Annotated in this window: 53 protein-coding genes (2 of these 53 cut by a window edge); 20 read left to right on the forward strand and 33 right to left on the reverse strand. The window is 68.7% G+C overall.

Translation table 11 applies throughout. The annotated features are described in order from the left end of the window. The 3 genes from ACILRJ_RS09530 to ACILRJ_RS09540 all read left to right on the forward strand — a co-directional run. Window positions 1-181, forward strand: partial view of a prolyl oligopeptidase family serine peptidase gene (locus ACILRJ_RS09530; protein WP_395682749.1) — the 3' portion only. Its footprint begins 1,895 nt before the window's first position; only the last 181 of its 2,076 coding nucleotides appear in the window; its start codon lies off the left edge, out of view; the stop codon is at window positions 179-181. A gap of 222 nt (window positions 182-403) precedes the next feature. Next, on the forward strand, window positions 404-1,588 hold the full coding sequence (locus ACILRJ_RS09535; protein WP_395682751.1) for a peptidoglycan DD-metalloendopeptidase family protein: 1,185 nt from the start codon (window positions 404-406) through the stop codon (window positions 1,586-1,588). Window positions 1,589-1,655: 67 nt separating this feature from the next. Then, window positions 1,656-2,291, forward strand: a complete 636-nt coding sequence (locus ACILRJ_RS09540; protein ID WP_395682753.1) for a hypothetical protein — start codon at window positions 1,656-1,658, stop codon at window positions 2,289-2,291. A 106-nt stretch (window positions 2,292-2,397) separates the two neighbouring features. On the opposite strand, the gene ACILRJ_RS09545 is transcribed toward ACILRJ_RS09540, so the two are convergent. Further along, window positions 2,398-3,291 carry a lysostaphin resistance A-like protein gene (locus tag ACILRJ_RS09545; RefSeq protein ID WP_395682755.1) on the reverse strand — a complete coding sequence of 298 codons (894 nt, stop codon included), beginning with the start codon at window positions 3,289-3,291 and terminating at the stop codon, window positions 2,398-2,400. A gap of 267 nt (window positions 3,292-3,558) precedes the next feature. On the opposite strand from ACILRJ_RS09545, the gene ACILRJ_RS09550 reads away from it, so the two are divergent. Then, window positions 3,559-4,176, forward strand: a complete 618-nt coding sequence (locus ACILRJ_RS09550; protein ID WP_395682757.1) for a hypothetical protein — start codon at window positions 3,559-3,561, stop codon at window positions 4,174-4,176. 91 nt (window positions 4,177-4,267) lie between these two features. On the opposite strand, the gene hisIE is transcribed toward ACILRJ_RS09550, so the two are convergent. From hisIE to ACILRJ_RS09605, 11 genes are all read right to left on the reverse strand, one after another. Then, entirely contained in the window at window positions 4,268-4,906 is a 639-nt protein-coding gene (gene hisIE, locus ACILRJ_RS09555) for a bifunctional phosphoribosyl-AMP cyclohydrolase/phosphoribosyl-ATP diphosphatase HisIE (protein WP_395682759.1), read from the reverse strand. Next, window positions 4,903-5,679: an imidazole glycerol phosphate synthase subunit HisF gene (gene hisF / locus ACILRJ_RS09560; protein WP_395682761.1), complete on the reverse strand. Its 777-nt coding sequence runs from the start codon at window positions 5,677-5,679 to the stop codon at window positions 4,903-4,905. The genes hisIE and hisF overlap by 4 nt, the downstream gene beginning before the upstream one ends. Continuing rightward, window positions 5,661-6,395, reverse strand: coding sequence for a HisA/HisF-related TIM barrel protein (locus ACILRJ_RS09565; protein ID WP_395682763.1), 735 nt, complete (start codon window positions 6,393-6,395; stop codon window positions 5,661-5,663). The genes hisF and ACILRJ_RS09565 overlap by 19 nt, the downstream gene beginning before the upstream one ends. Then, on the reverse strand, window positions 6,389-6,988 hold the full coding sequence (gene hisH / locus ACILRJ_RS09570) for an imidazole glycerol phosphate synthase subunit HisH (RefSeq protein WP_395682765.1): 600 nt from the start codon (window positions 6,986-6,988) through the stop codon (window positions 6,389-6,391). Before hisH ends, ACILRJ_RS09565 begins: the two co-directional genes overlap by 7 nt. Continuing rightward, complete coding sequence (gene hisB, locus ACILRJ_RS09575; RefSeq protein ID WP_395682767.1) at window positions 6,985-8,064, reverse strand: bifunctional histidinol-phosphatase/imidazoleglycerol-phosphate dehydratase HisB; 1,080 nt, start codon at window positions 8,062-8,064, stop codon at window positions 6,985-6,987. The genes hisH and hisB overlap by 4 nt, the downstream gene beginning before the upstream one ends. Beyond that, entirely contained in the window at window positions 8,061-9,134 is a 1,074-nt protein-coding gene (gene hisC, locus ACILRJ_RS09580; protein ID WP_395682769.1) for a histidinol-phosphate transaminase, read from the reverse strand. The genes hisB and hisC overlap by 4 nt, the downstream gene beginning before the upstream one ends. Continuing rightward, the gene (gene hisD, locus ACILRJ_RS09585; protein WP_395682771.1) at window positions 9,131-10,486 is read right to left on the reverse strand and encodes a histidinol dehydrogenase; all 1,356 of its coding nucleotides are present in this window, start codon (window positions 10,484-10,486) and stop codon (window positions 9,131-9,133) included. Before hisD ends, hisC begins: the two co-directional genes overlap by 4 nt. Next, window positions 10,483-11,376: an ATP phosphoribosyltransferase gene (gene hisG, locus ACILRJ_RS09590; RefSeq protein WP_395682773.1), complete on the reverse strand. Its 894-nt coding sequence runs from the start codon at window positions 11,374-11,376 to the stop codon at window positions 10,483-10,485. Before hisG ends, hisD begins: the two co-directional genes overlap by 4 nt. Then, window positions 11,373-11,702: a YerC/YecD family TrpR-related protein gene (locus ACILRJ_RS09595; protein ID WP_395682775.1), complete on the reverse strand. Its 330-nt coding sequence runs from the start codon at window positions 11,700-11,702 to the stop codon at window positions 11,373-11,375. The genes hisG and ACILRJ_RS09595 overlap by 4 nt, the downstream gene beginning before the upstream one ends. A 276-nt stretch (window positions 11,703-11,978) precedes the next feature. Beyond that, entirely contained in the window at window positions 11,979-13,409 is a 1,431-nt protein-coding gene (locus tag ACILRJ_RS09600; protein ID WP_395682777.1) for a hypothetical protein, read from the reverse strand. A gap of 127 nt (window positions 13,410-13,536) precedes the next feature. Next, on the reverse strand, window positions 13,537-16,035 hold the full coding sequence (locus tag ACILRJ_RS09605; protein ID WP_395682779.1) for a winged helix-turn-helix domain-containing protein: 2,499 nt from the start codon (window positions 16,033-16,035) through the stop codon (window positions 13,537-13,539). Window positions 16,036-16,159: 124 nt separating this feature from the next. On the opposite strand from ACILRJ_RS09605, the gene ACILRJ_RS09610 reads away from it, so the two are divergent. Beyond that, entirely contained in the window at window positions 16,160-18,136 is a 1,977-nt protein-coding gene (locus ACILRJ_RS09610; RefSeq protein WP_395682781.1) for a peptidoglycan DD-metalloendopeptidase family protein, read from the forward strand. A 66-nt stretch (window positions 18,137-18,202) separates the two neighbouring features. On the opposite strand, the gene ACILRJ_RS09615 is transcribed toward ACILRJ_RS09610, so the two are convergent. From ACILRJ_RS09615 to ACILRJ_RS09630, 4 genes are all read right to left on the reverse strand, one after another. Then, a complete protein-coding gene (locus tag ACILRJ_RS09615; RefSeq protein WP_395682783.1) occupies window positions 18,203-19,015 on the reverse strand; it encodes a sulfatase-like hydrolase/transferase in 813 nt (270 codons plus the stop codon). 82 nt (window positions 19,016-19,097) lie between these two features. Continuing rightward, window positions 19,098-19,604, reverse strand: coding sequence for a sulfatase-like hydrolase/transferase (locus ACILRJ_RS09620; protein WP_395682785.1), 507 nt, complete (start codon window positions 19,602-19,604; stop codon window positions 19,098-19,100). A 26-nt stretch (window positions 19,605-19,630) separates the two neighbouring features. Beyond that, window positions 19,631-21,523, reverse strand: coding sequence for a 1-deoxy-D-xylulose-5-phosphate synthase (dxs, locus tag ACILRJ_RS09625; protein WP_395682787.1), 1,893 nt, complete (start codon window positions 21,521-21,523; stop codon window positions 19,631-19,633). 66 nt (window positions 21,524-21,589) lie between these two features. Then, window positions 21,590-23,482 (reverse strand): chloride channel protein, encoded by a 1,893-nt coding sequence (locus tag ACILRJ_RS09630; RefSeq protein ID WP_395682789.1) that lies wholly within the window; start codon window positions 23,480-23,482, stop codon window positions 21,590-21,592. 112 nt (window positions 23,483-23,594) lie between these two features. Between ACILRJ_RS09630 and ACILRJ_RS09635 the strand changes: the two genes are divergently transcribed. Together ACILRJ_RS09635 and ACILRJ_RS09640 are read left to right on the forward strand one after the other, a co-directional pair. Continuing rightward, entirely contained in the window at window positions 23,595-24,377 is a 783-nt protein-coding gene (locus ACILRJ_RS09635; RefSeq protein ID WP_395682791.1) for a DUF3667 domain-containing protein, read from the forward strand. A 34-nt stretch (window positions 24,378-24,411) separates the two neighbouring features. Then, the gene (locus ACILRJ_RS09640; protein WP_395682793.1) at window positions 24,412-26,211 is read left to right on the forward strand and encodes a TPM domain-containing protein; all 1,800 of its coding nucleotides are present in this window, start codon (window positions 24,412-24,414) and stop codon (window positions 26,209-26,211) included. Window positions 26,212-26,531: 320 nt separating this feature from the next. Here the strand turns inward: ACILRJ_RS09640 and ACILRJ_RS09645 are convergent, their stop codons facing one another. From ACILRJ_RS09645 to modA, 11 genes are all read right to left on the reverse strand, one after another. Continuing rightward, a complete protein-coding gene (locus tag ACILRJ_RS09645; protein WP_395682795.1) occupies window positions 26,532-27,260 on the reverse strand; it encodes a potassium channel family protein in 729 nt (242 codons plus the stop codon). Continuing rightward, window positions 27,241-27,834, reverse strand: a complete 594-nt coding sequence (locus tag ACILRJ_RS09650; protein WP_395682797.1) for an HNH endonuclease — start codon at window positions 27,832-27,834, stop codon at window positions 27,241-27,243. Before ACILRJ_RS09650 ends, ACILRJ_RS09645 begins: the two co-directional genes overlap by 20 nt. 159 nt (window positions 27,835-27,993) lie before the next feature. Further along, window positions 27,994-28,479: a GNAT family N-acetyltransferase gene (locus ACILRJ_RS09655; RefSeq protein ID WP_395682798.1), complete on the reverse strand. Its 486-nt coding sequence runs from the start codon at window positions 28,477-28,479 to the stop codon at window positions 27,994-27,996. Between the two features lie 59 nt (window positions 28,480-28,538). Continuing rightward, entirely contained in the window at window positions 28,539-28,838 is a 300-nt protein-coding gene (locus tag ACILRJ_RS09660) for a hypothetical protein (RefSeq protein WP_395682799.1), read from the reverse strand. 161 nt (window positions 28,839-28,999) lie between these two features. Beyond that, window positions 29,000-29,470, reverse strand: a complete 471-nt coding sequence (locus tag ACILRJ_RS09665) for a DUF6691 family protein (protein ID WP_395682801.1) — start codon at window positions 29,468-29,470, stop codon at window positions 29,000-29,002. After that, on the reverse strand, window positions 29,467-29,886 hold the full coding sequence (locus tag ACILRJ_RS09670; RefSeq protein ID WP_395682803.1) for a YeeE/YedE family protein: 420 nt from the start codon (window positions 29,884-29,886) through the stop codon (window positions 29,467-29,469). Before ACILRJ_RS09670 ends, ACILRJ_RS09665 begins: the two co-directional genes overlap by 4 nt. 10 nt (window positions 29,887-29,896) lie before the next feature. Further along, window positions 29,897-31,687, reverse strand: coding sequence for an acyl-CoA dehydrogenase C-terminal domain-containing protein (locus tag ACILRJ_RS09675; protein WP_395682805.1), 1,791 nt, complete (start codon window positions 31,685-31,687; stop codon window positions 29,897-29,899). Between the two features lie 92 nt (window positions 31,688-31,779). Then, window positions 31,780-32,223: a hypothetical protein gene (locus ACILRJ_RS09680; RefSeq protein ID WP_395682807.1), complete on the reverse strand. Its 444-nt coding sequence runs from the start codon at window positions 32,221-32,223 to the stop codon at window positions 31,780-31,782. Between the two features lie 184 nt (window positions 32,224-32,407). Further along, window positions 32,408-33,121: an ATP-binding cassette domain-containing protein gene (locus ACILRJ_RS09685; protein WP_395682809.1), complete on the reverse strand. Its 714-nt coding sequence runs from the start codon at window positions 33,119-33,121 to the stop codon at window positions 32,408-32,410. Then, window positions 33,114-33,806 (reverse strand): molybdate ABC transporter permease subunit, encoded by a 693-nt coding sequence (gene modB / locus ACILRJ_RS09690; protein ID WP_395682811.1) that lies wholly within the window; start codon window positions 33,804-33,806, stop codon window positions 33,114-33,116. Before modB ends, ACILRJ_RS09685 begins: the two co-directional genes overlap by 8 nt. 54 nt (window positions 33,807-33,860) lie before the next feature. Beyond that, window positions 33,861-34,661 (reverse strand): molybdate ABC transporter substrate-binding protein, encoded by an 801-nt coding sequence (modA, locus tag ACILRJ_RS09695; RefSeq protein ID WP_395682813.1) that lies wholly within the window; start codon window positions 34,659-34,661, stop codon window positions 33,861-33,863. Between the two features lie 20 nt (window positions 34,662-34,681). Here modA and ACILRJ_RS09700 point away from each other — a divergent pair, with 20 nt between their 5' ends. After that, a complete protein-coding gene (locus ACILRJ_RS09700; RefSeq protein ID WP_395682815.1) occupies window positions 34,682-35,095 on the forward strand; it encodes a winged helix-turn-helix domain-containing protein in 414 nt (137 codons plus the stop codon). A 171-nt stretch (window positions 35,096-35,266) separates the two neighbouring features. Continuing rightward, complete coding sequence (locus ACILRJ_RS09705; protein ID WP_395682817.1) at window positions 35,267-36,460, forward strand: OprO/OprP family phosphate-selective porin; 1,194 nt, start codon at window positions 35,267-35,269, stop codon at window positions 36,458-36,460. On the opposite strand, the gene ACILRJ_RS09710 is transcribed toward ACILRJ_RS09705, so the two are convergent. Next, a complete protein-coding gene (locus ACILRJ_RS09710; RefSeq protein WP_395682819.1) occupies window positions 36,451-37,668 on the reverse strand; it encodes an esterase/lipase family protein in 1,218 nt (405 codons plus the stop codon). The genes ACILRJ_RS09705 and ACILRJ_RS09710 overlap by 10 nt on opposite strands. Window positions 37,669-37,835: 167 nt before the next feature. Between ACILRJ_RS09710 and ACILRJ_RS09715 the strand changes: the two genes are divergently transcribed. From ACILRJ_RS09715 to ACILRJ_RS09765, 11 genes are all read left to right on the forward strand, one after another. Continuing rightward, window positions 37,836-38,597, forward strand: coding sequence for a DUF2884 family protein (locus ACILRJ_RS09715; RefSeq protein WP_395682821.1), 762 nt, complete (start codon window positions 37,836-37,838; stop codon window positions 38,595-38,597). A 96-nt stretch (window positions 38,598-38,693) separates the two neighbouring features. Further along, on the forward strand, window positions 38,694-40,514 hold the full coding sequence (gene recQ / locus ACILRJ_RS09720) for a DNA helicase RecQ (RefSeq protein WP_395682823.1): 1,821 nt from the start codon (window positions 38,694-38,696) through the stop codon (window positions 40,512-40,514). 78 nt (window positions 40,515-40,592) lie between these two features. Further along, window positions 40,593-42,059 carry a choice-of-anchor Q domain-containing protein gene (locus ACILRJ_RS09725; RefSeq protein ID WP_395682825.1) on the forward strand — a complete coding sequence of 489 codons (1,467 nt, stop codon included), beginning with the start codon at window positions 40,593-40,595 and terminating at the stop codon, window positions 42,057-42,059. A gap of 144 nt (window positions 42,060-42,203) precedes the next feature. Next, entirely contained in the window at window positions 42,204-42,476 is a 273-nt protein-coding gene (locus ACILRJ_RS09730; protein WP_395682827.1) for a hypothetical protein, read from the forward strand. Between the two features lie 266 nt (window positions 42,477-42,742). Next, entirely contained in the window at window positions 42,743-44,182 is a 1,440-nt protein-coding gene (locus ACILRJ_RS09735; protein WP_395682829.1) for an efflux transporter outer membrane subunit, read from the forward strand. Continuing rightward, on the forward strand, window positions 44,179-45,309 hold the full coding sequence (locus ACILRJ_RS09740) for an ABC transporter permease (protein WP_395682831.1): 1,131 nt from the start codon (window positions 44,179-44,181) through the stop codon (window positions 45,307-45,309). The genes ACILRJ_RS09735 and ACILRJ_RS09740 overlap by 4 nt, the downstream gene beginning before the upstream one ends. A 4-nt stretch (window positions 45,310-45,313) precedes the next feature. After that, window positions 45,314-46,027, forward strand: coding sequence for an ABC transporter ATP-binding protein (locus ACILRJ_RS09745; RefSeq protein WP_395682833.1), 714 nt, complete (start codon window positions 45,314-45,316; stop codon window positions 46,025-46,027). Then, a complete protein-coding gene (locus ACILRJ_RS09750; RefSeq protein WP_395682835.1) occupies window positions 46,024-46,938 on the forward strand; it encodes an efflux RND transporter periplasmic adaptor subunit in 915 nt (304 codons plus the stop codon). The genes ACILRJ_RS09745 and ACILRJ_RS09750 overlap by 4 nt, the downstream gene beginning before the upstream one ends. A 147-nt stretch (window positions 46,939-47,085) precedes the next feature. After that, a complete protein-coding gene (locus ACILRJ_RS09755) occupies window positions 47,086-47,787 on the forward strand; it encodes an MtnX-like HAD-IB family phosphatase (RefSeq protein WP_395682837.1) in 702 nt (233 codons plus the stop codon). Between the two features lie 99 nt (window positions 47,788-47,886). Next, window positions 47,887-49,248, forward strand: a complete 1,362-nt coding sequence (locus ACILRJ_RS09760; RefSeq protein WP_395682839.1) for an aspartate aminotransferase family protein — start codon at window positions 47,887-47,889, stop codon at window positions 49,246-49,248. A 158-nt stretch (window positions 49,249-49,406) separates the two neighbouring features. Continuing rightward, the gene (locus tag ACILRJ_RS09765) at window positions 49,407-50,435 is read left to right on the forward strand and encodes a TraB/GumN family protein (protein WP_395682841.1); all 1,029 of its coding nucleotides are present in this window, start codon (window positions 49,407-49,409) and stop codon (window positions 50,433-50,435) included. A gap of 183 nt (window positions 50,436-50,618) precedes the next feature. On the opposite strand, the gene ACILRJ_RS09770 is transcribed toward ACILRJ_RS09765, so the two are convergent. The 5 genes from ACILRJ_RS09770 to ACILRJ_RS09790 all read right to left on the reverse strand — a co-directional run. Beyond that, window positions 50,619-50,939 carry a YXWGXW repeat-containing protein gene (locus tag ACILRJ_RS09770; protein WP_395682843.1) on the reverse strand — a complete coding sequence of 107 codons (321 nt, stop codon included), beginning with the start codon at window positions 50,937-50,939 and terminating at the stop codon, window positions 50,619-50,621. A 91-nt stretch (window positions 50,940-51,030) separates the two neighbouring features. Continuing rightward, window positions 51,031-52,320 carry a kynureninase gene (kynU, locus tag ACILRJ_RS09775; protein WP_395683076.1) on the reverse strand — a complete coding sequence of 430 codons (1,290 nt, stop codon included), beginning with the start codon at window positions 52,318-52,320 and terminating at the stop codon, window positions 51,031-51,033. Between the two features lie 2 nt (window positions 52,321-52,322). After that, entirely contained in the window at window positions 52,323-52,850 is a 528-nt protein-coding gene (locus ACILRJ_RS09780; RefSeq protein ID WP_395682845.1) for a hypothetical protein, read from the reverse strand. Between the two features lie 13 nt (window positions 52,851-52,863). Continuing rightward, window positions 52,864-53,883: an amidohydrolase family protein gene (locus tag ACILRJ_RS09785; RefSeq protein WP_395682847.1), complete on the reverse strand. Its 1,020-nt coding sequence runs from the start codon at window positions 53,881-53,883 to the stop codon at window positions 52,864-52,866. A 133-nt stretch (window positions 53,884-54,016) separates the two neighbouring features. Further along, window positions 54,017-56,254, reverse strand: partial view of a fibronectin type III domain-containing protein gene (locus ACILRJ_RS09790; protein WP_395682849.1) — the final stretch only. 2,247 nt of this gene lie beyond the right edge of the window; only the last 2,238 of its 4,485 coding nucleotides appear in the window; its start codon lies off the right edge, out of view; the stop codon is at window positions 54,017-54,019.

Below are 56,254 nucleotides of genomic sequence, written 5' to 3' on the forward strand. Positions count from 1 at the left end.
CCGCATCCCGCTCGAACAGGGCCTCGCCGCGTTCACCGCGTTGCAGCGCCGCGGCATCCCGAGCCAGTTCCTGCGCTTCCCGGACGAGAACCACTGGATCCTCAAGCCGCACAACAGCGTGCTGTGGCACGACACGGTGAATGCGTGGCTCAAGCAGTGGACTGCGCCCGCCGCGAAGTGAATCCGCCGATGGCGTAGGGAAGGTTGTCGCCTCTCCCGCTTGCGGGAGAGGCCGCGCCACGGGCGCGGGTGAGGGGAGGTTTGCGAAGCAGGTGCGCAGGGCTGCGCGAGGTCGCGTCGACCTGCGCAGCCGACCCACGCTGGTGAACGTCGCAGCGGGCCGATGCGACGCCGGGGAACGGACGGCGTAACCTTCCCGGGTCGAATCGAAGGGGAGACGCTCATGCGCACGATCCATCGCTGTTCGCTCGTTCTTGCAGGCCTTTCAGTCGCTGCCGTCGCGGCCGCGACGCCACCCGCTGGAGGCGGCCGCTTCGACCCACCGCGCGACGACATCACGCCGGAGCAGCGAGCACGCATCGACGCCGGGTTGCAACGCAACGTCGAATCGCTGCAGCAGAAAGGCATGCTTGCCCCGGTCGCGCCGTTCCCGCCGCCGTTGCAGGGCGGCCTGCAATGGCCGTTGAAGAAGGCCGCCGGATTCACCGATCCGGACTACCACGGCATTTCCAATTTCGTCGACCTCGATCCGGCGTATCCGAACCACCTGCTCGACTGGAACTGCGGCACGCGCACGTACGACCTCGCCGACGGCAGCAATCACGCCGGCATCGACATCTTCCTGTGGCCATTCCCGTGGACGCTGATGGATGAGCAGGCGATCGACATCATCGCGGCCGCGCCGGGTACGATCATCGGCAAGACCGACGGCAACGACGACCGCAGTTGCCCCAACCACTATTCGGCGGACTGGAACGCGGTCTACGTGCAGCATGCCGACGGCAGCGTCGCGTGGTACGGACACATGAAGAAGTTCTCGCAGACGTCCAAGCCGATCGGCGCGACGGTCGCGACCGGCGAGTTCCTCGGCACGGTCGGCAGTGCGGGCTTCTCGACAGGGCCGCACCTGCATTTCGAGAACCATTCCGCCGTCAGCAACTACACCATCCTCGAGCCGTTCCACGGCGCGTGCAATGCGCCGGCGTCGCTGTGGGCGCAGCAGCGCCCGTACTACGACTCGGCGATCAACAAACTCGCCACCCACGACGCGGACCCGCCAAACCCCAATGATCCCAATTGTCCGAACCCGGTCGATGAGATAACCCACCTGCAGGATCATTTCATTGGCGGGCAAACCGCATATTTCGCGGCCTACTACCGCGACCAGCGCTCCGGGCAGGTCACCAGCTATTCGATACTGCGCCCCGACGGCAGTACCTTCACCAGTTGGACCGGTTCCAGCAGCCAGCCTTACTACGCCGCATCGTACTGGTACTGGTCGTACACACTGCCGGGCAATGCGCCGCCCGGTCGCTGGCGCTTCCTCGCGACCTACCAGAGCGTGGCCTATGCGCACGACTTCTACGTCGGCGACGTGATCTTCGCGAACGGCTACGACCCGGGTTGACCTCCTGCGCAAGCTTTCGCGCCGGCGGCGAAGGTGACAGACTTCGCCGCTCACGGGAGGGGACGACATGGCCGCATCGACGAAATGGAACATCGCGCTCGCGATGGCGCTGCAGATCGCCGCGCTGCCCGCGGTGCATGCTAGCAACTTTGCCGTCACCGGCACGATTTCGGTGAACGGCAATCCGGGCGTGCTGCCGGCCGGCGGCACGTTCGGCGATTCCGGTTACAACGGTGCGACCGGCGCGTTGTCGAGCGGCCAGTTCACCTTTCCGGTAGCGACAACGACGTTTCATTCCGATTCGCTCGGCGCCGACGTGACCGTGACGTACCAGCTCAGCCAGACGAACACGTCCACGGGGCAGGTTGCGAGCGACGGCGTCGCCGCATTGACCCAGGCGAGCCTCAAGTTGCAGGTGTTGTCGGCGCTCGTCGGCGGCGTGATCCCGATCGGTGTCGGTACCTGCATTTTCCAGCCGATTCCGGTCGATCTCGCGGGCACCGGTTCCGCCGCGGGCCTCGATCTTTCCGCTGCGGGCTTCACGATCCCCACGGTCGCCCCGACCGACTGCGGCGGCCACGGCAACGAGATCAACGGCGGCGTCGCCGGCAGCAACAACAGCATGCAGGTGCAACTCGCCGGCGACTTCACCCCGCCGCCCGCAAACGACACGATCTTCGTGAACGGCTTCGACGGAACCTGACATCCGGATTCTCGGACCACGCAAACCCGTGCGGTCGGCGAACGCGTGTTCGCCGACGGTTTCGAAGTTGTCCGCAGGCTCGCCACGGACCTGGTCCGCGGATGCGCTACTGCGAGGCGTTCGCGACGCCTTGTCGTGCCGGGTTAGCCGCCACGCCTTTCGGCGGCACACCTTTCCAGCGCCACAACAACACGATCGAAGCGACATCGACGAGCACCGCGAACACGCTCGCCTCGGGACCGAACGTTCCACCGCTCAACCACTGCGGCTTGTCCAGCAGTTCCGGCGACAGCCAGCTGGCCTGGCCGATGCCGCTGACGTCGAAACCGAGCACGCTGCCCTGCATCCAGTTCCAGCCGAAGTGGATGCCGATGGGCAGGGCGAGGCTGCCGCTGCGCAGGAACGCGAGGCCGAGCAGGATCGCGCCAAGCGCCGTGTCGAGCGTCGCCCATACCTGCGTCGCCCCCTCCATGCCGGGATTGTCCCAGTGCGCAAGCGCGAACAGCACCGCCATCACGCCTTGCGCAACCAGCGGGCCGGCGCCGTCGACGAGGCGCTGGAACACGAAGCCACGGAACAGCAGTTCCTCGAACAGTGCGACGCCGGCGAAGGTCCATGCGCCGATCGCCAGCGCTGCTAGTGCATGCGTGGGGTCGAGGTGAAAACGCACGCCGCCAGCCGCAGCGATCGATGCCGAAACCGCGAGCATCGTCGCGCAGCCGAACGCGATCCCGAACAGCGCATGCCGCAGCCAGCGCACGTCGAGCTTGAGCCCGACATCCGCCAGCGACTGCCTGCGCAGGCGCAGGCATGCCCATGTCACCAGCAGCACGAACAGCGCCGGCAGTGGCGCCAGCCACGCGCCGTCGAAACCGTGCGACTGCAACGCCTTCGACAGCGGGTGATAGATCACGCGGCTGGCGAGGAAGACGACGATGAACAGCGCGATCCACCAGCCGTTGCGCAGGTGGCCACGGGAATCGCGAAGCAGCGGGGGCATGGGGTCGTTCCTTGGCATGAGTGCGACGCGGTCGTCATAGACGTTGCGATGAATGTGCGGACAGGATGCCCCGCGATGGCCCCCGCGTTGCAATGCCGTTCGACCGGATGCCATTCGGCCTATTGCGCGCCCAGGGCCTGGTCCTGGCGCGATCGCGTGTTGTGCGCCAGTTCCTTGCGTTCACCCGTGCGGCGGACTAAAAAACGCGACCGCGGACCGGGGCGCGGCCAGGCCGGATACGGCCTTCTGCAAGGGGAGCGAGGGGACATGGGCAAGATCGGAACCCGACGCGCAGGCGCGTCGGCCGGCTGGCTGTTGGTCGTTGGCATGGCCGGTCCGGCGGTTGCGGCGACCGACTACGCCGTTTCAGGCAGCGCAACGTTCAACGGCAATGCATCCGCACTCGGCGATGGCCAGTTCCTCGGTTCGTCGTACACCAGCGCGACCGGTGTCATCGGTGCCGGCACGTTCAAGTTCCAGGGCGCGAGCGTCGGCAACGCGGGAACCTCGTTGACCTACCACCTCGACCAGAGCATTGCCTCGGCAGGCCAGGTGGGTGCGGATGGTCTCGCTGCGTTGGCCGATGCGTCAATGCGCCTGACCGTGGTCGGCCTGACCCTGTCCGGTACGCCGCGTGCGGTCGGTACCGACTGCGTGTTCGAGCCGATCCACATCGTGCTCGACGGCAACGGCTCGGCCAGCGGACTCGAGCTTTCCGCTACGGGTTTCTCGATCGCACCGATCGACCCCAATGCCTGCAACGGATTTGCCACCGCGATCAACAACCTGATCGCAGGCAACGCCAACTCGATCGCGCTTCGGGTCGAGGGCAACTTCTCGCCGCCGGGCACGATCTTCACCGCGGGATTCGAATCGGTGCGTTGAGCGCGCGCACCAAAGGGCCCTTCGCCCGGAGCGCAGGCGCGCAGCGCCGGAGTCGCAGGGTTCGCAGGCGTTTCGACTTCGCTCGCTGCGATCAACGCGAACGGGTGTGGTCCGCGCCCTCAGCCTTCGGATTCCGCCGCGCGAGTTCGCCGATGACATCGGCGAGCGTCAGTCCGGCGCCACGCAGCAGGACGAGCAGGTGGAACAGCAGGTCGGCGGCTTCGTTGCGAAGGCCGTCGATGTCGCCGGTGGCGGCGGCGAGGGCGACCTCGACGCCTTCTTCGCCGACCTTCTGCGCGCGTCGCGCCGGCGCCGCGGCGAGCAGCTTCGCGACGTAGCTCGACGCCGGATCGCCCCCAGAGCGCGCGGCAATCAGCGCTTCGAGCTCGTTCAGCCACGGATGCGCGTGCGGGTCACCGTCGAAGCAGCTCTGCGTGCCGAGATGGCAGGTGGGTCCCCGTGGCAGTGCTTGCGCCAGCAGCGTGTCCCGATCGCAGTCGGCGCTGATCGACACCAGCGAAAGGACGTTTCCCGAGCGCTCGCCCTTGCGCCAGATGCGTTGCTTCGAGCGCGACCAGAAGTGCAGCTCGCGCGTATCCAGCGTGAGCGCGAGCGCGGCGCGGTCGGTGTAGCCGAGCATCAGCACGCGACCGTCGTGGGCATGCTGAATGATGAGCGGCAGCAGGCCGTCACCCTTGCTCCAGTCCAGCGTGTCCACGAGTGCGCTCACGCCCGCACCACGACGCCGCGGCTGCGCAGGTAGCGCTTCAGCTCACCGATGCGGATTTCGCCACTGTGGAACACGCTCGCGGCGAGCGCGGCATCGACGCCGCAGCGTTCGAACACGTCGGCAAAATGTTGCGGCGTGCCGGCGCCGCCGGATGCGACCAGCGGCAGGTTCGTCGCCGCGCGCACCGCGTCGAGCAGCGCGTGCGCGTAGCCCGCCCGCACGCCGTCGTTGCGGATCGCGTTGAGCACGATCTCGCCGGCGCCGCGTGCGTCGACTTCACGCACCCAGGCGAGCAGGCTGCGGCCGCTGTCACTCGCCTGTTCGGGCTTGCCGCTGTCGGCAACGACGCGCCAGTCGCCGTGATCGTCGGCCTGCGCGTCGACATCGATGCCGACGACGACGCACTGGCTGCCGAAACGCGCGGCGAGTTCGTCGACGAGCGCGGGTCGCGCGAGCGCCGGCGAGTTGACCGACACCTTGTCGGCTCCTGCAGCTAGCACCGCCTCGGCATCGGCGACCGAGCGGATGCCGCCGGCGACGCAGAACGGGATGTCGAGTTCGCGCGCGACCCGCGCGACCCACGCGACATCGACGCGGCGTCGTTCCGGGCTCGCGGCGATGTCGTAGAACACGAGTTCATCGGCGCCCTCGTCGGTGTAGCGACGCGCGAGTTCGACGATGTCGCCGACCACGCGATGGTCGCGAAAGCGCACGCCCTTGACGACCGCGCCATCGGCGACGTCGAGGCACGGGATCAGGCGGCGTGCGAGCATGCGAGTTCCTCCAGTGCAAGCGTGCCTTCGAGCAGGGCCGTGCCGGCGACGCAGGCCGCGACGCCGGTCGTGCGCAATGCGTCAACGTCCGCGCGGTCGCGTACGCCGCCGGACGCGATCCATGCCAACGACGGCCAGCGTGCCACGAGCTCGCGGTACAGCGCGAGGTTCGGGCCTTCAGCCATGCCGTCGTGAGCGACGTCGGTGGTCAGCACGTGGCGCAGGCCGGCATCGACGAAGTATTGCAGCAGGGTGGCACAATCGCTCTCGCTGGTCGTCTGCCAGGCATCGACCGCGGGATGCCAGCGACCGTCACGGCCGCAACGAAGGTCCATCGCAAGGCACAGGCGTTCGGCGCCGAACTCGCGCAGCCAGTCGGCGAACGCGCCGGGTGCGTGCACCGCGACGCTGCCCACGACGACGCGTGCGACTCCGGCGTCAAGCAGGTGCTGCACGTGCTCGCGTGTGCGCACGCCACCGCCTGCCTGCACGCGCAGATCATTCGCCGCGATGCGCGCGATCAACGCGCGCTGCATCGGTTGCGCCGCGCGTGCACCATCGAGATCGACCAGATGCAACCATTGCGCACCGGATTCGCGGTAGCTGTGCGCGAGTGCGAGCGGATCGTGCTCGAACGCACGCATCTGCGCGAAGTCGCCCTGGCGCAGGCGCACGACGCGGCCACCCTGAAGGTCGATGGCGGGAATGATCAGCATGCGAGCGCGAAGAAGTTCTGCAGCAGCCGACGCCCGGCCGCGGCGGATTTTTCCGGGTGGAACTGCGCGCCGTGCACGTTTTCGCGCGCGACCAGCGCCGCGAACGTCCCGCCATGGTCGGCCGCGGCGAGCGTCGCATCGTCGTCGTCCGCGGCAAAGCCATGCACGAAGTAGAACCAGTCGTCCCGGTCGATGCCCTGCAGCAGCGCATGGCCGCCAGCGCGCAGGGCGAGCGTGTTCCAGCCCATGTGCGGCCAGCGCGGCGCAGCGGGAAGGCGGCGCACGCGCCCGGGCAGCAGGCCGAGCGCTTCGACGTCGCCTTCGGCCGAATGCTCGTACAGCAACTGCATGCCAAGGCAGATGCCGAGCAAGGGCTGGCTCAGGGTGGCGAACACGCGGTCGAGGCCGCGGGCGCGCAGCGCCTGCATCGCCTGCGCGGCAGCGCCGACGCCGGGCAGGAGTACATGCGTCGCCGCGCGGATGCGCGCCGGATCGTCGCTCACCGTGGCATCAACGCCGATGCGTCGACACGCTTCACGAAGCGAACCGTAGTTCGCGCCACCTGCGGCGACGATGACGGCGCGCACGCTCATGCCGCCGCGCTCGCCGCGAGCACGCCCTTGCTGCTCGGAACGCCGTCGCCATCGCGGCGGATCGCCTGGCGCAACGCGCGCCCGACCACCTTGAAGCACGCCTCGACCATGTGGTGCGTGTTGTCGCCGCGCACCGACAGGTGAAGGTTCGCGCCAAGCGCGTCGGCGAGGCTGCGGAAAAAGTGCGGCACGAGTTCGCTCGGCAGCGCACCGACGCGTTCGCGCGGGAATGTGCCGTCGAAAACGAAGAACGGGCGGCCCGAGAGATCGAGCGCAGCGCTGGCGAGCGCCTCGTCCATCGGCAGCGTGAAGCCGTAGCGACCGATGCCTCGACGTTCGCCGAGCGCTTCGCGCAAGGCCTGGCCGAACGCCAGCGCGCAGTCCTCGACCGTGTGGTGCTCGTCGACATGCAGATCGCCCTGGCAGGCAAGCCGCAGCGCGAAGCCGCCGTGCACGCCGAGTTGTTCGAGCATGTGGTCGAGAAAGCCGATGCCGCTGTGCACCTGCGGCCGCGCGTGATCGTCCAGATCGATCTCGACGTTGATGCAGGTCTCGCGCGTCTCGCGCCGGACGCGCGCGCGACGCGGCGCATCGAGCAGTGCCGCCGCGATCCCCGGCCAGCCGAGGTCCGTGCCGATGCGCAGGCCGCGCACGCCGATATTGCGCGCGAACTCGATGTCGCTGTCGCGGTCGCCAATCACCGCGCTGCGTGCGCGATCGAGCACGCCGGCAGCGAGCCAGTGTTGCACGAGGCCCAGCCCCGGCTTGCGTGTTGGCGCGTGTTCGTGCGCAAAGCTGCGGTCGATCAGTACTTCTCGGAACACGATGCCTTCGCCGGCGAGGATCGCCAGCAGCAGCCCATGCGGACCGTCGAAGTCGGATTGCGGGAACGATGCGCTGCCGAGGCCGTCCTGGTTCGTCACCATCACCAGTTCGTAGCCCGCGTCGACGAGGCGCCGCAATGCGCCGATCGCGCCGGGCAGGAGTCTGAATTTCTCGTAGCGGTCGATCTGCTGGTCGAGCGGTTCCTCGATCAGGGTGCCGTCGCGGTCGACGAAAAGGACCTTCGCGTTCATGCCGTGGCTCCGAGCGCCGCCAGCAGCGCGTCGTTCTCGTGCGGCCGTCCGATGCTGATGCGCAGGCAGCCGGCGAGGGCGGGCTGCGCGGAGAAATCGCGCACCAGGATGCCGGCGTCGAGCAGTTCGAGGAAGCGCGCCGTGGCGTCGTCGAAACGTACCAGCAGGTAATTGCCCGCGGAGGGCCACACGCGCACCACGCCGCGACCCCGAACAAGTGCGGCGGCGACGCGCTCGCGCTCGGCAATCGTCAGCGCGATGCGCGCCCGCGTACGTTCGAGCGCCGCGGGTTCGAGCGCCGCGAAGGCAGCGTGCGCGCTGTCGCTCGGCAGCGGATACGGCGCCGCGATGCGCCCGACGAGGTCGGCGATCTCCGGCGCTGCGAGCAGCGCACCGATGCGTGCGCCGGCGAGCGCATGCGCTTTGGACAGCGTACGCAGCACGGCCAGGTTCGGCAGATGCTCGACCAGTGCCGCGGCGCTGGCGACACCGGCGAATTCTACGTACGCCTCGTCAACGACCAGCAACGCACGTCCGGCGAGCGCTCGCGCGAGCCGCTCGATGCGCTCGCCGTGGAAAAGCGTGCCGCTCGGGTTGTTCGGCGAGCAGAGCACGACGATCTTGGTGTTGTCGTCGACCAGCGCGAGCAGGCGCGCATCATCAAGTGCGAAATCGTCGTCGGGTGCGAGGTCCAGCGTGCGCCAGGCTGCACCCTGAAGGCGCGCCGCGATGCGGTACATGCCGAACGTCGGCGCGACGGAGACGATGTTGTCCACGCCGGCGCGACAGAATGCGCGCAGCAGCAGGTCGATCGCCTCGTCGCTGCCACGGCCGACCCAGAGGTTGCTGGCGTCGACGCGGTACAGCGTGGCGAGACGACGGCGCAGTGCCTCCGGCTGCGGAGACGGATAGCGGTTCAGGCCGCGCGCGACCGCGAGACCGTCATCGGCGGCGTCCCATGGCGATTCGTTCGCGTCGAGGCGCACGCTCGCATCGAACCCGCTGCGGCGCGCGGACGCGTACGGCGTGAATGTCGCGATCTCGGGACGCACGCGCGCGAGCAGGCTCATGCGTCCACTCCCGCGTCGCGCCCGGTCGATGCGAGAGACGCCAGTCTCACCACCACTGCGCGCGCGTGCGCTTCGAGCGATTCCGCGCGTGCCAGCACCGCGGCCTCGGGGCCGATCGTGCGCAGGCCGTCGGCGCTCGCTTCCTGCACGTAGACACGACGCAGGAAACTGTCCACGCCGACACCGCCGAACGCGCGCGCGAAGCCAAGCGTCGGCAATACGTGGTTCGGGCCCGCGCAGTAGTCGCCGAGCGTTTCCGGCGACCACGCGCCGAGGAAGATGCTGCCCGCGTTCGACAGCAATGGCAGCAGCGCGCGCGGCTCGCGAGTGTTCACGATCAGATGCTCGGGGGCGTAGCGTTCGGATACCTCGACCGCCTCGGCGAGATCGGTGACGCGGATCAGGCGCGCGTGCGCGAGTGCGGCGCGCGCGATGTCCGCGCGTGGCAGGCCGGCCACCTGCTCCTGCAGCGCCGCATCGACCGCATCGAGCAGCGCTTCGCTGGGGCTGACGAGGATCACCTGCGAGTCCGTGCCGTGCTCGGCCTGCGCGAGCAGGTCGGCGGCGACAAAGACGGGATTGGCCACGTCGTCGGCAATGACGAGCACTTCCGATGGTCCGGCCGGCAGGTCGATCGCGGCACCGGCGTGATCGGCCGCGACCTCCATCTTGGCCGTCGTCACCCAGCCGTTGCCGGGTCCGAACAGCTTTGCGCAACGTGGCACGGACTGCGTGCCATAGGCGAGCGCGGCGATCGCCTGCGCGCCGCCGAGCTTGAACACGCGCGTGATCCCGCACAGGCGCGCGGCGACGAGGATCAACGGATCGGCCGAACCGTCGGCGCGTGGCGGAGTCGCCAGCACGATCTCCCGGCAGCCGGCGACGCGCGCCGGTACACCGAGCATCCACACCGTCGACGGCAGCGGCGCGCTGCCGGCTGGTGCATACAGGCCGACGCGCTCGATCGCGCGCGGCAACTGCGCGCAGACCACGCCGGGCGCGGTTTCGAGTTCAAGCGGAGCCGGCAGCTGCGCGCGGTGGAAAGCCTCGACGCGTGCGATGGCCGCGCCCATCGCCGTGCGCACGAGCGGGTCGGTCGCGCGCTCGGCCGCATCGAACTCGGCCGGCGCGACCTCGAAAGCGGCCAGCGCACAGCGGTCGAAACGCAGCGTGAGTTCGCGCAGCGCCGCGTCGCCACGCCGCCGCACGTCGGCGACGATCGCGCGCACGGCATCGATGTGCGCGTGGTCGCGCAGCTGCGCGGGGCGCTCCATGCAATTAATGCGTTGGCATTCCGTGAGCGATGGCCAATCGATGCGCAGCGGCTGGCCGGCGAGCGGTGCGGGGTTCATGCGAGCATCCGTTCCACGTTCAGCACCATCACGCTGCGCGCGCCGAGGCGCTTGAGCTCCTCCAGCTGCTGCCAGTCCGGCGTCGTGCGGCACAGCGCCTGCACGGCGATGTCGTCCGGGTAGCCGTCGAGGCCGACGACGCTCGGCCGTTCTCGCCCGGGCAACAGTTGCGTGATCGCGGCGAGCGCGGAGCGCGGTGCCTGCAGCATCAGCAGGCGCGCGCCGGCGCCGGACAACGCACCGGCGATGCGCGCGCACAGGCGCTCGATCAATTGCGTCGGGACGGCGCCCAGTGCATGCGGCGAACGCGCCAGCACCGCTTCGCTGTGCAGGATCGTGGCGAGCTCGTGCAGCTGGTTTGCAGCCAGCGTGGCGCCGCTCGAGACCAGGTCGCAGATCGCGTCGGCCTTGCCGAGCCGCGGTGCGATCTCGACCGAACCAGTCAGCACGACGATGTCCGCGCGCAGGCCCTGCGCCCGCAGCCAGCCGGCGAGCAGCGCAGGGTACGAGGTCGCGATGCGCGACCCGTCGAGGTCGGCGATCGTTGCGATCGCGCCGCCATCGGGTACCGCGAGCGCGAGCCGGCAGGCGCCGAATCCGAGCGGCTGGATCGTCGCCGCCGTCGGCGCATCGGCGCCGGCGAGACGCTGTTCGTCGAGCACGTTGCGGCCGACGATGCCGAGCTCGCAACTGCCCTCGACGAGCAGGCCGGGAATGTCGTCGTCGCGTACCAGCAGCACGTCGACCGGCATGTTCTCGCCGTACAGGAACAGGCGGTCGCGACTGGTGCGGAACGCGAGGCCGGCGTCGCGCAGCAGTGCGAGCGAGGCCTCGGAAAGGCGTCCGGACTTCTGCACCGCGATGCGCAGGCGGTCGCGTGTGTCATTCATCGCGCCACCCTTGCCGGGCGCGGACGCATCGTGCGCCGCGCCGCGAGGGCATAGCCGCCTGCACCCTGGTCAAGGCAGCGCGCGACGCGGCCGATCGTGGTGATGCTGACCGCGGTCGAATCGTGGATCTGCCAGTACGGCTCGCCGGCCAGCAGGTGCGGCACGACGCTCCAGCGGTCGCGCATCGACTCGCGCTCGGCCGGCGTGCACAGGTCGTCGAGGAATGCGCGCATCTCCTCGACGCTGCGCAGCGACAGCAGCGCCTCGCACAGCGAGCGCTCGGCGCGGTCGGAGTCGACTTCGGGTTCGATCTGGCGTCTTTTCATCGGATCAATGTACTAGCGCGTTAGTATATTGGTCGACATGCTAGCCGATGAGCGATCGGCATTGCAAGCGGGTTGCTGGATGGTGGCATTCGACCGGTCTGAAACGCGCGTCGCACGCCGCGGTGCATTCTCGCTCCCGGCGCCAACGAACTAACGACCGCGTCCGGCGACTTCCTTCGCGACGATGCGCGGCGGAACGGTGCGGGAAAGGCGGACCGGCCGCGCCCGAGGGAGAGAGGGGAGCGCGGCCGGTCCTGTCGACGGAGTGCTGGGGAGCTATCGCGTTCCGTCGAAACTGTCGGCGAAGATCTTGTCGGGCGCCGGCCCGGTCAGGCGCAGCAGCGCCAGTTCGTACAACGGCGGGTTGCGTTCGGCCATGCCTGCGACAATCACGCGGCCTTGTGCATCGAGCGCCAGCGCGGACGGGTCGCTGAACACGCCGCCGGGTGCCATGTCGACGCTGGCGATGCCGGCGTCGCCGAAGCTGGCGTCGAGCGTGCCGTTGGGCGTGAAGCGAAATGCGAGGAAGCTCGACTCGGGTCCGACATAGCTGATCGATGCGACAAGGTTGCCGTCGGGCTGGCGCACGAAGCCGGTCGCGTAGCGCGTGAACGCTCCCGGCGCGATCGCGATCGGCTGGAAGCCGTCGCCGCCCGTGCCGAACGCCGTGTCCATCGCGCCGTCGCTGCCGATGCCGCCGAGCACGGTCTCGATGCTCGTGTTGCCCTGGCCGTCGTCGATCTGGTAGTGGCCGACGAAAACTGCGCCGCCGCCCGTGGTCGGCAGCAGGCGATCGATGCCGTCGATGATCTGGCCGGTATCGCCCGGGCGATGGAACACGCGCCAGCCGCTGCCCGCGAACGCGCTGTCCAACGCGCCGGTCGCATCGAGGCGCGCGACCGCGAAGTCCGAACCCATGCCGGCGCCGTAGACCTCGTAGCTGCCGCCGACGAGGATGCCGTCAGTGTCGGTGAGGCCGAGCGATGTGAGGTATCCACCCTGTCCGGCGACTCCGTCCCAGTCGATCACGGTGCCGCCATTGCTGCCAAACGTCGTGTCGGGAGCTCCATTCGGCGCGAAGCGCGCGACGTAGCTGTGCGCGATCGTATTGATCGACTTCTCGCCGGCGATCACCAGGCGCTGCTGGCTGTCGAGCGCGAGTGCATGCACGTAGACGTTCGGAATCAGCTGGATGCCGTCGGTGCCGAACGTCGCATCCATCGTGCCTTCGGCATCGAGCTTGACGAGGAAGCCGCGCAGCGGCCCGAACGCCTGCGCGCTGCCGCCGACGACGATCGAGCCGTCGCCGAGGCGCACCATCGCTTCGATGATCTGCATGCCGGCGCCGGTTGCGGGCACCAGATCGGGCAGCACGAGCACGCCGGGGATGCCGGGGATATTGCCGAAGCTGGTGTCGGGCGTGCCGTCCGCGTTGAGGCGCGCCAGCATCGCGCGCATGTGCGGATCGAACGGGCTCGACGGGATGAACTTGTTGCGCTCGCCGGCGACGAGGATCTTGCCGTCGGGCAGGGCGAGTGCGGCGTACGGGCGCAGTTCGCGTGCCTCGACGTCGTCGGGCGTGATGTAGGCGGCACCGGCGAGGCCGAAGCTGGGGTCCGGCAAGCCGTCGGCGGCGCGGCCGGGAATGGTGAACAGGGAGGCGAACAGTACCAGCGCGCCCGTGTGGCTGAGGCGGGAAAACGACATCGGCATCTCCGCGTTAACGATGCGGCGAGCCTGCCGATCTCTCTCCGAAGTTGCATGCGCGGAACGTCACGGTTGCATCAACAACGCATGAATGCACGATGCAAACCCTTGTGCCTGCTGAAAATCCTCAATTCGTTGCGGTTGGCCTGGACAGTGCGGGCGGGATCGGGCGGTCGCCGGCCAGCGCTTGCGCGCGCGCCAGCGCGCTGCGCCAGAGAGCCTCGTTGCCGATCGCCTGCTGCACCTGCACCTGCAGCAGGGCGCTGCCGAAGTCGCGTTCGGCGAAGCCGGCCACGCGTTCGGCCAGCGCGCCGGCGCGGCCATGTTCGCCGCGCGCGATCAACCAGGCGGCATAGGCGACCGCGACCTCGCGCAGGTCGAGCGGGATGCGCAGCGCATCCGCTTCGGCGAGCGCACGCGCGTACCAGGTGCCGGCCGCGTCCGCGTCGGTGGTGGTGCGCGCGCGGGCGAGGTCGGCGTACAGGCGTGCGGCGCTGCTGCCGTTCCTTGCCGCAAACGTCGACAATTCCTCGGTGACCTTGGCGGCCTCGGCCAGCTCGCCGCCGGCGAGCAAGGCGTCGATGCGCAAAATATAGGTGCGTGCGAATTCACGCGCGTCGTCGACCGCGCCGAACCGTGCGAGCGCCTTGGCTGCCTCGTCCTGCGCGAGTCGCGCGTCGGATCGTTCCAGCGCGAGCCTGCCGAGCAGCGCATGCGCGCGCGCCTGCGCGATGGCATCGTCCTCGCGCATCGCCGAATCGAGCACGCCGGCGACGCGCTCCGGCACGTCCTTGCTGCGCCCGTTCGCCACCAGCACATACAGGCGCGTCAACTCGCCGTTGCGCTGGCGCGCGGGATCGGCGACCAGCGTCGACAGGTCGCGCAGGCGCGGTTCGAGCGTGAGCGCGGCATCCGGTTCGAGCAGCGCCAGTTGCAGTTCGGCGATACCCATCAGCGCGTTCTGCTCGGCCGCATGCACGCCGAACGTGGCGAAGCGGTCGGCGGCGCGGCGGAACATCGGCACCGCTTCGGCGAAACGCTCGCGGCGCATGTCGAGCGCGGCGAGGTTGGAATCGATCAGGGCCAGTGCGAGCAGGTTGCCGCTGCTTTCGAAGGCGACACGTGCCTGCGCGAACGCCTGCAACGAAAGTTCGATCTGGTCCATCGCACCGGCGACATTGGCGCGCCCGTTGAGCGCCTTGCCGAGCGCATCCGGCACGCCCTGTCCGCGCAGCAGTGCGATTGCCTCGTCGAAGCGCTCGGCAGCGAGCACGTTGTTGTTGCGCATGGCCGCGATCACGCCTAGGTTGGTGATCGCGCGGGCGTGCACGACGCGGTCGCGTTCGGCCGGAACTTCATCGGCGATTGCCTTGAACGCGGCCTCGGCCGCGTCGAAGTCGCCGGCCTGGTAGTCGATCTGCGCGAGTCGCAGGCGCACGACCGGCAGGGCGCGTTGTTCGGCCGGCGCGCGTGCGAGCAGGGCGCGCGCGTCGTCGAGACGATCACCGAGGATCGCCGCCTCTGCCTGCTGCAACAACCCGTCCAGCGGCGAAGCGTCGCCCGTCGTCGTGGCCTGCGGCGCGTAGCCGAGATCGCGCGCGAGCAGGTCGGCGGCAATGCGCGCGGCGACCAGCGCATCGCCGGCTTCGCCATCCGACTCGACCGGCGGCGTGCGGCCGGACTTCGTGCGCAGGTGTACATGCCACCGCGTCTCGACCCGTTCGGCGCGTGCATCGATCACCAGATTGGCGCCGGCTGCCTGCGCGAGGGCGGAAGCGTCGTTGCCGTGCAACTTGCGAGCAGTGGCGCCGGTCAGCACCACGACATTGTCGCTCGGCACCACCGCGAGTCCCGCGGCACGCAGGCGCGCCGCGATGTGGTCCATCAGGCCGAGCCGGATCCAGTCCGAACCCTCGCCGGCGACGCTGTCGACCGGCAGCACGAGGGCGGTGAGTATGGGGGCCTCCGCCGTTGTCGCTGCAACGAGGGGTGCGCGGCGGGACACGTCCAGATAGCGCCAAGTCCCCGCGACTAGCAGCGCGAGCGTGACCAGTACCATCGCCACCAGTCGTGCGCGACGGGCGTGGAGCGGAGTTCGCTCCGCTGCCTTCAAGTCGCTGGTGCCGTTCGAGTCGGGCGAGCCCGGTTCCAGGACATCACTCGCGCCTTTGCAGTGCGGAGCCTGCTCCGCTGCTCCTGCTCCGTCGTCCGAGCTGGGCAAGTCCGGCCCTGCCATGTCACCCCCGCTTCCGCGGAGCGGAGCTTGCGCCGCGGCTGTTGCTTGATTGCCGCCGGGAGAATCCGTGTCCGCCAACTCACGGGTTGGCGCGACCCAGTGATAGCCGAAGCGCACCACGGTACGAATGTAGTTCTGTTCCTTGCCGGTATCGTCGAACGCGCGCCGCATCGCGAGGATCGTCTGCGCGAGCAATCCATCGCTGAGATCGGTCTTGCCCCACACCGCGGCGATCAGCTCGTCGCGCCCGACCGCACGTTCGCGCTGCTCGACCAGGTAGACGATGCAGTCGAACGCGCGCGGCGGCACTGCGACCATGGCGTCACCGCGCCACAGTTCGCGCCGTGCGGGAAGGAGGCGGTATTCGCCGAACCGGTAGCCGTGATTCATCCAGGGGATATGCGTGCTGCGATGCCGTGCTGTCAACCCCGACGGTGGCCGTGTCCGTCGGGACATGACGTTTGCGCGGAGCGGTGCTAGGCTTCTACTACGAAGACTTCCGTAGGGGTGCGCGATGCGGATCGTCCTGTCCGTCGTTCTTCTGCTCATGACCGCGTCGGTCACCGCGCAACCGGCGCGCCTCGCGTGGATCATCGATGGTTCCTCGCCACAGGACGCGATCGACGCCGACGCACACCAGCGCATGGCCTCGCATCTGCAGGAGCGTGCGGATGTGCTGGTGCCCCTGCGCGCGAAGGCCGGCGGGGTTTCGCCGCTCGCGTGGCCGCTGCAGCCGGCCGCGGGTTTCACACCGTTCGGCTACACCGGCACCGCGTACTTCGTCGACCACGATCCGGCCTTTCCGGGACATGTGCGCGACTACACCTGCGGCGCGCGCGCCTACGATACCGCCGCGGGCTACAACCATGGCGGCACCGACTACTACCTGTGGCCGTTCCCGTGGTTGCTGATGGACCAGGGTAGCGTGCGCGTCGTCGCCGCTGCGTCCGGCGTCCTCATCGAGAAGCACGACGGCTTCTTCGACCGCGATTGCGCGATCGACTTCGCCACCAGCAACGCGATCAACGCGGTCTACATCCTGCAGGACGACGGCCTCACGGCGTGGTACCTGCACCTGCGCAACGGCTCGGTCACGCGCGTGCCGGTCGGGTCGCGTGTGTCGGCGGGCGACTACCTCGGTCAAGTCGGAAGTTCCGGGCCGTCGAGCCTGCCGCACCTGCATTTCGAATTGACCAACGACGCGACCGGCGAGGTCGTCGATCCGCGTCACGGCGCCTGCAACGCGGCGCCGGAACGCTGGAGCGTGCCGCAAGCGTACGAGGCGCCGCGCATCCTTCGCCTGAGCACGCATTCAGCCGAGCCGGAGACGGTCGACTGCGGCATGGCCGACGGCGTGCCGGTGCGCGACTCGGCGCATGCGCAGGACCGCTTCCGTCCCGGCGACACGTTGTGGGCGTTCGCCGCGTACGCGGACCACCGCAATGGCGAGATCAGCGAGTTCACCTTGTTGCGTCCCGATGGCCACGCGTTCGCGCAGTGGTCGTTCGACCTCGCCAGCGAGCACCTCGATCGACCCTTCTATTCCGGCACTGCGTGGGACTGGAGCTACGCGCTGCCGGCGGATGCCCCCATCGGCGAATGGACCCTGCAGGCGGTGTTCGCGGGCCAGACCTATCGACATGCGTTCACGGTGGCGCCCGCCATCGAGCCGAATCAGCGCGGCCTCAGCGGCTCGTGGGCGAACCCGGCGACGCCCGGCCAGGGCGTGCTGCTTGAAGTGCAGGGCGACTACTACGGCGCCGGCACCGGACTGCTGTTCGGCGGGTGGTTCACCTACGACGCGAATCCGGGCGGCGACCGTCGCTGGTACACGATCCAGGCGCAGGTGCATGCCGGCAGCGCAACGACCACGACGCCGATCTACCAGACCACCGGCGGTCGGTTCGCCACGACACTCGCGACCACGACGAACGCGGTCGGCGAGGCGACGCTGCGCTTCGACGATTGCACCCACGGCACGCTGAGCTACCTGTTCACCGACGGCAGCGCGCGCAACGGCACGATTGCGCTGACGCGCCTGCTCCCGAACGTCACCTGCACGCCGGCGGGCGACAGCGGCGCGGCGACGGGTATGGACCTGCGCTCGGGCACGTGGGCCGATCCGGCGAACAGCGGCCAGGGACTCGTGCTCGACCTCAACTCCGGGCAGAGCGTGTTCTTCGGTGCCTGGTACACGTTTTCGCCGATCGCAGGCGCGGCGACCGGCCCGGCCGGGCAGCGCTGGTACACGCTGCAGGCGCCGCTGCAGGACGGTGCCGTGGTCGACAACATCGGCCTGTACGAAACCAGCGGCGGCGTGTTCGATGGCAGCGAAGCCACCACCACCGCAACCGTCGGCAGCGCCCGCCTCGAGTTCAACGGCTGCAGCGCGGCAACGCTCGACTATGCGTTCAATGCCGGTGTGGATGCCCCGCGCAGCGGTCGCCTCCACCTCGTGCGCGTGACCGCGCCGCCGCCCGGTTGTTCTTGATTGTTCGTCCCGCATCCCAAAAGGCATCGCGGCTGAAGCGGTCCCGCGGCGAGAGATGTTCCGTCGCTAGTCGAAACCGCCGAAGAACAAATGCTCACGCACGCGTTCGGCGTCGCTGCAGGCGATGTGGGCGGGCCTGCCGCAGTCGCGCAGCAGGGCCAGATCCGCCTGCAACGCCGCGCGCTGCAGCGCGTGCGCTGCGCTGCGCGGGTCGAGCGATTGCAGTTGCAGCGGGTCGAGCACGAGGTCGTAGTGTTCGCTGCCGGCGGCGGCCGGGTCCGTGAGCCAGTCGTCGCACCAGTCGACGAACAATTGCAGCGCGGTGTTCTCGTCCTCGCCGCTCGCGGTGCGCACCGCGAGGTAGTCGAGCCAGCTCACCGGCGACGGCGCGGCGTCGCGGAAGTGTTCGACCAGGAAGCGGCGACGCCACGCAGGCGGCGCATCCGCACGGAACAACGGCGCCAGGTCGCGACCGTCCGCCACGGTCGGCAGCACGACGCCGGCGAGCGCGGCGATCGTCGGCGCAAGGTCGTTGTTGAGCACGAGCGCGGAGCGCTGCGCGCCAGGGGCAACGCCGGGGCCGCGCAGCAGTAGCGGCACGCGGATCGATTCCTCGTACGCCAGCACCTTGCCGACGACGCGATGCTCGCCGTACAGCCAGCCGTTGTCGGACGTGAAGACGACGTAGGAGTCGTTCCAGCGTCCGGCGGCATCGAGGCGTGCCTGGATCGTCCCGAACAGGTCGTCGAGCGCGCGCAGCGCTTCGAGACGATGGCGGTACTGGCGGTTGAGCATCGCCACCTGCACCGTCGTGAGGTGCGCGTATTCGGTTGGAAACGTAGTCGGCGTCGCTGCTGCCGTAATTGACGAGCGTGCCACGGTCGTTGACGGAATAGTTGTACATGCAATACGCGCCGGCGTAGCCGGGAGAGCCGTTGAGTTCGCCGTAGTCGGGCAGGCCTTACCAGTCGGTCCAGCCGGCGGGAACGTAATGCGTGCGACAGGCGGCGCTGGTGCAGTCGCGATGGTTGCGCGGCGTCGTGTAGCCGTAGCCGTTGAGGAACTTGCCGACGAGGCCGGTGCGGTATCCTGCCCCAACCAGCGCGGTCGCGATCGAGCGGCTGTCATCGAACGCGCCGAACGATCCGTCCGGACCGAACTGGCCACGCCGCACGCCGTGGTTGTGTGGATACTGTCCGGTCATGAAAGTCGTGCGCGACGGGCAGCAGAGCGAATCGGTCACGAAAGATTCGTCGAAGCGCACGCCTCCCTCGACCATCGCGGCTTTGATCGAAGGCAGCAGGCCGAGTGCGAGCGCGGTGCCGAAGGTCGCTTCGTCGAGGTCGTCCGCCATCAGCACGACGATATCGGGGCGTGCGCCGGCAACGGCGCGCGCGTGAATCGGCAGCAGGACCGCGAACGCGAGCGCGCAGGCGTGCAGGACGTTGCTGATGAAGGGACGCGGCATCCGGAAATGCCGACGCGGTGGGCTCGTCACACCGCGTTGCGCAGCGGCCGTGCGACGAGGTCGGGAAAGCGCCGGCGGATCGCGGATTCGATGCCGCTCGCGTCGAGCCCGTCGGCCGCAAGGAGTTCTTCGCGGCTTGCATGCTCGAGGAAGCGGTCGGACAGGCCGAGGTGCAACATCGGCACGACGAGACCCTGCGCGGACAGCAGTTCGGCGACGCCGCTGCCGGCACCACCCATGATCGCGTTGTCCTCGAGCGTGACGAAGGCCGAATGCGACTTGGCGAGTTCGAGCAGCAGCGCCTCGTCGAGCGGCTTGACGAAGCGCATGTCGACCAGCGTCGCGTCGAGCACGTCAGCCACCTTTGCGGCGGGTGCCAGCATCGCGCCGAACGCGAGCAGGGCGATGCCGCGGCCGCGGCGGCGCAGGTCGGCCTTGCCGATCGGCAGGGGTTCGAGCTCCTTCGAGACGGTCGTGCCGTTACCGCTGCCGCGCGGATAGCGCACCGCGGCCGGTCCCTCGTGCAGGAATCCGGTCGTCAGCATGCGCCGGCACTGGTCCTCGTCCGAAGGCGCCATCACGAGCATGTTCGGGATGCAGCGCAGGTAGGTGAGGTCGAAGCTGCCCGCGTGCGTAGCGCCATCGGGTCCGACGATGCCGGCGCGGTCGATCGCGAACAGCACGTCGAGATCCTGCAGGGCGACGTCGTGGATGAGCTGGTCGTAGGCGCGCTGCAGGAACGTCGAATAGATCGCGACCACCGGCTTGGCGCCCTCGCAGGCCATGCCGGCCGCGAGCGTGACCGCGTGCTGCTCGGCGATGCTGACGTCGAAATACCGTTGCGGGTATTCCTTCGAGAAGCGGACGAGCCCGGAGCCTTCGCGCATCGCCGGCGTGATGCCGTACAGGCGCGCGTCGGCCGCGGCCATGTCGCACAACCAGTCGCCGAAGACCTCGGTGTAGGTCGGCTTGGAGGCGCCCGCCTTCTTGACCAGGCCGGCCTGCGGATCGAACGGGCCGACCGCGTGGTATTCGATCTGCGCCGCCTCGGCGGGGGCATAGCCCTTGCCCTTGGTGGTGATCACGTGCAGCAGCTGCGGGCCCTTGAGCTCCTTGAGCGTGCGCAACGTCGAGAGCAGCTGCGGGAGGTCGTGGCCGTCGATCGGGCCGGTGTAATGGAAGCCGAATTCCTCGAACAGCGTCGACGGCACGAACATGCCCTTGGCGTGTTCTTCCCAGCGCTTGACGAAGCGCCACAGGAAGCCGTCGCGCTTCATCATCTGCTTGCCACGCTCGCGGATGTTGTTGAGCGTGCGACTCGCCATCAGCCGCGCCAGCATCTTGGTCAGCGCGCCGACGTTCTCGCTGATCGACATCTGGTTGTCATTGAGGATCACCAGCAGGTCGGGCTCGACGTCGCCTCCGTGGTTGAGCGCCTCGAACGCCATGCCGGCGGTCATCGCGCCGTCGCCGATCACCGCGACGACCTTGCGCGGGTCGCCCTTGCGCTGCGCCGCGATCGCCATGCCGAGTGCGGCCGAGATCGATGTCGACGAATGCCCGACGCCGAACGTGTCGTACTCGCTCTCGTCGCGTTTCGGGAACGGCGCGACGCCGTCCTTCTTCTTGACGGTCGTGATGCGGTCGCGCCGGCCGGTGAGGATCTTGTGCGGGTAGCCCTGATGGCCGACGTCCCAGACGAGGCGATCAACCGGCGTGTCGTACAGCCAGTGCAGGGCGACGGTCAGCTCGATCACGCCGAGATTGGCGCCGAAATGGCCGCCCGACGTCGCCACCGACTCGATCAGGTACGCGCGCAGCTCCTGCGCGACCTCACCGAGCTCGGATTCGGGGAATTGGCGCAGGTCCGCCGGCGTTTCGATGCGGGAAAGGCGGGGGTAGCGCTGGCTGTCGATCATTTCGGGGCGTTTCGTCCTGGACCGCGTATTTTCCGCCTAGCCGGGGGTGGGGGCAAGCGAACCCGGTCAGGGACGGCGGTCGCCGCGTCGCAGAAGCGAGCGGATGCGCAGGTGGCGGTTCGCATCGCGGTACTCGTGCAGCCGCCGCGCGTGCGCGGCGAGCAGGTCGCCGCGGGTGAGGATGCCGATCATCGCGTGCGGTGGTTGCGCAGCGACGACAATCAGGCGACCGACGTTCTCGGCGACCATGTGATCGGCGGCTTCGCGCAGGGAGTGATCGTCGCGCACGACGATCGGCGCGCGCCGCAGCATGTCGCCGATGCGGTGCATGTCCGGCAGGCGCACGTCGAGCAGGTCGCGCCGGGTCAGCACGCCGCGCACCTGGCCGTCGCCGTCGAGCACCGGATAGCCCTGGTGTTGCGCTTCGGCCTTGCCGGAGTTCAGCCAGTGGCGGATGTCGCCGAGCCGGTCGTCGACCTGCAACGAGACCACCTCGCGCGTGCAGGCCTTGCCGACGCCGATCTGCTCGAGGAAGTCGGCCGAGTATTCGCTCGGCACGCGCACGCCTCGGCGTGCGATCTTCTCGGTCATGATCGTGTTGCGCATCATCAGTGCCGACACCAGATATGCCGCCGTGCAGCCGCCCAGCAGCGGCAGCAGGCCGACCGGCTGGCGCGTGGTCTCGAACGCGAACACGATCGAGGCGAGCAGCGCGCGCGAGGCGCCGGCGAAGATCGCCGCCATGCCGACCAGCGCGGCGATGCGCGGATCGACGCCAAGCGCGGGCGCGAGCGTCGCGATCGCGATGCCCGCAATTGCGCCGAGCGCTCCACCGATCGTGAACAGCGGCGCCAGCGTGCCGCCCGAGGTGCCGCTGCCGAGTGCGATCGACCAGGACAGGAACTTCATCACGCACAGCGAGGCGAGCGCGGCCATCCCGAGGCGGCCGGCGACGATGTCCTCGATGTTGGTGTAGCCGACGCCGAGCGTGAGCGGCGCGCACCAGCCGATCACGCCGACTGCGAGGCCGCCGATCGCAGGCCACCACATCCAGTGGATCGGCAGCTTCTCGAACAGGTCTTCGATGCCGTAGACAATGCGCGTGGTGCCGACGCTGACGAGGCCAATCAGCGCGCCGAGCAGTACGTAGCAGGCGAGCGCGGTGCCACCGGGTTCGCTCGATGCGGGCATTGCGAACACCGGCTGCGAGCCGACCAGGGCGTGGCGCATGCCGGTGGCGACGACGGTCGCGAGCGCGACCGGGATCAGCGAGCGGGGCTTGAGTTCGAACAGCAGCAGCTCGACCGCGAGGATGGTTGCCGACAGTGGCGATCCGAACACCGCGGCCATGCCGGCCGCCGCACCCGCTGCGAGCAGCGTCTTGCGTTCGACCGCGGTGACTCGCAGCAGCTGGCCGAACAGGGAGCCGAGCGCGCCGCCGGTCGCGATGATCGGGCCTTCCGCGCCGAACGGTCCGCCGGTGCCGATCGCGACGGCCGAGGACAGCGGTTTCAGGAACGTGATGCGCGGCGGGATCTTCGACTCGTTCAGCAGCACCTGTTCCATCGCTTCGGGGATGCCATGGCCGCGGATCGCGCGCGAACCCCAGCGCGCCATCACGCCGACAATGAGGCCGCCGATGACCGGCACGACGATCACCCACGCACCCAGGTGATGCCCGGCGGGCGAGGAGAATTCGGTCGACCAGCGGCCGTGGAACGCGAGGTTCGTAACCAGGCCGATCAGCGCTGTCAGTACTTGCGCCACCAGGGCGGCGGCGACCGCGATCACGCAAGCGAGCGCGCTGATGGCAACCACGCGGCGATCGACGAGGGTCGAACGACGCGGCATGCGCGCGGCGTCGAGCGCGGGACCAAGCGCCGGCGATACGGGCAGGGCATCGGTGCTGCCGGTCGCTTCTACGCGCGTTGCGGGGCTTTCGGGGACGCTCGGGGACATCAAACACCGCGGGAGAGGGCGGCCGTCGAAAAGAATAGCGGCTCTTTCCTGACATTCCCTTGTCGCGGAGAAAAGCGCGCGGTCGTGCGTACTGCGGGACATGTCCGATCCCATGTCCAGTCCCGATCCGGTTTCGCCCGGGAACACGCACTTCGACGCGCCGCTCTGCCGCAACTGCGGCGCGAAGCTGGCGACGCGCTTCTGCGGCGAATGCGGGCAGAAGCGCGCCAGTCGCTTCGGCGTGCGCAGCGTCGGCGAAGAAGCGTGGCAGAGCTGGCGCTGGTTCGAGATGTCGCTGCTCAAAGGTGCGCTGCGGCTGCCGCGCGCGCCCGGCACCATCGCACGCGAATTCGTGCTCGGCGCGCGCACGCGCCATGTGCACCCGCTCAAGCTGCTGGCCGCGGCGATCGCGGTGCTGCTGCTCGTGCTCGGTCGCGCGCGCTATCTCGAGTCGGCCAACCAGCACGTCAGCCAGGCGATGGAGCTGGTGCGCAGCTATGCGAACTGGTCGTTCTCGCTCGGCATCGTCGCGATCGCGCTGGCGTCCCTGCTCGCGTTCCATGGCCGCGGCTACAACCGGGTCGAGCATCTCGTGCTCGCCGCGTACACGCATTTCCTCGTCATCTGCGCCAGCATCGTCAACCTGCTGCCGACGCTGGTGTGGCGCGCGCCGGAGTTCCTGCAGGCACACAAGCGCGCGGCCGCCACGTACATGGGAATCATCGAGGTCGCGATCGTGCTGCTCGCGTTCGCGCAGTTCTTCCGCGTCGACTGGCGCCGTGATGCGTGGCGCCTGACGCTCGCGGCAGCCATTTTCCTCGTCGGCAAGTGGGCGCTGATGCGCCTGTATGCGTGGTTGCTGGTCAAGTTCGTGCTCGCGCATGCGACAAGCTGATTCCCGATCTCCCCTCGCCACAGGACACTGTCCGATGAAAGCATTGCCCATCCACCTCCCGCGCCTGCTTCCCTTCGCGCTCGGCGCTGCGCTCGCAGCGTGCGGCAGCGATGCCGCGCCGCCCGCCGTCCCGGCGAAGGCCGACAAGCCGGCAGCCGTCGCCGCCGCGCCCGCCGTCGACACGCGCGTCGCCGCGCAGGAGTCGATGCAGTCGCCGAGCGAAGCGGCGATGATCGACGAGATTGCCTCGACCTTGCAGGCGTGTTCCTACGACGGTGCGCCGGTGCGGTTCGGCCGCGAATCCGTGCGCAAGGACGTGCCGGGTGGCTGCGGCAACATGGTCGAGCGCATCATGCAGTTCACCGGCCTGCCGCAGAATTTCGACGTGGTCGAGGCGCCGGTGCCGAATGCGGCAGCGGTCATCCTGCTCGATGCGCAGAACCTTCCGCATCGCGTGATCGCGTTCAATCGCGACTTCATGGACATCGTCACACGCGCGACCGGTGGCAGCCGCTGGGCGCCGGTCAGCATCATGGCGCACGAGATTGGCCATCACCTGTCCGGCCACACGATCACGCCGGGCGGAAGCCAGCCGCCCACGGAGCTGGAGGCGGACAAGTTCTCCGGATTCGTGCTGTACAAGATGGGCGCATCGCTCGCCGATGCACAGAAGGCGATGGCGACGCTGGTGGCGGATGGTCCCGACGGCGCCACGCATCCGGGGCGCGGCAAGCGCCTCGCGGCGATCCAGGAAGGCTGGAAGCAGGCCTGCGCACAACAGAATGGCGGCGCGTGCAGCCATGCCCTCGAGATCGCGATGCGCAGTGGGGAGCTTGATGTGCCGGCGCCGCCGGACGCACACCAGCCGGCGCACACGCCGGTCGTATCGGAGCCTGCGCCGGGCGTCGCGGCGCCGCGCGATGAAGCGCCCGTGGCCGCGCCGGCCGCGGTCGCGAGAGCCGGCGCGGACGTGTTGCCGGCACCAGGTTCGACGCCGTCGAAGTTCAGCCAGTTCGTCTACGACGAGTTCGGCGTGCTCGACATGCCGGAGCGGCAGAAGGCCGAACAACGCATGTACGGCATCGCGCGCGACAGCGGTGTCGAGGTCGTCACCCTGCTGGTCAACGATCTGCACGGCATGAGCGCGCAGGACTACGCCTACGCGATGCTGCGCCAGCTGCGCGTCGGCAAGCTCGATGTCGGCAATGGCGCGGTCGTGGTGGTCGCGCCGGAGCAGCGCGAGTCGGCGATCGCGATCGGCCCGGGCCTGCTGATCGAAGTCGGCAACCTGCAGGAACTCAACCTCAAGAGCCTCGAGACCTTCATCGACGATGCCTGGCCGGTATGCAGGAAGTACGGCAACTGCAAGGGCTGGACGCAGAACTTCTTCCTCACCAGCGATCGCATCGCGCGCAGTGGCGATCATTGGGAGTGGACGATCCGCTTTCCCGATCTCGCGGGCATGAAGGCGAAGAGCGACGCCGATTTCGCCGAACGCATGAAGACCGGCGCGTCGTACGATCCGGACAAGTCCGCGACCTGGCGCAAGATCGCACGCTACAGCGGCACGGTCGCCAGCCTCACCCCCGATCCGGCCAGCAAGCAGCATTTCGTCAACGCGATCCATGCGCAGATGGTCGGCCCCGCAGTGCTCGTGCGCGGCGACGACGGCAGCGAGGCGATGCTTTACGTGCATCCGCATGCACAGGCGCTGATGCCGTCGGGTCGCCTGGTCGAAGGCGGCCGCTACCGTTTCGTCGTGCGCGCCGACAATCTCGACGGCACTCCGCCGCAACTCGACCTGCTCAGCTACGACGCACTGCCACCGCGCTGACGGCCATGGATGGCCCGAACGCCTGCAATGCAGGAGCAATTGCAGGCGTGTACGGCCATGGATGGCCCGAACGCCTGCAATGCAGGAGCAATTGCAGGCGTGTACGGCCATGGATGGCCCGAACGCCTGCAATGCAGGAGCAATTGCAGGCGTGCACGGCATGGATGGCCCGAACGCCTGCAATGCAGTGGTAGGGCGGTACGCGCGCACGCGCGTGCCGCCGATTTGGTTCACACCAAGATGAGTGGATTTCGCGACCTGTCGGCGCGACCCGCGCGAAGCGCGCGATCCACCCGGCGCGTTCGACCCGCCCTGAATGCTCAGGCTTTCGATTCGCTGCGCGCCAGCAGGCTGAGTCCGATCAGGCGCGACACGACCAGCGCGAGATACATCACGCCGACGAAGATCTCCAGGCTCGCGAGCGCTCGCGCCTGTGATGTCAGCGGGATGATGTCGCCGATGCCGGTACTCGACAGCAGCACGAAGCTGAAGAACAGCAGCTCGGTCCATGTACGCGGCGCGTCAGGATTGACTGCGGCGGCGAGGCAGCCAGGCTGCAGCGCCTGGCAGGCCGCAAACGTGTACGCGAATGCCCACGCGAGCAGGGTGAACGTCGCGCCTGCGCAAAACAGCTCGTCGCGGGTCGCACGCCGGTCGGCGAGCATGTAGGCGACGAGACACGCGGCGGCGTGGAAGTAGAACAGCGCATCGATCGCGGCGGACCATGGCGCCAGCCAGGTCATGCCGCCGAGCGTCGCGAGGAGGTTCGAGGCGACCGCGGCCACAGCGAGGACAGCCGCGACGAGGACGCGGGTGTGGCCCGACGTGCGGTTGACCATGCGCAACGCGAGCAGCAGCACGACGACGCCGAGCACGCCGAACGCCGCGTTGCCTGCCGGCGTGCCTTCGAAGAACGGATACGCCAGCAGCGCGACGAGTTGCGCGAGCAGCAGGATCGCCGAGGGGTGGCGTCCCACCTGCGCAAGCAGGCGCAGGCGCGCCAGGCGCGCGGCGGGTTCGTCGACCACGCTATTGCGGTCGCCGATCACGCGGCAGGTGGTTGACGAGGAATTCCATCTGGTCGGCGAGGATGTTGCGGTTCGACAGGATCAGGTGCTCGACCCAGCTCGGCCGGTACGGCACCGCGAGCAGCGGCATGCCCGCCTGCTGTGGCGTGCGGCTGCCCTTCTTCACATTGCACGACCAGCAGGCCGTGACGACGTTGACCCAGGTGTCGCGTCCGCCCTTGGAGACGGGCAGGACATGGTCGCGGGTCAGCTCGCCGCGGCTGAAATGGTGGCCGCAATAGAGGCACAGCATGCGGTCGCGAGCGAACAGCGCGACATTGGTCAGCGCCGGCGCGGGGTCGATCGCTCCCGGCCGCGCGTGGCCGGTGCTGGCGACGATCGGATGCAGGTCGAGCAGGCTCTGCTCGCCGCTGCGCTGGTTGTAGCCGCCGTGGATCGTCAGGCAGGGATCGCCGAGCGTCCACGCGACCGCGCCGCGTACATACAGGCAGACCGCGTCCTGCCAGCTCATCCAGTCGAGGATGCGCCCGGTGGAGTCCAGGGACAGGACGCGGGTGCTATGGATGTCGCCGGAAGCTTTGACTTCCGCAAGCATGTGACCTCCGTTCTCGAGCACGAAAACCGGTGGTTCACCCGCGCCGGTGCAGGCACGGGCGCGGGGAGCATAGACCAAAAGCCGGGCAGCGGGAAATTCGGGGAGCCTGTAGGACTTATCGAATCGAAGGAAGTCCGGCAGGCTCCAGCAATTGCGGGATCATTTCAGTGGTTTGGCCATGCGCAGCACGTCGATGCCGTAGCCGTTGCGTTCGTACAGCGTGCGCGCGCGCTGGTTGCCGGGGAAGACTGCCAGGGTCATGTGACGACAATGGTGTTGCCGCGCCCAGGCTTCCGCGAATGCGAGCAAGGCGCGGCCGATGCCGCGCCCGTCGCAGCCTGGCGCCACCGCAAGATCCGAGACATGGCAGTTCTGCGCCGAAGTGAAATAGTCGGTGGCGGTCTGCAGGTGCAGGAAACCGACGCGTTGCCCGCGCTCGTCCTCGGCGACGAAGATGTGGGTTCCCGCCGGTTGTTCGGCGAGGTGGCGTTCGACATCGGCGCGGATGCCCTTGGCGCATTCGCCGCGCTTGCGCCATGGCGGCAGTTCGAATTCGACGAAGCGCGCGACGAGGTCGAGGATGAACGCATCGTCGTCGGCCGCGGCGAGGCGGATACGCAGGCCGGAGTCGTCGTTGGAAAGCATGTGCGTCGGGATGCGGTGAATGGAGCGGGCGTCCATGCCCGTGAGCGGACAGGCAACCGTTACTTCGCCGCCATCTTGTTCTTGATGAAGCCGATCAGCGCGGTCAGCACCGCGCCACCGACACCGCCGCCGACGAGATTGCCGGCGATCGCGCCGATGTCCATGTTGCCGCCGGCACCGGCACCCGCGAGCATCGGCAGGATCATCGGCAGCAACTGGCCGAGCGCGCCGCCGCCGACCGCGCCGGCGAGCGTGTTGCCAAGCCCGCCGAGGCTCACGTTCTTCGCCGCGGCACCCACCGCGTTGCCGCCTACCGCACCCGCAATCAGCTGCATGATCAACGGAAGAAATTGTTCCATGACGACTCCCTGCGCTGGGTTGGTGCACCGGTCGGGGAGTCGGCCACGGGACGATGCCGCACGCGCACGCGCACGACGACAAGATCCAGGTCCATCCCCGCGCGCATCCTAGCACCCGCGTGTGTGGAACCCTTGTGCACTGCGATGAAGAGCTCCCGCCCTCAGCCCCCGCGGCTGTTCGCCGCCGATGGCGGTTCGTCGTCGGCGGTCGTGCGCGGACGAGCGGCGAGGGCGCGTTGCAGCAGCAGGCCGGCGAGCATCGCCGGCACGAACCAGAACGCCTCGATCGAGCCCGCGCCCAGGCCGGCCAGCGCGGGACCCGGACAATAGCCGGCCAGTCCCCAGCCGACGCCGAAGATTGCCGCACCTGCGAGGAGGGGCGCGTCGATGCGCCGCGTCGTGGGCATGCGGAACGCATCGGCGAACAGCGGACGAGTGCGCGCGAGCACGAACCGGAACGCGACGAGTGTCGTCACGACCGCACCGCCCAGCACGAACAGCAAGGTCGGATCGAAGTCGCCCGCGACGTCGAGGAAACCAAGCACGCGACGCGCGTCGGTCATGCCCGAGATCGCGAGGCCGAGGCCGAACAGTGCGCCCGAGGCGAACGCGGAGAAGGCGGTTCGATTCATGGCACGAGATGCCGCGCGACGTAGGTCGTTGCCATTGCGGTCGCGATGAAGGTCAGCACGGCCGCGAGCGAGCGCGGCGACAGGCGGCCGAGCCCGCAGACACCGTGGCCGCTCGTGCAGCCGTTGCCCAGACGCGTGCCGAAGCCGACCAGCAGGCCCGCGACGACGAGCGCGGCACGCGGAAAATCCGTGCGCGGCTGCGGTGCGCCGGGAAAGAGCAGGATGCATGTGCCGGCGGCGATGACGAGTCCGGCGAGGAATGCGACGCGCCACTGCGTGTCTCCCGCGCGTGGGCGCAGCACGCCGTCGACGATGCCGCTGATGCCGGCGATGCGGCCGCTGGTCCACAGCAGCAGCGTCGCCGCGAGGCCGATCAGGATGCCCCCGCCGAGTGCGCTGAACCAGTTCGCGATCATTGGCGCGACCTCAACCGAACTGCGCGTCCGCGAGGTCGAGCAGGTTTGCGGCGCCGCTGCGCATTGCGCTCGCATGGGTCTGGATGCGCGGCAGGATGCGTGCGAAATAGAAGCGGCCGGTCTGGCGCTTGGCGGCCTTGAACGCGTCCGATTGCGTCGACGCGTCCGCGGCGACGACGCTGCGCGCCCAGAAGTACGCGAGCGCGATGTAGCCCGAATAGAACAGGTAGTCGTACGCGGCCGCCCCCATTTCCTCGGGATTGGATGCGGCGCGCTTGCCGAGTTCGAGGGTCAGTTCGCCCCATTCCTTCGCGGCGGCGCCGAGCGGGCCGACGAACTCTCCGAGCGCGGCGTTGCTCGCGTTCGCGGAGCAGAACGCGCCGATCTCGCCGAGGAAGTGCTTGAGGCCGGCGCCCTGCAGCTGCATCACCTTGCGGCCGAGCAGGTCGACCGCCTGGATCTGCGTGGTGCCTTCATACAGCGTCGTGATGCGCGCGTCGCGCGCGAACTGCTCCATGCCGTTCTCGACGATGAACCCGTGTCCACCGAACACCTGCAGTGCATGGTAGGTGCATTCGATCCCGGTTTCGGTCAGCAGGCCCTTGACGATCGGGGTCAGGAACGAGACCAGCGACTCGGCGCGTTCGCGCTCGGCGGCGTCGGTCGAGTTCTTCGCGATGTCCTCCTGCAGGTAGGCGTACAGCGCAAGCGCGCGCTCGCCTTCCGCGAATGCCTTCTGCGTGAGCAGCATGCGCCGCACGTCCGGTTGCACGATCAGCGGGTCGGCCGGCTTGTCCGGGAATTTCGCGCCGGACAGCGACCGCATCTGCAGGCGGTCGCGCGCGTACGCGAGCGAGTTCTGGTACGCGCGTTCGGTCAGGCCGAGACCCTGCAGGCCGACCGCGAGGCGCGCGGTATTCATCATCGTGAACATCGCCGCGAGGCCCTTGTTCGGCTGGCCGACCATCCAGCCCTCGGCGCCGTCGAAGTTCATCACGCAGGTGACCGAGCCGTGGATGCCCATCTTGTGCTCGATCGAGCCGCAGGCGAGTGCATTGCGTGCGCCGACCGTGCCGTCCTTGCCGACCTTGAATTTCGGCACGAGGAACAGCGAGATGCCTTTCACGCCCGCAGGCGCGTCGGGCAGGCGCGCGAGCACGAGATGCAGGATGTTGTCGACGAAGTCGTGCTCGCCCGCGGTGATGAAGATCTTGGTGCCGCTGATGCGGAAGCTTCCATCCGCATTCGGTTCGGCGCGCGTCTTCAGCAGGCCGAGGTCGGTGCCGCAATGTGGTTCGGTCAGGCACATCGTGCCGGTCCAGGTGCCGGCGACGAGCGGCTTGAGGAACACCTCGCGCTGCCAGTCCTCGCCGTGGTATTCGAGCGCGGACGACGCGCCGTGCGAAAGCATCGGGTAGTTGCCCCACGACAGGTTCGCCGCGTCGATCATTTCCTTCAGTGCCGCGCCGACCGTCTCCGGCAGGCCCTGGCCGCCGAAATCGGACTTGGCGGTGAGGCCGATCCAGCCGCCGTCGACGTATTGCGCGAACGCGTCCTTGAAACCCTTCGGCGTGCGCACGCTTTGCGTCGCCTTGTCGAACGTGCAGCCCTCGGCGTCGCCGCTCGCGTTCAGGGGCGCGAGCACCTGTTCGGCGAACTTCGCCGCTTCCTCGAGCACGGCGTCGATGACGTCGCGCGACGCGTCCGCGCAGGCGGGCAGGCGCGCGTAGACCTGATCGGCCTGGAGGACGTCGTACAGCGCGAAGCGCAGGTCGGCAAGCGGAGCGGTGTAGCGGGTCATGGGGAAACTCCGGTGATGAGGTGCGGCTGGTGTTTCGACTCCACGGAACTTCGTTCCGCTGCGCTCGACACGAACCGTTCGATTGGGACAGGTCAGCGCCAGGTGTTCGGCACGCCGGGTACCGGCGTCAGGCGACTCGCGGTCTCGAACTTGAAACTTTCCTTCGGCTCGCTCGTTTCGATCGTGCCCTTGAGTGCGTAGGCGATGTCGGTGCCGAACGTGACCTTGTTCGCCGGCTTGAACACGGCGTCGACGACGTCGCCGCTGTTGCCGACGATGTCGATGTCCGGCGCGACCTGGAACCTGCCGACCTCCTTGCCGTCGACCGAAAGCGAGGCATCGATCGCGCTGAAGTGCATCGAGAACGTGCTGTAGTTCTGGATGCGCAGACCGAGCTTCCAGCTGCCGTCGGCCTGCACCGCCAACTGCTGGATGCTTGCGGTCGACGGATGCACCTTGCGCGGTGGTCCGCCGCTGCCGCAGGCAGCGAGCAGGATGCCGAGCGGGAGCAGGAAAGGCAGGCGGCGCAGCAGCATGGCGACCTCAAACGATCGTTCGAATCGAACGCGTAGCCTAACCAACGTCGCGCTGCGCCGCAAAGGCCTTCGACGGGCTAAGGACGCAGCCCTTCGACTCCGGCGTTCGGCCTGCGCCCAGGGCGAACGGATTCTTCCTTGCGTGTTGGGCGCAGCGCAGTCGAAGCACCGACAGCCTCTACCCTCAGCCCTCCGTCCGGCCTTCAGCCCTCAGCCCTCGTTCCACGGCCGCGCGGCGGGCGAGGAATTCGGCCACCGGCACTTGCCGCACGACGCGGCCTGCGTCGATGCGCACGACCTCGTCGGCGAGCGCGCCGACTTCATCGGCGTGATGGGTGACCAGCACGGTGAACACCCTCAGCTCGCGCTTGAGCCGGCGCAGGTGGTCGAGCACCTGCGTGCGCGCCTCGGCGTGGAGGCCGGTCAAGGGTTCGTCGAGCAGCAGTGCCCGCGGGTGCGACAAGAGTGCGCGCCCGATCGCGACGCGCTGGCGTTCGCCGCCGGAAAGGGTGTGCGGGCGGCGCTCGAGCAGGGGTGCGAGTTCGAGCAATTCGACGATCGTCGAAAACTCGCGCGGTTGCGCGATGTCGCGTGCAGTCGCGCCGTAGGCGAGGTTGTGGCGCACGCTCAGGTGCGGAAACAGGCGGCCGTCCTGGAACACGTAGCCGATGCGTCGCTGCGCGATCGGCAGCGACACGCCACGCGCCGTATCGAGCAGCAGCTCGCCGTCGAGCATCACGCGCCCCGCCTGCGGAACGAGCAGTCCGGCGATCGCGTGCAGGATGCTCGTCTTGCCCGCGCCGGAATTGCCGAACAGCGCCAGCGTGCGCGCATCGCTGCGCAGTGAAACATCGATGTCGAGATCGGCGAGGGCGTGGCGCAGCGCGAGTTCAATCATTGCGCGTCCTCCACGGTGCTCCGCCCGCGACCATCATCGCGAGTGCGCTTGCCGCGAATGCGACGACGAGCGAAACGACGGCGAGGCGGTGCACGCCGGGCATGCCGCCCGGCGTGTTGAGCAGTTCGTAGATCGCGATCGGCAGGGTGCGGGTTTCGCCGGGGATGTTCGACACGAAGCTGATCGTCGCGCCGAACTCGCCGAACGCGCGCGCGAAGCCGAGCACGCAACCGGCGGCAATGCCGCGCAGCGACAGCGGCAGCGTGATCGTGGCGAAGCGGCGCCACGCGCTCGCGCCGAGCGTCTCGGCGGCGTCTTCGAGGCGCCGATCGACGCCGTCGAACGCGACGCGGATCGACAGCACCAGCAGCGGAAAACCCATCACTGCCGCGGCGATCACCGCGCCGGTCCAGCGGAACGCGACGACGATGCCGACCTGGTCGAGCAGGGCGCCGATCGATCCGTGGCGCCCGAGCAGGGCGAGCAGCGCGTAGCCGGTGACCACCGGCGGCAGGACCAGCGGCAGGAACAGCACGGCTTCGAGCAGCACCCGGCCGGGAAAGCGCTTGCGCGAAAGCACCCAGGCGAGCGCGAGCGCGAACGGCAAGGCGCAGGCGACGCTGAGCACGCCGATGCGCAGGCTCAGCGCGAGCGCTTGCCATTCGTCGGGCGTCAGCGCGGTCATGAAGAATTCCCGTGGCGTGATGCGCGAATGGCGCCGTGCTGGCGCGGTTCGCGCCTATTTCGGCAGTGTGTCGAAGCCATGCGCTCGGAAGATCGCCTGTGCGGCCGGAGCACGCAACAACTCGAGCAATTTGCGTGCGGCGGGCGTGTCGTGGCCGGCGAGGATCGCCGCGTGATAGACGATCGGTGCATGGCTCGTGTCCGGGAACGTCGCGACCACGCGCACGGCGGGCTCCGACATCGCATCGGAGCGGTAGACGACGCCGAGTGCGGCCTCGCCGCGCGCGACGAAGTTGAGCGCGGCACGCACGTTGTCGGTCGAGACGACGCGCGTCGCGACCGCATCCCACACGCCAAGCCGGGTCAGGGCAGCCTTGGCGTACTTGCCTGCGGGCACGCTGTTCGGCTCGGCCAGCGCAAGGCGGCCGTCCTTGCCGAGTGCGGCGGCGAGCGCGAAGCCGGGCGTGGCGTCGAGCTTCACCGGGTTGTCCTTCAGTGCAACCAGCACGAGCGCGTTGCCGAGCAGGTTCGCGCGCGTGCCTTCGACGACCAGCTTGAGCTGCTCGACATGATCCATCCAGTCCTGGTCGGCCGACACGAATAGTGCGGCCGGCGCACCCGCTTCGATCTGCCTCGCGAGCTGCGAGCTTGCCGCATAGCTCGCCTTGACCCCGCCGAGCGCGGCCGCTTCGGGCGTCGCCAGGATCTGCTCGAGCGACGGCTTGAGGCTCGCCGCTGCGAACACCAGCAGGTCGTCCGCTTTCGCCGTCAGCGCAACCAACAGCAGGCAGCCGAGGATCAGGCGACCGACGAGACGCCCGGGACGGGCCGCAGGGGCGGACGAGCGGGAGGTCATCGAGCACGCTCCGGTACGATATGTTCAACGAAACATATCGCTTCCTGCGCCAACGCGCGAGCATCGCCGGCATGAACAAGCGCGCAAAGACTCCACCGATCCATCTGCGCGTGACGCCAGTGCCCGGCGTTGCGCTGGGCCCCGGCAAGGCCGACCTGCTCGCCGGGATCCGCGAGACGGGTTCGATCGCCGCCGCGGGTCGGCGCATGCGCATGAGCTACCGGCGTGCATGGCAACTCGTCGAGGAGCTCAACCGCAGCTTCCGAGGCCCGCTCGTCGAGGCGAGCAAGGGCGGCAGTGGCGGCGGTGGCGCGCGCCTTACGCGCCTCGGCAAGGCCGTGCTTGAGCGCTACGCTCGCATGCATGCGGCCGCAAACGCCTCGGTGGCCGCCGACGTCGCGGCCCTGCGGCGTCTCGTCGCACGCGACGACTGACCGCGCGACATCCGACCGCAGCGTTGCACGCGGCGTTTTGCAGCGCCGTACCGATTTGTTCGTGGGAGCATGCGAACAGCGCGATCGGTCATGACGCGAGAACGAGCGGTCATTTCCTCCACGGCGCACCGCATCGCAACCTGTTTCGCACCCCCAGGGAACAACGAAGCCATGAACCAGCGAAGCCTGCCTGCGGCGATCGCGTTGCTGCTCGCTGCTGCAGCCGGACCGGCGAGCGCGTACGACCTCGAAGACTGGCCGGTGCACTACACCTTCGGCGACGGCACCGACATCGGCCTGACCGGCGTCTACCGCTACGACATCAATGAATTCAGTGACGACCGCCGGCCGAACGGGAGCGAGACGTTCGCGGACGCGCACACGAACCGGCGCAAGGAGCTCGGCCTCGTCCTCAAGAAGAAGGGTGTCTACGACGCGATCGTCGACTACGAATTCCAGGGCAAGGCCTGGCTCGACACCAACCTGCGCGTGCAGTCCAAGCCGTTCGTCGGCCGCGACATCGGCGCGTTCCGTTTCGGCTATTCGAAGACGCCGGTGTCGTTCGAAGGCGTGACCGGGACGAAGGCGACCTCGTTCCTCGAGCTTGCGCTGCCGGCGCAGGCGATCTTCGAAGGTCGCCGCACCGGCATCGACTGGCAGTTCGAGCGCCCGGCGTACATCGCGAACGTCGGCTACTACTGGGGGCAGGACCTGCTCGGCGACAACGACGGCACGACGTTCGCAGGACGCTTCGCATGGACGCCGCACAAGGCCGACGGCGACGTGATCCACCTCGGCATCGCCGCATCGCGCGAGGATCGCGACGGCACCACCGACGGTCGCGGCGTGTACCACGACCCGGGCGTGCGCATCGGTACGCCACCGGAGACCGGACTGACGCCGGTGCGGCTGGTCGACACGGGAGCGCTGGCGAAGGCCGATCGCGTCGACCGCAGCGGCCTCGAGGCGCTGTGGATCCACGGGCCGTGGTCGGTGCAGGGCGAGCTGCTGCGCGCGGACGTGTCGCGTTTCGGCGGCAATCCCGACTTCAGCACGCGTGGTGGCTACGTGTTCGGCAGCTGGGTGCTGACCGGCGAATCGCGCCCGTACAGCGGCGGCAATACCGGCAACCTCAAGCCGAAGGGGAAATGGGGCGCGTGGGAGCTGCTGCTGCGCTACAGCGAGCTCGATCTCGACGACGGTGCGGTGCAGGGCGGCAAGGAGCGCGACTGGACGCTCGGCGCGAACTGGTACCTGACCCAGCACTTCAAGGTCCAGGCGAACTACATCCAGGCGATCAGCGACAAGGGCAATCTTCCGCTCGATCCGCGCATCTTCGAGCTGCGCGCGCAGATCTATTTCTGACGCGGCGTAGGCCGCGGCGACGCAATCCATTCGCGCAGGCGCGCAAGAACACGCGCGTCCACCAGCAGGTCCATGTGGCCGAGACTGGTGAACACGTGGCGCCGGTCGGCGGGCAGTCGCAGCATCCGCCGCGGATCCTCGTCCTCGCCGAGCGCGCTCGGTACCGGCACCAGGCCGTCGCCGATCCAGCGCGCACGCGCGCCGGTCGCGCGTGCGGAGCGTGTAGCCGCCGCGACGTACCAGCGCACGCGCCCGGCGAATGGCAAGTCGGCGCTGCTCGATTCGCCCTTGTCGCGATCGACGTCGCTGGCCCACCCTTCGCGCAGGTCCTTGACGCCGGCACTGCGCGTCTCGGCGATGCTCGCAAGCGGGCGCGTGAACGGCGCCGCTGCGAGCAGGGCGCTGAGTGAACCACCCCAGCGTTCCAGCGGAGCGCCGAGGTGCGGCGTGCCGAGGCAGATCACCTGATCGAGAGCGCCTGCCCAATTGAAGCCGTGCCGTTGCGCATGCTCGCACGCGGCGCGGCAGACCAGGCCGCCCATGCTGTGACCGACCAGTACGATGCGACGAAGCGCCGCTGCATGTGCTTCATGCAGCGCCTGCAACAACAGTGAAAGATCCCTGCCGTTGGCGGAAATGCGCCGACCGCTGTTGTAGCGCAGGTACGTGGCATGGCCGAGGCCGTCGGCTTCGAGGCGGGCGCCGAAGCTGTCGCCACGCGCATCGCGCCATTGCAGGTCGTTCATGCCGAGCCCGTGCACGAACACGAGCAGGGTGCCGCCGGCCGCCGCGAGCGCGGCGCCGAGGTCGGGCGAACGCGGGTCGAGTTCGCGTCCATCGCGGCACAGGCGCATGTCCAGCGCCAGCGGATTCGCGTCGGACTCGAGGTGATCGCCGATCGCCCCGTTCAGCGCGCTCAGCCAGGCCAGTTGCGACGGGTTGACGCGTTCGCGCGCGGGCTCGCGCGAAGCATTGCGTTCGAGCAAGGCGAGCGCACCATCCGTCGTGCGGCGGGTCACCTGCGCGACGTCGCGCACGCGCGCGTAGGTGAAACCGGTGACGCGCGCCACCACGCCGCCGAATGGAACGAAGCGCGCAACGCTTCCGACGATCGCCAGGTGCATGCCCTCGACCGTGTCGACCGCGCCAAGCAGGCCGTCGCCGGCGAGCCGCGCGGTGCCCTGCAACCACTGCATGCGTGTCTTCATGCGCACCTGTATGCCATCGATGATTGGAGCAAGTGCACGAAAAAGACGGGCTTGAGAAACATGACTTCCGGCAGGGTGCCAAGGGTCACCCAACCTGTCGCATGCGCAACCTCTAAACGTTTGCGCGATGGTGTGCATCACAGTTGCACACCCACGGGAGGATTGCCATGGTTCGTCTGGTTTGCGGTATCGCGCTGGCGCTGGCCGGCATTTGCACGGCGCATGCGGACATCGACCTGCACGGCGCGGACTGCGGTCTGCACAGTGACTACTCGCTCGACATCAAGCCGGACGCGCTGGTGTTCACGCGCCGCGACGGCCATCCGGTCGATATCGCGATCGCCGGCGGCAGCCTGCGCCTCGATGGACGTTCGGTGGCGATCGGCGCGGCGGATCGCCAGCGCCTGCTCGACATCGAGCACGGCGTGCGGGAGGCGCTGCCCGAGGTCAAGGCGATCGCGCACGAAGCGATCGCGATCGCGTTCGAGGCGGTGGCCGAAGTGTCCGCCGCGTTCGCCAAGGACGGCGATGCCGCGCGTGCGAGCGCCCAGCATCTGGCCCGCAGCGCGCACGAGCTGGATCTGCGCATCGATGCCAGCGACAGCCTCGCCGGCTGGAAGAACGGCGAGATGGACCGCATCATCGAACAGGCGGTCGGCACCCTGGTCGGCGAGGTCGTCGGCAACGTCGCCGGGCAGGCGATCAGCGTGGCCCTTAGCGGCGACGAGAAGGCCGCCGCCGAACTCGAGGCGCGCGCGGACGGCATCGACAAGAAGGTCGACCGCATCGTCGAACGGCGCAGCCACGAACTCGAACGGCGCGCAAAGGGCTTGTGCCCGCGCCTGCACCTGCTCGCACGCCTCGGATCCGAGCTGGATGTGCGCCTTGCGGATGGCAAGCGGCTCGACCTCGTGCGCATGGACGATTGAGCGCTCGACGCGCGATCCGCGCGTCGTGCCGGTCGAAGGTGACTTCGATCGGAGCGCCGGCGCCCCGTGCGGACGGCGCGCTTGGTAGCATGGCGGATGCCCGCAACGCCCCTGCACATCCTCCAGTCCGTCTTCGGTTATCCCGCCTTCCGCGGTGACCAGCAGGCGATCATCGAGCACGTCGCCGGCGGTGGCGACGCGCTCGTGCTTATGCCCACCGGCGGCGGCAAGTCGCTCTGCTACCAGATCCCGGCGCTGTTGCGCGGCGGTTGTGCGATCGTTGTGTCGCCGCTGATTGCGCTGATGCAGGACCAGGTCGATGCCTTGCGCCAGCTTGGCATCGACGCCGCCTTCCTCAACTCCAGCCTCGATGCACAGGCGCAACGCGAGGTCGAGCGGCGCTTCGCCGATGGCACGCTGAAGCTGCTCTACGTCGCGCCCGAGCGCCTGCTGACCGAGCGCTGCCTCGATCTCGTCGCGCGCACGCCGGTCGCGCTGTTCGCGATCGACGAGGCGCATTGCGTGTCGCAGTGGGGCCACGACTTCCGCCCCGAGTATCGCGCGCTGACCGTGCTGCATGAACGGTTTCCGACGATCCCGCGCATCGCGCTGACCGCGACCGCGGATGCGCCGACGCGGCGCGAGATCGTCGAGCGGCTCGCGCTCGAATCCGCACGCGAATTCGTCGCGAGCTTCGACCGGCCGAACATCTGCTATCGGGTGGTCGAGAAGGACGACGCACGCCGCCAGCTCAAGGATTTTCTCGGCGCGCATGAAGGGGCCTCCGGAATCGTCTATTGCCTGTCGCGGCGCAAGGTTGAGGACACCGCCGAATGGCTGGTCGAGCAGGGCGTCGCGGCACTGCCGTACCACGCCGGCATGGATGCGGCGACCCGCGCGCGCAACCAGCAGCGGTTCCTGCGCGAGGACGGCCTCGTGATGGTCGCGACGATCGCGTTCGGCATGGGTATCGACAAGCCCGACGTACGCTTCGTTGCGCACATGGACCTGCCCAAGAGCCTGGAAGGCTACTACCAGGAAACCGGTCGTGCCGGTCGCGACGGCCTGCCGGCCGATGCGTGGCTGTGCTACGGACTCGGCGACGTGGTGACGCTGGCGCAATTCATTGCGCAATCGGAATCCGGCGAGGAGCGAAAGCGCGTCGAGCGGCGCAAGCTCGACGAACTGCTCGGCTACGCCGAGACCACCGCCTGCCGGCGCCAGCGCCTGCTCGCTTATTTCGGCGAAGAGTTGGCGCAGCCGTGCGGCAACTGCGACAACTGCCTCGATCCGCCCGAGACCTGGGATGCGAGCGTGGTCGCGCAGAAGGCGCTGTCGTGCGCGTACCGTACCGGACAGCGCTTCGGCGTCACGCACCTGACCGCGGTGCTGCGCGGCGAAGCGGACGAGCGCATCCGTGCCTTGCGCCATGACGAACTCGGCGTGTTCGGCATCGGCGTCGAACTCGACAAGCAGCAGTGGCGCGGCGTGTTCCGCCAGCTCGTCGCATCGGGCCTGCTCACGCCGGACGAGGAAGGCTACGGCACGCTGCGCCTGACCGCGGCGAGCCGCGATGTGCTGCGCGGAGAGGTGCCGGTGCGTCTGCGACGCCAGGCCGACAGCGCCGGGCGGCGCGCGAAGCGGCAGAAGTCGCGCACCGAGCGCACCCGCGCGAGCCTCGACATCGCACCCCACGAGACCGCACTGTGGAACGCGTTGCGGGAACTGCGCGCGCGTCTTGCGAAGGAGCAGGGCGTGCCGGCGTACGTGATCTTCCACGACGCGACCCTGCTCGCGATGCTGCGCGAGCACCCGCAGACCCTGTCCGCGCTCGGCGCGGTCAGCGGCGTCGGCGAGCGCAAGCTCGAGCGCTATGGCGAGGCGTTCCTCGGCGTGCTGGAAACGCGCGCGGCGTGATTCGGCGCGCGATGTCCAAATCCGCCGTGGTTCGACGTTCCTCGCTTGCGTCGGGGCATGTGCCCCACGGGAGCTGCCATGAACGATTCCACCACGACCTCGCGTCCAAACCACTCGCGCCTGCGACCGCTCGCGCTCGGCATTGCCGCCTGCCTGGCCGTCTCGGCCCTGCCGTTGCATGCAGAGCCGCGCCTTGACGTGCTGCGCGAGCGCGTTGCCGACGGCCGCATCGTCCTGCCCCCAGGCACGTTCGAGCGCATCGAGGCGACCCTGTCGCGCCCGGCACCGGTGCCGGCAGCGACCACGCGCTTCGTCACCAACTGCAACGACAGCGGTGCCGGCAGCCTGCGCGACACGATCGGTGCCGCCGATACCGACGACACGATCGACCTGACCCAGCTCACCTGCAGCCGCATCACGCTGACCAGCGGCGAGATCGTGTTCGGCCAGGCCAACCTGGCGATCCAGGGAGCGGGCTCCGGCCGGATCACGATCGACGGAGGCCTGAGCAGTGGCATCTTCGTCGGCCTCGGCAGCGGCACCTTCGAGGTCGGCGGGGTGTCGATGGAGAACGGGTTCAAGTACCGCAGCGACGCCACCGCACTCGGCGGCTGCGTGCAGGTGCAGGGCAACGTCGTGCTTGACGACGTGCAGATGCGCAACTGCAACGCGCTGAGCACCGGCAATCGCTCCGCGCTGGGCGGCGCGGTATGGGCGCAAGGTCAGGTGCTGCTGCAGAACAGCGTCATCACGGGCAGCATGGCGAAGGCGACCGGCTTCGGCTATGCCAGCGGTGGCGGCGTGTATGCGCGCAATGGCTTCGTGTCCAAATACAGCACGATTTCCAACAATGTCGCGATCAGCGAGAGCGCGACGCCGACGTTTGGTGGCGGCGTCTTCGTCTGGAATGGCGGCCTCATCGTCGGCTCGACGATCTCAGCCAACCAGGCAGCGCGCATGGGCGGCATCGCGACCAAGGGTGCGTCGACCTACACGCTGAGCATGGTCAACAGCACGGTGTCTGGCAACGTCGCCAACCGCTTCGGCGGTATCTTCGCAGTCCAGAAGCTCAATCTGTACAACAGCACGATCGCGTTCAACACCTCGCACGAGTGGGATACGGGCGCCGGCTACTACCTCGGCGCCGGCGTGCACATCAGCGTTGCCGGCGAGATGGACAGCACGATCATTGCCAACAACGTGAACACCGGCGCACCTGCGGCGTTCCCGACCGCGGACCTTACCGGCAAGCCGGGTTCGGGATTCAACGGCGGGCACAACAACGTAGGCCTGTGCGGCGCGCCGTGCCCGAACGACACCACGCATGAAGACCCCGGCCTGCATCCATTGCAGGACAACGGCGGCCGCACGCGCACGCATGTGCCGACACCGGGCCAATGGGACACCTTCGGTGGCAGCAACGTGCTCGGCTGGACGTGGGACCAGCGCGGTCCCGGCTTCCCGCGACAGTCGCCCGGCGACTGGCCCGAGATCGGCGCGTTGCAGATCAACTCGGACATCATCCTGGCGAACGGATTCAACTAGTCCGAGGCGCTGGGGACAACTGGATTCTGCTCGTCATTCCCGCTTGCGCGGGGATGACGGTCGGACTCGAAGGCCCGCTCGCGACAGGAAACCAGCGATGCCCGCGAAGCAGGCAAGTCTGCTTGTCCTTCCGCAGGAGCGGCAATGAACACAATGACGGCAATCGGTTTGTCGCCGTGTTCAAAACCGTCGTTGCACAGGCTACGCGAAGCGCTTGCGATGCTCGTCGGCGATCCAGGCGGCATCCACTTCGCCGTTGAAGCCGACGATTGCGTCGATGTCGCAATACGGGCAGAGCGCGGTTTCGCCACCCGACCCCTCGTCAACCCATTCGGTGATTCGGGATGGAGCGAACTCCTTCAAGCAGTACAGGCAGACCGCAATCCGACTGTCGCCGAGGGCCTTTCGATTGAATGACGCGTCGGAAGTTCTTGGCATGAGACCTGACCTCGGGCGAAGAATGCCGCGAGTTCCGGCCGTCCCGCCGCGGAGAGTCGGATCAGCGCGGACCAGGTGATGCGGGTGGAAGCCGGGCGATGTGGCGCATCGTGCGCGGACCCGCCGAGTGCGGTCAAGCAAGCCGGGAATGCGCGCTCGGGCGGGGCAGGCGGAGGCGCTTGATGCAGTTCGGTTAGACTGGCGGGGGCCGTCGACGGCGGCCGCTGTCCTGGTCATCTTCCTGCATGCCGATCCACAGCACGACGGTTCCCGCGCGCAACCCGCGTCGTCGAAATGCACGCTTCGCCTTCGCGCTGGCCCCGGCGCTCGCGCTGGCGGCTTGCGCGGTCGCGCCGTTGCCGCGCCTGCCGGATGAAACGCCGGTGCGCTGGCAGCAGGCCAGAAGCGCCGCGCAGGCACCGGCTGCGGACCTGCGTGGCTGGTGGAAGGCATTCAACGATCCGCAACTGGACCGGCTGGTCGAGGCGGCGTTGAGCGACAACCTCGGCATCGCGCAGGCTGCGGTGCGCATCGAGGGTGCGCGCACCCTCGACCGGCACCATGATGCGGCGTTCCTGCCGCAGTTCGGTTTCCGCACCTATGCCGAACCGACGCCCGACAGCAGCGCGAGTTATTTCCAGGCCGGCTTCGACGCGAAGTGGGAGTTCGGCCTGTTTGGTCGCGCACAGAGCCAGGCGCGGGTCAGCGCGGGCGACCTTGGCATCGCCGAGGCCGAGGAGCAGGCGGCACGCGTGAGCGTCGTCGCCGAAGTGGTGCGCAGCTATGTGGAACTGCGCACCGCGCAACATCGTCGGTCGTTGCTTGCGCTGTTGTCCGAAACCGCGCAGGCGCGCCGCGCGCTGGTGGTTACGCGCGAACAACTGCGCCTCGCTTCCGCGACCGACGTCGCGCAGGCGAGCGCGCAGGCGAGCGCCGCGCGCGCCGCGCTGGCCGGGCCGGACGCGGCGATCGTGCGCGCGCGCCAGCAATTGTCGGCCTTGCTCGGCCGCAGCGGCGCCGCCGACGACATCGCAGCCGACCCCGCTGCAGCGATGCCCGGCGTATCGGCCTTCGCGATCGACACCTTGCCGGCCGACCTCGTGCGCACGCGCCCGGAGATCCGGCGCGCCGAATTCGAGGTGCTGAAGAAGGCCGGCGAACTCGGACTCGCGCATGCCGACCTGTTTCCGCGCATCGGCCTCGGCGGTGCGCTTACCTATGCGGCCAAGGTCATCGGCCACACGCGCCTGTCGGATGCGGACGGCATCGTCACGTTCGGGCCGGCGATCGACATCCCGCTGTTCGACTGGGGTGCGCGGCATGCGGTCGAACAGGCGCGCGATGCGGAGCTGCAGGCGAGCCTGCTCGCCTACCGCCAGGCCGTGCTCGACGGTGTCGCCGAAGTCGAGAGCGCGCTCGCCGCGCTGCATGCGCAGGTCGAGCGTGGCGCATTGCTCGAGCAGACGTTGCCGGCGCTGGACAAGGCGGTCGCGGGCGCGGCCACGCTGCGGCGGCTCGGGCTCGCCGATGGCGCCGATCTCGCGGCGGCGACCGGGGCGAAAGTGGAAGCCGAACTGGAACTTGCGCAGGCGCAGCAGGAACGCAGCCTCGCCTTCATCGCGCTGTACAAGGCGCTCGGTGGCGCGCCACTGCCGGCAACGGCGGCGGCGGAGCGCACGCCGTGATACCGCTCGCGCGCAAGACCCTGCTGCACGAATGGCGACGCTTCCTGCCGTCCGCCTTCGCAGTCGCGTTCTCCGGCCTGCTGCTGCTGGTGCAGGCGGCGCTCGTGTTCGGCATCTTCAACAGTTCCGCGGTGTACATCCGCAAGTCCGGCGGTGAACTCTGGCTCGGCTACCCCGGCACGCAGAGCATCGAGCTTGGTCGCCCGATCCCGACACAGGCGGAGATCGCCGCATTGATGGACCCGGCCGTCGCGCGCGTCGAGCCGTTCAACTGGATCGATGGCGACTGGCGCGGACCGGTCGATCGAGGTGGCGTATCGGTGTTCGTCTCCGGCATCGACACGCGCGCGGATGGCCTGATGTTCGCCGATGTGCTGACGCCGGACCTGCGCGCGCGCCTCGACGAACCGGACGGCGTGATTGTCGATCGCGCCGACCTGTCCAAGCTCGGCCTCGCCGTCGGTGGCCAGGCGGTCATCAACGGCCATCGCGTGCGCATCGTCGGCGTCGGCAACGGCCTGCGCGCGCTCGGCGGCGTCAACATCGTGACCTCGCTGGCGACTTCGCGCCGGCTCGACAACGGCGACAGCACCGGGCAGGTCGCGTACTACGTGGTGAAACTGCGCGATCCGGCACAGGCGGATGCGGTGCGCGCACGCCTGCAAACGAGTGGACAAGCGCGCACGTTCGAGGTGTGGACGAGCGATGCGTTCGCACGCCGCGCCGTCACCTACTGGATGTTCGAGACCGGAGCCGGCCTCGGCGTGCTGTTCCTGGCGGTCGTGGTGTTCATCGTTGGCGCGGTGATCACCAGCCAGACCCTGATGGGCGCCGTGGCGGGATCGATCCGCGAATACGCGACGTTGCACGCGCTTGGCGTCGGCTTCGCGCAATTGCGCCACGTCGTGTTGCAGCAGGCGGCGTGGGTCGGCGCGTTCGGACTCCTCGTCGGCGGCATCGCGACCGCGCTGGTGGTGCTGCTGGCGCAGCGGCGCGATGTGCCGGTGCAGCTCGACCTGTCCACCGTGCTGGTATGCGCGATCCTGGTCATGGGCATTGCGCTGCTGTCCGGCCTTGCCGCGGTGCGCGCGCTGCGCCACGCGGACCCGGCGTTGCTGCTGCGGTGAGCACATGACCGCCGCCCTCGTCGCCGACGCACTGTCGAAATCCTTCGTCACCGGCGCGGTGCGCACCGATGTGCTGCGCAGCCTGTCGATCGAGGTCGCGGCCGGCGAACTCACGCTCGTCTCCGGCCCGTCCGGTTGCGGCAAGAGCACCCTGCTGGCGATCCTCAGCGGACTCCTGCGCCCCGACGGCGGACGCGCGTTCGCGCTCGGCCAGGACCTCGCGCGCCTCAAGCCGGTCGAGCTCGAGCGTTTCCGCCTGCAACACACCGGTTTCGTGTTCCAGGGTTTCAACCTGTTCCCGGCGCTCAACGCACTCGAGCAGGTGATGCTGCCGCTCGGCTACCTCGGCCTCGACAACGCAAGCGCACGTCGACGCGCCATCGATGCACTCGGCGAGGTCGGCCTCGGCAGTCGCATGCAGCTCAAGCCGGCGCAGCTTTCCGGCGGCGAGAAGCAGCGTGTCGCGATCGCACGCGCTCTGGCGAAGGAGCCGCAGTTGCTGTTCGCCGACGAGCCGACCAGCGCGCTGGATGCCGCGAACGGGCAGATCGTCATCGACACCCTGCACCGGATCGCGCGCACGCATGGCGCGACCGTGCTGTGCGTGAGCCACGATCCGCGCCTCACGGCGCACGCGGATCGCGTCCTCGCGATGGAGGATGGCAAGATACTGTCCGACCGCCGACCCGCCGCAGCCGTGAAGGATGAGCACCGATGAGCATCGCCCGCGCACTGCACGCCGCCGTGGTCACGCTGTTTTCCGTCGCCGCGCTGGCCGGGCTCGCCGCGTGTTCGTCGGAGCGGGATGCGAACGCCGGCCCGCTGCCGCCGTCCGGCACGTATCTGGCAATGGCGCGCGGGCAGGTCGATGTCGAAGGCGGACTGGTGCGCGTCGTCGCCGCGCGCGACGGTCGCGTCGAGGAGGTGCGCGTCGAGGACGGCGATGTCGTCAAGCAGGGCGACGTGCTCGCGCGCCTCGAACAGCGCCCGGCGCGCATTGCGCTCGGCATCGCCGAGGCGACGCTGGCGCAGGCGAACGCACAGGCCGCGGTGCTCAATGCCAAGCTCGCGCCGCTCGCCGACCAGGCGCGCCGCGTCGCCGAAGCCGCCGGCGCGGGCGCGGCGAGCGGTCAATCCGCCGACGACGCCGGTACCGCGGTCGCGGTGCTGAAAGCGGAAGTCACTGCCGCCGAGGCCGCCGCGCGCGTCGCGCGCGAGCAGGTCGAGCAGGCGCGCGCCGAACTCGACCAGCGCACGATCGTCGCGCCCGCTGCCGGACGCATCGTGCGGCGCTCGGTGCATGTCGGCGATTCCGTGTCGGCGCAGGCAGGCGCCGAGCTGTTCCAGCTGCTGCCGGACCGTCCCCGCATCGTGCGTGCCGAATTGAATGAAGCCTACGTCGACCTGGTCAAGCCGGGCATGCGCGCCGAAGTCGTGCGCGACTCCGACCAGGGCACCGTCGTAAGCGCCGAGGTCCTGCGCGTCGGCGAAGTATTCGGCCCCAGCCGCCTCACCGACGATCCGGTCGAACGCGCCGGCGCGCACGACGTCGAGTGCGTGCTGCGCCTCGACGGTGGCGAGTTCCGCATCGGCCAGCGCGTGCTGGTGCGATTCAAGAAGCAGGGCTAAGGTCGAGCTGCCAATCGACCGGACCGGCTGTGGTGTTGCTTCCAGCCTTCCGTCCCTGGGCCGGCCTCGACCCGAAACCGACCCGAAAGGCGACCGCCGCTAGGCTGCTGTCCGTGGCGGTCCCAATCGGGCCGCAGGAAGCAGCCCGTGTCCCAGTGGACCATCCTGTGCGACTTTGACGGCACGATTTCCGTCGAGGACATCACCGATTCGCTGCTCGAACGCTTCGGCCGACCCGGCTGGCAGTCGCTCGAGCAGGCGTGGAAGCGCGGCGAGATTGGTTCGCGCGATTGCATGGCGCAGCAGGTCGGCCTGCTCGAAGCCACCGACGGCGAGCTCGATGCGCATCTGGACAGCATGATGATCGATCGCGCGTTCCCGCAGTTCGTCGCGGCGGCGCGTGAAGCAGGGGTGCCCCTGACCGTGCTCAGCGACGGCCTCGACTACGCGATCCGACGGGTACTCGGCCAGCATGGGCTCGACGACCTGCCGATCGTCGCCAATCGCTTCACCGCGGTGGGCGAAAGCGGCTGGCGCCTCGAATTCCCCTTCGGCAGCCCGCACTGCCGCAGCGGCAACTGCAAGTGCGCGAGCGTGGCGGGTGCACACGCCGAGCGTCGGCGCGTGCTGCTGATCGGCGATGGCACCTCGGATTTCTGCGTCGCCGGCGTGGCCGACCTCGTGTTCGCCAAGCATCGCCTGATCGAGCATTGCCGCTCGGCCGGCATCCCGTACGTGCCGATCACCGGGTTTGCCGACGCGCTCGAATTGCTGCCGACGTTGCTGGCGGGCGAGCTTGCTGCGCATGGCGATGAAGCGATGCAGGCGCCGACGCAGCAGGTCGCGTGACGCGGGATCGAACACGGCGACGCTTATCCAGGTATCACCCTGCCAACGATGCCACGCCCACGCGTGGCCGATCGCACGACCGGAGTCACCACCTTGAACATGGACACCTCCACGCATCCTTCCGCGCTCGCCGACGGTCTCCAGACCAGTCGCAGCGGCGAGCTGTTCGGCGCCGCCTGCAAGCTGATCCCGGGCGGCGTCAACAGCACCGCGCGCGCGACGTGGTCGGGCTGGAATCCATATCCGTTGTTCGTCGAGAGCGGGCAGGGTTCGCGCCTGACCGACGTCGATGGCAACGAATACATCGACTACCTGCTTGGCCTCGGTCCAATGATCTTCGGCCATCGTCCGGCGCGCGTGACGCAGGCGGTGGTCGACTTCATCCAGAACCGCGGCACCGTGTTCGCGCTGCCGACCGCCGACGAGGCGCGCCTCGCGCAGAAGATCGTCGATGCGATTCCGAGCGTGGACATGGTGCGGCTGTGCAATACCGGCACCGAGGCCGTGCTGTACGCGACGCGTCTCGCGCGTGCGTTCACGAAGCGCAGCAAGATCATCCGCTTCGAGGGCATGTACCACGGGTTCTCGGACGGCGTGTACTGGAGCAAGCATCCGTCGATCAGCAAGGCCGGCCCCGACAACCGTCCGATTGCGGTGGCCCAGGGTCCGGGCATGCCGAAGGGCGTGGAAGACAACCTCATCATCCTGCCGTGGAACGACGCGCAGGCGCTGGAGGACGCGATCCGGCGCGAAGGCGACAACATCGCCGCCGTGCTGACCGAACCGGTCATGTGCAACACCGGCTGCATCCTGCCCAGGCCCGGTTACCTCCAGGCGATGCGCGAGATCACGTCGAAGCACGGCATCGTGCTGATCTTCGACGAGGTCATCACCGGTTTCCGCCTCGGCCTCGCCGGTGCGCAGGGTCGCCTCGGCATCAAGCCGGACCTGTCGGTGTTCGCGAAAGGCATCGGCGGCGGCTTCCCGGTCGCGGCGATGGGTGGTCGCGCCGACATCATGGCGCTGGTCGCGAACGGCACGGTGTCGATGGCGGGCACCTACAGCGCGAACGGCATCGCGATCGCGGCCGCGAACGCGGCTCTCGACGAACTCAACACGCCGGGGCTGTACGCACAGCTCGATGCGGTATCCGACGAGCTGCGCTCGGGCCTCGCCACGGTCATGGCGGATGCGGGCTTGCCCGCCTACGTCGTCGGCATCGGACCGCTCATGCAGGTATGGTTCGCGAAGGACGAGATCCACAACTACCGCGACGCCGAACGCCACGCCGACCAGAAGATCTTCGACGTATGGTGGAGGGGCATGCTCGCGCGTGGCGTGCTGTTCCATCCGGGCGCGTACGAAAACCTGTTCGTATCGACCGCGCACACGCGCGCGGACGTGGCGGCGACGCTCGAGGCGGCGAGGCAGGTCGCGGCGGAGCTTGCGCGCACGATCTAGGAAGGGTCACTGGCCCGCCGCGGAACACGCCAACCTATCGGGTGCTGGAAGGAATGGTGGGCTTGAGCCCACCCTGCCGCGTGTTCCTAACCGGAATTTGACGCCGCACATCGCGGTTTCGGCAACACTGCGCGCCCCCTCGAATGGAATCCGTTTCGATGAGCCGCTTCGTGTTCGGTGTTGTCGCAAGCCTCGTGCTGGCATGGAATGTACCTGCGGTCGCGGTGGAACCCACGGCGCCCGCTGACACGGCATCGCTCGACACGATCGTCGTCACCGGCGAGCAGCCCGGTCCCGGCCTGTGGAAGGTATCGAAGGGCGATCATGCGATGTGGGTGCTCGGCACGCTCTCGCCGTTGCCGAAGCGGTTCGAGTGGCGTGCTGCGGAGGTCGCGTGGCGGATCGCCGAGTCGCAGGAGGTGCTGCTCGCGCCGCATGTGAAGATGGAGCCGGACACCGGCTTTTTCGGTCAGCTCGCATTGCTGCCGTCGCTGATCGGCATCCGCGACAACCCCGACGGCGCAAAGCTTGCGGACGTGCTGCCGGCGGATCTGTATGCGCAGTGGAGCACCCTCAAGCAGCGCTACATCGGTCGCAGCGGCAAGGTCGAGAAGTGGCGTCCGATCTTCGCCGCGCGCGAGCTCTACGTCGCCGCGATCGGATCCGCCGGTCTCGCCGAGAAGCCGATCGTGGCCGATGCGGTGCGCAAGGCAGCGAAGAAGGCCGGCGTGCCGCTGCGGCCGGTCGTGCTCGAAATCGGGATCGAGGCACCGAAGGCGCTGCTGAAGGACTTCAAGAAGGCGGCGCTCGACGACCAGGCATGCTTCCGCGCGACGCTCGAACGAGTGGATACGGATCTGGCTCGCATGACCGCGCGCGCGAACGCGTGGGCGACCGGGGATCTGGGCGCGTTGCGCGCACTGCCGCATGTGGACGAGGAAGGTCCGTGCCGCGATGCGATCCTGAAACTGTCGCTGGCGCGCGAACACGGCCTCGACGGCATCGAGGCCAAGGTGCGCAAGGCATGGCTCGACGCGGCGACGGACGTGCTCGACCGGGACACGACGAGCTTCGCGATCCTGCCCATGCGCCTGGTCGTCGATGCGGACGGCTACCTCGCCGCGCTGCGCGCGCGCGGCTATTCGATCGAAGCGCCGGATGATGGTGCCGGGGATGTGGCCGAGTAGGGCGGACGCGCGCGCAGCGCAAGTCCGGCCACTGTGTCGATCATGCCGATGCCGGACGGCGGCACGCACTGCGTGCGTACCGCCCTACGCGGCTGTCCTGTGGTATCGCCGATCGCCCTGCTGCCGACCGGCGCGAAAGGCGAGGCCCGCGAGACCTCGCCCGTGTCTTCGCGATCCGTCGCGTCAGCGTTCCCAGCGGCCACGGTCATAGCGCCAGCGGTCTCCGTCGCGGTCCCACTGCGCTGGCCGGTAGTGGTAGCCGGGACGTTCGCGCACCCAATATCCGCGGTGCCAGCGATGGTGGCGATGCTGCCATCCCCAATAGCCGGGCACCCAGACATAACCACGGCGCGGGGCCGGCACGATTTCCGCGCGCAGAGGAGGTGGCGCGACGTTCGCGTAGATGTCGACATGCACGCGCGCCTGCGCCGGGGCCGCCGCGAACGAAAATGCGCCGGCGGCGGCGAGGGTTGCGGTGAGCAGCAGCTGCTTGCGGATGTGCACGGTCGTCTCCTGTCGCGCCGGTGGGGCGCTCTGCGGAGCAGAAGCTAGGACATGCGCACTGAACGGACGCCGATCCCGCAGGCGCCTGAATTCAGCGCGTTGCCGCCCATTCACGCACCGCGCCCACGAAGTGCAGGCAATCGATGTGGCGGTTGTACAGCGGCGTCGGCGCGGCCCGGATGACATCCGGTTCGCGCCAGTCGACGACGATGCCGCTCGCATGCAGGTGCTCGAACAGCGAACGTCCTGCTTCGCGCGGACCTTTCACGCGCAGCGACAGCTGGCAGCCACGGCGTGCCGGGTCGTTTGGCGTCGCGATGTCGAGCACGTCGCCCGCATGCTTGCGGATCAGCTCATCGAAGTACGCGGTCAGCGCCTTCGACTTCGCGCGCAGCGCGGGCATGCCGGCACGCCGGAAGAGGCCGAGCGAAACGCGCACCGGTGCCAGCGCGAGGATCGGCGGATTGGAAAGCTGCCATCCGTCCGCGCCCGGCGTGGCGACGAACTCGGGCGCCATGCGGAAGCGCGTCGCCTGGTCGTGACCCCACCAGCCGGCGAAGCGCGGCAGGTCGGCGCGCGCGTGGCGTTCGTGCACGAAGCAGCCGGCGACCGCGCCGGGGCCTGCGTTGAGGTATTTGTAGCTGCACCAGACCGCGAAATCGCAGCCGTCGTCGTGCAGCGCGAGTTCGAGATTGCCCGCGGCGTGGGCGAGATCGAAGCCGACCAGACAGCCTTGCGCGTGCGCCGCGCGCGTGATCGCGGCGAGATCGAACGCCTGGCCGGACAGGTACTGCACGCCCGGCAGCATGACCAGCGCGATGCGCTTGCCGTGCTGCTCGATCGCACCCAGGATCGCGTCCGGCGAAAGCGAGCCGTCGGCGAGATCCGGATCGATCTCGATCAGCGCATCGGCGGGATCGAAGCCGTGGAACTTGATCTGCGACTCGACCGCATGATGATCGGACGGGAACGCGTTGCGCTCGATCAGGATCGCGTTGCGTGCCGGCGTCGGCCGGTAGAAGCTGACCATCATCAGGTGCAGGTTCACGGTCAGCGAATTCATCGCGACCACTTCGTGCGGCAGTGCGCCTACCAGCGCGGCGAGGTCGTCGCGCACGAACTGGTGGTACGGCATCCACGGGTGGCGTCCGCGAAAATGCGCCTCCACCGCGAGCTGCTGCCAGTCGTCCAGTTCCTCGAGCAGGGCGTCGCGCGTCGCGCGCGGCTGCAGGCCGAGCGAGTTGCCGCACAGGTAAACCTGTTCGGACCCGTCGTCGTGGCGCGGGATCAGGAACTCGCCGCGGAACGCGGCGAGCGGATCATGCGCATCGAGTTGCAATGCGCGCGCTTCGAGTTCACGCAGTTGGTCCGGCGCCACCATCGTCAGTGCTTCAGCGAGGCGACGACCGCGCCGCAGGCGTTGTCGAACGCGGAATTCCACGCCGGTGGCGTCGTTGCGAGCATGGGGCGCTGACAGCGCACTTCGACCGCGATGTTGCCGCTCAACTGGAAGCTGTCGCGCACGAGGTACTTGGTCTTGCCGCGCACGACGAAATACTGGTGTGCGGACGTGTCCTTGTTGGCCGGATCCGCTTCGTAGCCACCCTGCGTCTTGGCACGTTCGAACTCGTCCTGCACGGTCGCCGCAAATTGCGAAGCGTCCTTGAGCTGGCGCGTCTTCACGGTGACGTTCGCCACATCCTCGCTGCCCTGCGCGCTCGCATCAGGTACCTGGAACGCGACGGCCTGCGGATTGCCGTCGGTCTTTTCCATGATCGCGGTCCAGTCGGCGGGGACGTGGAAGCGCACCTGGTCCCCATTGAGCGAGTAGTCGGTCTTCGCCTGCGCGTGCACGGTCGCGGCGGCGAAGGCGGCGAACAGGGCGGTCGGCAGGATGGTTGAACGCAACATCGGCATCACGTGTTCACTCCGTGTCGTTGGAAAAACGCGAATGGGGAAGGTCGAGCCAGTCCAGCGCCGTGCCGTGGAACAGGCGCGCCTGCTGCGACGGCGGCAAACCCAGCGCGGCGATGCCGCTGCCGGGTTCCTGCTCGCCGAGCGGGAACGGATAGTCGGTGCCGAGCATGACGTTGTCGACGCCGACGACATCGAGCAGGTAGCGCAGCGCGACCGGGTCGTGCACGCACGAATCGAAGTAGATGCGGCCGAGGTACTCGCGCGGCCCGCGCGCGTTGTCGGTCGCGACAAGGTCGGGGCGCATGCGAAAGCCGTGTTCGATGCGTCCGATCGTGTACGGAAACGAGCCGCCGCCGTGGGCGAAGCAGACCTTGAGGCGCGGCAGGCGTTCGAGCACGCCGCCGAAAATGAGGCTGCACACCGCGCGCGACTGCTCGGCCGGCATGCCGACCAGCCACGGCAGCCAGTACTTCGGCATCGACGCGGCGCCCATCATGTCCCAAGGATGCACGAGGATCGCCGCTCCGATTTCCGCGGCGGCCTCGAAGAACGGGAACAGCTCCGGCGCGTCGAGGTTCCAGTTCTCGCAATGCGAGCCGATCTGCACGCCGGACAGGCCGAGTTGCTCGACGCAGCGTTCCATTTCCTGGATCGCCAGCGTCGGCGACTGCAACGGCACGGTGCCGATGCCGGCGTAGTGGCGCGGATACCTGCGGCAGATGTCCGCAGTGTGGTCGTTGAGGTGGCGATGCAGCTCGAGTGCCTGGCTTGGCTTGGCCCAGTACGAGAACAGCACCGGTACGGTCGACACGACCTGCACGTCGACGCCGAACCTGGCGTAGTCGGCGATGCGCACCTCGGGATCGAATGCGTTCGCCCAGACCTCGCGGAAGAACTTGCCGTCCTTGTAGATGCGGTGGCGGCCTTCGGCCTGCACCATCACCGGGAAGCGGTCGTCGCCATATTTCTCGGCGAGGTTCGGCCAGGTCGGCGGGAGGATGTGCGCGTGGGTGTCGATCTTGAGCATCGGGCGCGAGTCTAAAGCATCGCGCGCGAGGGTGCTGCCGGTCGGGTCGTGCTGATGCCGTAGGCGGTTGCGCTCTACAGAACGGGGCCGCGACTTGGGGGTCGCGGCGCCCGGGTTGCATCACGCAGATCGATCAGTTGCCGTCGAAGCCGTTCGCGAAGATGCGGTCGATGCAGCTGACGGTGACGGTGACCACGTTCGCACCGACAACCGTGCCGTTGCCGTTGATGACCGTGCAGACCTCGATCGGGTTGATCGGCTGGGCCGACACGGTGACCGCATACGCGGCTCCGTCGTTGAGCGGGATCGGGAACGCGAAGCTGCCGTTCGCCGCGATCGGCAAGGTCTGCGCGCCGGCGTTCAGCGACAGCACGAGACCGGTGCCGACGAGGCCGCTGACATTACCGCCGATCGTGAAGGTACTCACCGCACAGGTCACGGCCACGTTCGTCACGTTGGCCCCGGCGATCACGCCGCTGCCATTCGCGACCGAGCAGGTCTGGCCGGCTGGCTGCGTGCCGACGGTGACCGCGTAGCCCGCGCCATTGGCGAGGCCGGTCGGGAACGTGAAGCTGCCATTCGCCGCGACCGGCAAGGTCTGTGAGCCGCTGTTGAGCGAGAGCACGAGGCCCGCACCCGACAGACCGCTGACGTTGCCACCGACGGTGAACGTCGTCGGACCCGCGCAGGTGACCGCGACGTTGGTGACGTTCGCACCGCTGATCGTGCCGCTGCCGTTCGCAACCGTGCAGGTCTGGCCAGCCGGCTGCGTGCCGACCGTGACCGCGTACGGCGACAGGTCGGCGAGGCCGGTCGGGAACGTGAAGCTGCCGTTCGCCGCGACGGGCAAGGTCTGCGCGCCCGCGTTGAGCGAGAGCACAAGGCCCGCGCCCGACAGGCCGCCGACGTTGCCGCCGACGCTGTATGTGTTGGTCGCACACGCGACCGCGACGTTGGTGACGTTGCCGCCGGCGATGGTGCCGCTGCCATTGCTGACCGTGCAGGTTTGCGCAGGCGTCGACGGCTGCGCGCCGACCGTGACCGCGTAGGTGGTGCCATCGGCGAGTCCGGTCGGGAACGTGAAGCTGCCATTCGCCGATACCGGCAGGGTCTGCGCGCCGGCGTTGAGCGTCAGCGACAGGCCGGTGCCGGCGAGACCGCTGACATTGCCGCCGACGGTGAACGTCGGGGTTGCCGCGCAGGTGACCGCGACATTGGTGACGTTTGCGCCGCTGATCGTGCCGCTGCCGCTCGCGACCGAGCAGGTCTGGCCAGCCGGTTGCGTGCCGACGGTGACCGCGTACGCGGCGCCGTTGGCGAGGCCGGTCGGGAACGTGAACGCGCCACTCGCCGCGACCGGCAGGCTCTGCGCGCCCGCGTTGAGCGACAGCACGAGGCCTGCGCCGGTCAGGCCGCCGACGTTGCCGCCGACCGTGAACGTGGTCGGGCCGCCGCTGGTGGTCGGCACCAGGCACCACTCGGTCAGCGAACCGGTATCCCCGCTCGCATTGTCGGAGACATTCAAGGTCCAGGTGCCCGCGAGCGTCTGGCCGTTGAACGGTGCGGCGAGCGGATTGTTCGGCTTGACCGGGCCCGAGAGCGCCGGCGGCGTCGCATTGCACTGGCTCTCGACCAGGGTCGCCGAACCGTCGTCGATGGTGACGTCGACATTGTCGCCGTTGCAGCCGAAGCCGCTGCCGGTATAGCCGGGACGATCGATCACGATGGAGCTGCCCGCACCCTTGCTCAGCGTGAACTTGAGGTCGCCCACCCAGGTGTGGGTCGCCTTGATCGTGAGCTTGAGGCCGGTCAGCGTCGCACCCGACGGATCGGTGACGGTCTGCGTGTCGTTCAGGCCAGCGGGGAGGTTGTCCGGGATCGCGGTCCCAACGGCGTGGCAGATCAGGTTGGCGGTGGTGAAGCTGAAGGCGCCCGACGTCGTGTTGCCACAGGTATTGATGGCGGTCACGCGCCAGAAGTATGTCGTGGTCGGCTGCAGGCCGCTGACCGCGACGCTGGTCGCGGTAAGGTTCGGCAGTGTCTGCACGATCGTCGCGAAGCCGGCGTCGGTTGCGATCTCGACGGTGTAGGAGGCCGCATTCGCACTCGCCGCCCATGTCAGGGTCGGCGAGGTGCTGACGCCGCTCGCGCCATTGGCCGGACCGCTCAACACCGGTGCCGCGGGCGCGCCGGTGGTCAGCACCAGCTGGGTCGTCGCCGAGTGGCCGGCGCTCGAGGCCGCGGTGCCGTTCACGGTGATGGTCGAGCTGCCGGCGACCGCCGCACCGTTCGCGGTCAGGGTCATCGTCGAACTGCTACCCGGCGTGACCGGGTTCACCGAGAAGGACGCGCTGACGCCGGCGGGCAGGCC

The organism is Dokdonella sp. (genome assembly GCF_044227025.1).
Taxonomy (GTDB): Bacteria; Pseudomonadota; Gammaproteobacteria; order Xanthomonadales; family Rhodanobacteraceae; genus Dokdonella_A.

What these genes read in the sequence shown, in the direction of transcription:
- ACILRJ_RS09535 (WP_395682751.1), top strand. Translation starts at nt 404, where the DNA reads ATGCGCACGATCCATCGCTGTTCGCTCGTTCTTGCAGGCCTTTCAGTC.
- ACILRJ_RS09540 (WP_395682753.1), top strand. Translation starts at nt 1,656, where the DNA reads ATGGCCGCATCGACGAAATGGAACATCGCGCTCGCGATGGCGCTGCAG.
- ACILRJ_RS09545 (WP_395682755.1), bottom strand. Translation starts at nt 3,291, where the DNA reads ATGCCCCCGCTGCTTCGCGATTCCCGTGGCCACCTGCGCAACGGCTGG.
- ACILRJ_RS09550 (WP_395682757.1), top strand. Translation starts at nt 3,559, where the DNA reads ATGGGCAAGATCGGAACCCGACGCGCAGGCGCGTCGGCCGGCTGGCTG.
- hisF (WP_395682761.1), bottom strand. Translation starts at nt 5,679, where the DNA reads ATGCTCGCACGCCGCCTGATCCCGTGCCTCGACGTCGCCGATGGCGCG.
- ACILRJ_RS09565 (WP_395682763.1), bottom strand. Translation starts at nt 6,395, where the DNA reads ATGCTGATCATTCCCGCCATCGACCTTCAGGGTGGCCGCGTCGTGCGC.
- hisH (WP_395682765.1), bottom strand. Translation starts at nt 6,988, where the DNA reads ATGAGCGTGCGCGCCGTCATCGTCGCCGCAGGTGGCGCGAACTACGGT.
- hisB (WP_395682767.1), bottom strand. Translation starts at nt 8,064, where the DNA reads ATGAACGCGAAGGTCCTTTTCGTCGACCGCGACGGCACCCTGATCGAG.
- hisC (WP_395682769.1), bottom strand. Translation starts at nt 9,134, where the DNA reads ATGAGCCTGCTCGCGCGCGTGCGTCCCGAGATCGCGACATTCACGCCG.
- hisD (WP_395682771.1), bottom strand. Translation starts at nt 10,486, where the DNA reads ATGAACCCCGCACCGCTCGCCGGCCAGCCGCTGCGCATCGATTGGCCA.
- hisG (WP_395682773.1), bottom strand. Translation starts at nt 11,376, where the DNA reads ATGAATGACACACGCGACCGCCTGCGCATCGCGGTGCAGAAGTCCGGA.
- ACILRJ_RS09595 (WP_395682775.1), bottom strand. Translation starts at nt 11,702, where the DNA reads ATGAAAAGACGCCAGATCGAACCCGAAGTCGACTCCGACCGCGCCGAG.
- ACILRJ_RS09600 (WP_395682777.1), bottom strand. Translation starts at nt 13,409, where the DNA reads ATGTCGTTTTCCCGCCTCAGCCACACGGGCGCGCTGGTACTGTTCGCC.
- ACILRJ_RS09605 (WP_395682779.1), bottom strand. Translation starts at nt 16,035, where the DNA reads ATGAATCACGGCTACCGGTTCGGCGAATACCGCCTCCTTCCCGCACGG.
- ACILRJ_RS09610 (WP_395682781.1), top strand. Translation starts at nt 16,160, where the DNA reads ATGCGGATCGTCCTGTCCGTCGTTCTTCTGCTCATGACCGCGTCGGTC.
- ACILRJ_RS09620 (WP_395682785.1), bottom strand. Translation starts at nt 19,604, where the DNA reads ATGCCGCGTCCCTTCATCAGCAACGTCCTGCACGCCTGCGCGCTCGCG.
- dxs (WP_395682787.1), bottom strand. Translation starts at nt 21,523, where the DNA reads ATGATCGACAGCCAGCGCTACCCCCGCCTTTCCCGCATCGAAACGCCG.
- ACILRJ_RS09630 (WP_395682789.1), bottom strand. Translation starts at nt 23,482, where the DNA reads ATGTCCCCGAGCGTCCCCGAAAGCCCCGCAACGCGCGTAGAAGCGACC.
- ACILRJ_RS09635 (WP_395682791.1), top strand. Translation starts at nt 23,595, where the DNA reads ATGTCCAGTCCCGATCCGGTTTCGCCCGGGAACACGCACTTCGACGCG.
- ACILRJ_RS09640 (WP_395682793.1), top strand. Translation starts at nt 24,412, where the DNA reads ATGAAAGCATTGCCCATCCACCTCCCGCGCCTGCTTCCCTTCGCGCTC.
- ACILRJ_RS09650 (WP_395682797.1), bottom strand. Translation starts at nt 27,834, where the DNA reads ATGCTTGCGGAAGTCAAAGCTTCCGGCGACATCCATAGCACCCGCGTC.
- ACILRJ_RS09655 (WP_395682798.1), bottom strand. Translation starts at nt 28,479, where the DNA reads ATGCTTTCCAACGACGACTCCGGCCTGCGTATCCGCCTCGCCGCGGCC.
- ACILRJ_RS09660 (WP_395682799.1), bottom strand. Translation starts at nt 28,838, where the DNA reads ATGGAACAATTTCTTCCGTTGATCATGCAGCTGATTGCGGGTGCGGTA.
- ACILRJ_RS09665 (WP_395682801.1), bottom strand. Translation starts at nt 29,470, where the DNA reads ATGAATCGAACCGCCTTCTCCGCGTTCGCCTCGGGCGCACTGTTCGGC.
- ACILRJ_RS09670 (WP_395682803.1), bottom strand. Translation starts at nt 29,886, where the DNA reads ATGATCGCGAACTGGTTCAGCGCACTCGGCGGGGGCATCCTGATCGGC.
- ACILRJ_RS09675 (WP_395682805.1), bottom strand. Translation starts at nt 31,687, where the DNA reads ATGACCCGCTACACCGCTCCGCTTGCCGACCTGCGCTTCGCGCTGTAC.
- ACILRJ_RS09680 (WP_395682807.1), bottom strand. Translation starts at nt 32,223, where the DNA reads ATGCTGCTGCGCCGCCTGCCTTTCCTGCTCCCGCTCGGCATCCTGCTC.
- ACILRJ_RS09685 (WP_395682809.1), bottom strand. Translation starts at nt 33,121, where the DNA reads ATGATTGAACTCGCGCTGCGCCACGCCCTCGCCGATCTCGACATCGAT.
- modB (WP_395682811.1), bottom strand. Translation starts at nt 33,806, where the DNA reads ATGACCGCGCTGACGCCCGACGAATGGCAAGCGCTCGCGCTGAGCCTG.
- modA (WP_395682813.1), bottom strand. Translation starts at nt 34,661, where the DNA reads ATGACCTCCCGCTCGTCCGCCCCTGCGGCCCGTCCCGGGCGTCTCGTC.
- ACILRJ_RS09700 (WP_395682815.1), top strand. Translation starts at nt 34,682, where the DNA reads ATGTTCAACGAAACATATCGCTTCCTGCGCCAACGCGCGAGCATCGCC.
- ACILRJ_RS09705 (WP_395682817.1), top strand. Translation starts at nt 35,267, where the DNA reads ATGAACCAGCGAAGCCTGCCTGCGGCGATCGCGTTGCTGCTCGCTGCT.
- ACILRJ_RS09710 (WP_395682819.1), bottom strand. Translation starts at nt 37,668, where the DNA reads ATGAAGACACGCATGCAGTGGTTGCAGGGCACCGCGCGGCTCGCCGGC.
- ACILRJ_RS09715 (WP_395682821.1), top strand. Translation starts at nt 37,836, where the DNA reads ATGGTTCGTCTGGTTTGCGGTATCGCGCTGGCGCTGGCCGGCATTTGC.
- recQ (WP_395682823.1), top strand. Translation starts at nt 38,694, where the DNA reads ATGCCCGCAACGCCCCTGCACATCCTCCAGTCCGTCTTCGGTTATCCC.
- ACILRJ_RS09725 (WP_395682825.1), top strand. Translation starts at nt 40,593, where the DNA reads ATGAACGATTCCACCACGACCTCGCGTCCAAACCACTCGCGCCTGCGA.
- ACILRJ_RS09730 (WP_395682827.1), top strand. Translation starts at nt 42,204, where the DNA reads ATGAACACAATGACGGCAATCGGTTTGTCGCCGTGTTCAAAACCGTCG.
- ACILRJ_RS09735 (WP_395682829.1), top strand. Translation starts at nt 42,743, where the DNA reads ATGCCGATCCACAGCACGACGGTTCCCGCGCGCAACCCGCGTCGTCGA.
- ACILRJ_RS09745 (WP_395682833.1), top strand. Translation starts at nt 45,314, where the DNA reads ATGACCGCCGCCCTCGTCGCCGACGCACTGTCGAAATCCTTCGTCACC.
- ACILRJ_RS09750 (WP_395682835.1), top strand. Translation starts at nt 46,024, where the DNA reads ATGAGCATCGCCCGCGCACTGCACGCCGCCGTGGTCACGCTGTTTTCC.
- ACILRJ_RS09760 (WP_395682839.1), top strand. Translation starts at nt 47,887, where the DNA reads ATGGACACCTCCACGCATCCTTCCGCGCTCGCCGACGGTCTCCAGACC.
- ACILRJ_RS09765 (WP_395682841.1), top strand. Translation starts at nt 49,407, where the DNA reads ATGAGCCGCTTCGTGTTCGGTGTTGTCGCAAGCCTCGTGCTGGCATGG.
- kynU (WP_395683076.1), bottom strand. Translation starts at nt 52,320, where the DNA reads ATGGTGGCGCCGGACCAACTGCGTGAACTCGAAGCGCGCGCATTGCAA.
- ACILRJ_RS09780 (WP_395682845.1), bottom strand. Translation starts at nt 52,850, where the DNA reads ATGTTGCGTTCAACCATCCTGCCGACCGCCCTGTTCGCCGCCTTCGCC.
- ACILRJ_RS09785 (WP_395682847.1), bottom strand. Translation starts at nt 53,883, where the DNA reads ATGCTCAAGATCGACACCCACGCGCACATCCTCCCGCCGACCTGGCCG.